This window comes from Desulfobacterales bacterium (assembly GCA_030066985.1).
Classification (GTDB): Bacteria; Desulfobacterota; Desulfobacteria; order Desulfobacterales; family JAHEIW01; genus JAHEIW01.
In genome coordinates this window covers 1-48762 of sequence record JASJAN010000041.1, presented here as the reverse complement: position 1 = coordinate 48762, position 48762 = coordinate 1, and the positions used below count along the sequence as shown (strand labels likewise).

The window sequence follows — 48762 nt, the reverse complement described above, 5'->3', positions numbered from 1 at the left end:
GATCTTCTGAAAAATACGAGTTCTGGATACCGGTATATACCCCGCAGTAAGGGTGGGGAAAGATAATCACGGTTTTGAAATTGCGGGCCCGCTTGATAATGTCTTCCATCGGAAGCGTGGTGGAACTCATGATATCATTGCCCATATTGGGGATCACGTTGAGGTTGTAGAAGGTTTCAAGGTGATCCAGGTGATAAAAATAGATCAGAACGTGGGTCCCCTCCAAGGATGTCATCTCAATGCCCGGGATGCTAAAGATATCCCGTTGCTGGGCAATCTCAACGGCACCGCGGATTTCGTTGTGATCGGTTATGGCGATGCCGATACCCAGTTCGCGGGCTTTTTGGGCAATGGTCTCGACCGAATTATATCCGTCTGAATAGTGGGAATGAAAATGTGGATCCACTACAGTATGTTTTTCTGTTAGTTTGGTTAAATCAGGTCGTTCGAACTGAATTCGATGATGATCAATCATTTTTCCCCTTCTCTGCTCAATTGTCTCGTGTCGATTCGCTCAACGGTTTCAGGCGCACGATGTCAATATTCTCAGGAGAATCCAACTGAGATGGGAGCAACTGGTTTCACACATTTTTAGGATATTGTAAAAACGGAGAATGGTTATGAATGGCAGGCAATCTTATCGGGAGGTGCAGATCGCTCAGCTCTATTTAGCTCCATTACCGCTCAAAGATTCTCAATGATAATGTCAATATAACAAAACAAACGTCATTAATCAAATTCCAAATAACGCCATATTGTGTCCGTTAGCGGAGTTGCTTTTCTATTATATCGGCGCATAGCGTGTCAAACTTAACGCCGAAATTTTGCACAAAAAAAACGAACGCCTAACATAAGGGGCCGAATCATTAAGTCAAGGGGGAAGCGGGGCAGGGTAGGATCTATGCATAATCAATATAGAGCACCCCATTGAGATGATCGATTTCGTGTTCCAAAAGTGCCGCATAACTGTTCTGGGCGCCGATAATTTTTTCAGTATTTTCAAGGGTTTTATACTTGACCTGCACGTATTGGGAGCGTGTGATCAATTTATGACCATGTTGCGGCAGCGACAAACAAGATTCGCTGTTGGTATAAGCACCTTTCTTTTCGACTATTTCTGGATTGATCAGAATTTTGATTTCGCCGCGAAGACCGCATACAATCAATCGTTTTTGGATGCCGATCTGGGGGGCTGCCAGCCCTCTATAAAGGGAGCCCTCCAGTAAAAATGCGAAGGGCGCGTTGTATTGTAAAATGGCGATCATCGATTTTGCGAGGGTGTCGACGCTGTCTTCGATAACATCTATCGGTTGCGAAGGGCTACGCAAAACTGGGTGCGGAAATTCAACGATATCAATAATATCGTGTTTTTGTTTATAATGTTTTACAAATGAAAATGTTCCCGTGGTGCCGATCAATCCTGCTAAACCGAATTTTAGCCATTGCCTTCTAGTCCACATATTTTATTCTCACGGTTAGTTTCTGCCTTTACCGGCTTCACGGCGATACCAGCGGGCCAGTCGTTCAGGCGATATCCCCAGATAGTAGGCGATAATGATCATCTGATTGACCAGCCATGTTTTCAGAATTCCAAAATGTTGCCAGCGGCGGGGTGAAGTGGTGACGGCAGTGGGCAAGATGATGATTTTGCCCTTACGCCGCAAGCGGCGAACCAAAATGAAATCCTCCATGATCGGCAGGTCGGCAAAACCGCCGATGGTTTCAAAGACTGCCTTGTTCATGAAAAGGGCCTGATCGCCATAGGGCAGCTGAAAAAAGCGCGAGCGCAAATCAGCCGCGCGTTCAATGAAGCGAATACCCGCAGCGGGTGAGTCAATGGCCAGTCGGAAGGCGCCGGCCACCACCCCTTTTTGAGCGAGGGCCGCGACGATTTGATGATTAAAGCCTGCGGGCATGCGGGTGTCGGCGTGTAAAAAGATCAGCACCTCTCCGGTTGCCGCAGCAGCCCCGCTGTTCATCTGGTTGGCTTTGCCTGGCTGGGTTTTGATCACGTTGGCACCCTGTAATCTGGCCAGGTCAGCGGTCTTATCATTGCTGCCGCCGTCAACGACAATCACTTCCAGGTTATTGATTTCTTTGAGTTGGGAAAGGGTGCGCTCGATGGTATCGGCCTCATTTAGTGTCGGGATGATGATCGACAGTTTTGTCGACCGCGCCGCAGTCTTTTGGGTCTGATGCCAGACAGACAGATCTGCAGGTCGATCCACATCTGGCAAACGTTCCAGTTGAGTTAACGTCAGTCTCAAGCCGCTGGCAATCTGCAGGGTCTGAGCCAAAACCCTGTCGCTGCCCCAGTCAATTCCTTCAAACAGTTGACCATAGGCAATCGTCGCCAGAGAGTGGCTAAGGCCCACCAGATAATAGCCCCCATCCGAGGCCGGGCCTATGACCAGGTCATTTTGGTGCAACGCTTCAAAGGCCTGCCGAATAATTTGAGTTGAAATCCCTGGTATGTCACTGCCGACAATAACCACTGCCGCCGTATTTTCCTCGAAGGCCGAGGTGAAAGCCTCTTGCATGCGCTGGCCCAAATGCCCCTTGCCCTGCGGACGGTAAACCAGATTCGACCCCAACCAATCTTGCATCAAAGCCGCATCGCCACCTTCATGGCGGACTTCGATGCTTAGCCCATTTTGACCCTTTAGCGCTATTGCGGTAGTGATGATGCGCTCGGTCATCTGACGCTGCAGACGAGCGGCCCCCCGTGCGCCCAGGGCTGGGATTAAACGGGTTTTGGTTTTTCCGGGCTCGGGAAACCGAGTGAAGACAATCAAGCGTTCAGGCCGCGCTGCGGACATGGGGTTTCTCCTACCTGAACTCAGGTGGTGATGGTGCCGCCTCATGTAAAGCCCGAGCCGGCTGCACATGTGTAGCAATGATCAGCAGTAAAAATGGGGGTGCCCACTTCAGGCGGCCCTGCCATTTCGGAAACATGGATTTTCTTGCCGCGCGTAAAAAGGCCCCGTGCCAGGTTGAAGTCGCAGTCATACAAATAGCCATCCCAGGAAACCGAGACCTGACTGCGGCACATCAGTCCTTCGATCGCACAGGGATTAAATTGGGCAACCAGCTTGTTGAGGTAAGCATCATAGTTGCCTGTTTGGATCAACCACTGTTTGAACCGCCCCAGGGGGACATTGGCGAAATTAAACAGGTGGTTAAACCTCAACCCCCATTTTCGTTCCAGGATCTGATGATACCGTTTTTCGATTTGCTCCTGGCCGGGCGGCATATAAGCGCCGGTGGGATTGGAGACCAGGTTTAACTCCAGACCGGATGCAGCACGTCCGTAGCCCAAAGCGTTGAGCGCTTTCAGTACGGCAATGCTTTTTTCGAAAATGCCTTCTCCGCGCTGGGCATCTGTCTGGGACAGATTTAACGATGGAAAGGATGCCACGATGACGACCCGGTGCGCGATCAGCACCTTCAACAGGCGATTCATCTGTTCACTGAGGGCCGATAGATTAGAGCGCAGCATGATTCGCGGCGTTAAAGGTGACAGTTGTCGAATTAAATCTGGCAGCAACGGATTGAGTTCCGGCGCCCCACCGGTGATATCAATGGCTTCAAATCGGCATCGCCGCGCGTATGCGACGATCGCTTTTAGCGTCTGCGCGTCCATATTTTCTGTGCGGCCCGGCCCGGCATTCAGATGACAGTGACGGCAGAGCTGGTTGCACACCAGCCCCACATTGATCTGTAATGCTGCGGTCGTCCGGCGCACCAGCCTAAGATCGTGCCGGGCCAGTGTGGCCTTAAAGGGCACGATATCCGCAGCAGTGACCTGCGAGGATGCGTCGATGTCTTCTATGTGGGCTTTATCGAGCATTGGGCCTCTGCTACATTGATAATTTGTCTGCAATATTGCGCATCTGAACACCATGTACCAGGGAAGCGCCACCCCGGATCGCGGTGACGACATGGACCGCTTCGGTCATCTCAGCCAGATTAGATCCTTTCTCAAGGCAGGCCCGGGTGTAGGCATCGATGCAATAGGGGCACTGGACGGTATGGGCGACGGCCAGGGCAATCAGCGCTTTTTCGCGTTCGGTTAGCTCTCCATCAGCGAAAACAGCGTTGTAATAGTCAAAAAATTTGCGCGCCAACTCAGGCGCTTCTTTGCCGATGTCTTCAAACTTGGGAAGATCTTCCGGCTTGTAATAGGTGTCCATTTAATATGTCTCCTCTGTTTATTCTTCAATCGACTCCTCTATGTCGTCAATAGGTGGTGATCCTTACATATCAGGTGTCAGGTGTTCCGCCGAAGGCGGATTCAGGTGTCAAGGAACAAAGGACTAAAAATCAGAATTAAAAAATCAAGCGACCTTTGCAGGATTTGATTAACAAGGACCCAAAACCTACCACCGAAGGCCTGACACCTGACACCCGAAACCTGAAACCAGGGTTATCCCATGTGTGAAATGATTGCCTGACCGAACTCGGAGCATTTTAGTTGTTGGGCATCTTTGATCTGACGGGCCAGATCATAGGTAACCGTTTTGGCTTCAATGGTATCCTGCAGGGCATCGCGAACCAGGCGGGCAGCCTCGCGCCATCCCATATGAACCAGCATCATGACGCCTGAAAGGATTAAAGAGCTGGGGTTGACTTTATCCTGTCCCGCATATTTTGGAGCGGTGCCATGGGTGGCTTCAAAAACCGCGCAAAGATCGCCGATATTGGCGCCCGGTGCCATCCCCAATCCCCCTACCTGGGCAGCCAGGGCATCTGAAAGATAGTCACCGTTTAAGTTGGGTGTGGCAATAACGCCGAATTCATTGGGTCGCAGCAGAACCTGTTGAAAAAGCATGTCGGCGATTCTATCTTTGATTACCACTTTACCGTGCGGTTGCTTGCCCTGATAATCATCCCACAGCTCTTGTTCCGTGATCGTCAGGTCTTTGAATTTTTCGGCAGCGACCTCATAACCCCAATGGGCGAAAGCGCCTTCGGTAAATTTCATGATATTGCCTTTGTGCATCAGGGTTACACTGGTAAAGCCGTTGTCGAGGGCATACGCAATGGCTCTGGCCACCAGTCGTTTGGTGTTGGTCGCACTGATGGGCTTGATGCCAATGCCTGCATCGGTGGGCAAGGTGGTGCCCATTTGTTCGTTTAAAAACTGCCGTACTTTATCCGCATCCGGGCTGCCGGATTGATACTCGATACCCGCATACAGGTCTTCGGTATTTTCCCGAAAAATGACCATGTTAACGCTTTGCGGATCTTTGACCGGGCTGGGAACCGACTTTATATATTTCACCGGGCGCACACAGGCATAAAGATCGAGCGCCTGGCGGATCGTCACATTCAAGCTGCGAATGCCTTTGCCCACCGGGGTCGTCATGGGGCCTTTGATGGCCACCGCATATTTTTCAATATCGGCAAGGGTTTCGTCCGGCAGCCAGTTGCCGGTTTCCTTAAATGCTTTTTCACCCGCCAAAACCTCCAGCCATATAATTTTTTTGTTGCCATCATACACTTTTTCTACAGCTGCATCGATAACCAGACGCGTAGCCTGCCAGATTTCCGGCCCAATGCCGTCGCCTTCGATAAACGGAATTTGGGGTGTATCCGGAACATTCAGTGTGCCGTCCGGGTTTATGGCAATCCGATTTTCAGTTCCCATGTTTCAGCCTTTCTTCTTTTGGAACAGGGCGGCTCAGAGCCTGATTGTTTTTACAGAAGACTTTTACCACCCTTGCTGTGTCTATTGGGTTTACTCTATTAACCCAAAGAGTATATTTAAGGGCGAGTGATTGCCGAGGTTGCCGCAGCTACAAGGAAAATGTCGTTCCGCTATAGTTAAACTATGCGGGACGGCATTTGACACAGTAGATGCGGTGAGATCGGCAAGCCCCTTGGGGTTTCAAATTTAAAAAATATAAATTGATAATATTCATTTAATATAAGTACTCATAATATCTTTTTAAATTTGAAACACTCGCTTTACTCGGATAGTATTTTGCGTAGTACATACGGCAATATACCACCGTGTTTAAAATATGCCACATCGATATCGGTGTTCAATCGGGCGGTTACATTAAACTCAATTTTGCTACCATCCGGTTTAACCGCCTGAACGCCAAGGGTTTTAAGAGGCGCGATGTCTTCAATGCCGGTGATGGTGTAGGTCTCCGAGCCGTCGAGCCCCAGACTTTGCCAGCTGTCGCCATCATTGAAAGTCAATGGCAGCACGCCCATCCCCACCAGGTTGCTGCGGTGAATTCGTTCATATGATTCGGCAATGACCGCTTTGATGCCCAGCAGCTGGGATCCTTTAGCCGCCCAGTCCCGTGATGAGCCGGTGCCATACTCTTTACCGCCCAAAACCAGCTGAGGTTTATGTTCAGCCATGTATTGCATGGCAGCGTCATACACATACATCTCCTCGCTCTGCGGAAATTTTAACGTGAAACTGCCTTCTTTGGGATCCACCAATTTGTTTTTAATACGGATGTTGCCAAAGGTGCCGCGCATCATGACCTCGTGATTGCCCCGGCGGGATCCGTAGGAATTAAAATCTGCCGGTGCGACCTTTTTTTCAATTAAGTATTTGCCGGCTGGATATTCCGGCGGAATGGCACCGGCCGGAGAAATATGATCTGTGGTCAGCGAATCGCCTAAAATCAGCAAAATGCCCGCATTTTGAACATCCGCCGGTTGGGTGATATCCAGTGCAAACTCCTGAAAATAAGGCGGCTTGCGGATATAGGTGGATTGTTCCTGCCACTCAAAGGTGGTGCCTTCCGCAACCGGAAGCTGGCGCCAAAAATCATCGCCGTCAAATATGCAAGCGTATTCCTCTTTGAAATACTGCAGTTTAACATGTTTGTGGATAAGACTCTCGATTTCTTCAGCGGTCGGCCAGATATCTTTCAAATACACCGGTTGGCCATCAGCATCCTGGCCCAGCGGCTCGCTGGTCAGATCAATATCGATGCTGCCGGCGATAGCAAAAGCGACAACAAGCATCGGGGATGCCAGAAAATTGCCGCGTACCTGTTGATGAATGCGGGCTTCAAAATTGCGGTTGCCCGACAGCACTGCCGCTACAGTCAGGTCCTTGTCCTGGACAGCCTTGTCAATTTCAGGCGGTAGCGGCCCGCTGTTGCCGATACAGGTGGTGCAACCGAAACCGGCCAGGTAAAATCCCAGCTGTTCCAGGTAAGACAGCAACTGGGCGTCCTTTAAGTAATCGATGACAACTTTTGAGCCCGGCGCTAGTGAGGTCTTCACATAGGCAGGCACGCGCAACCCTTTTTCAACGGCCTTTTTGGCCACCAGTCCGGCGCCCAGCATGACAAACGGATTGGAGGTATTGGTACAGGATGTAATGGCTGCGATGACAATGTCGCCGTCGCAAAGCTCGATGGGCTCACCATTGACCACGATTTGGCAGGCCTTCTTCTTAGGCTTGCAGTCTTCTGGGCGCTTGGTCTTCGAACCGGATTCATCGTGGTATTTGGATATATGCTCAACATCGGCGTCACGCTCATATGTGCAGCCGAGCTGGGTGGCAAAACTCTGTTTTAAATCGCTGATGTTGATGCGATCCTGGGGTCGGGCTGGTCCGGCAACACAGGGCACCACCGTGGCCAGATTGAGTTCGACAATTTCGGAATATTCGGGCTCGTTGGCATCCGTGTAGAAAAGTCCCTGTTTTTTGGCGTAGGTTTCGACGATCTCGGCCCGGTCGGCCCGGTTGGTCATCTTCAGATAATCAATGGTTTTTTCATCGATGGGGAAAAAGCCCAAGGTGGCGCCGTATTCCGGGGTCATGTTGGCCAGTGTGGCGCGATCGGTAACGGTCAGATTTTTCATGCCGGAGCCGAAAAATTCAACGAATTTTTCAACCACGTTGTGCTGGCGAAGCAATTCGGTGACGGTCAATACCAGATCGGTTGCCGTCGTGCCGGCTGGTAATTCTCCGACCAGCTTGACCCCAACGACTTGCGGAATGGACATGTAGTACGGCTGCCCTAGCGTAACGGCTTCGGCCTCGATGCCGCCCACACCCCAGCCCATGACCCCGATGGCATTGATCATCGGGGTGTGTGAATCGGTGCCCACCAGGGTGTCCGGATAGGCCACCGTGCGGGTACCGGCTTTTTCGGTCATGACCACCCGCCCCAGATATTCCAGATTCACCTGGTGACAGATGCCTGAATTTGGCGGGACGACGTTGAAATTATCAAAGCTTTTCTGGGCCCACTTCAGCAGCGCGTAGCGTTCGGCATTGCGCTCATATTCTTTGGCGACATTCTGGGTAATGGCATCGGGGTTGCCGAAATAATCGACCTGCACCGAATGATCGACAATCAGATCCACTGGAACCAGCGGGTTGATCTTTTGCGGATTGCCGCCCAAATCTTTTACGGCATCACGCATAGCCGCCAGATCAACCACCGCTGGAACACCCGTAAAATCCTGCATCAGTACCCGCGCGGGATGATACGGAATTTCCACCGGTGTTTCATAGCTTTTTTGCCAGCCGGCGATATTTTTTAAATCTTGTTCCAGCACGACGTGGCCATCCAGCTTGCGCAACAGGTTTTCCACCAGGATTTTGATCGAATAGGGCAGGCGTTGAATATCGGCGATACCGTTTTTTTCCAGTCGCATAATGTCAAAAAAGTCGATCGACCCCGTTTTTGTCTCTAAATTTGCGCGATAATCGGTGTTGTCCATCAATGGCTCCTTTTCTTCAAAATTCATGGAGTACTGGAGTGTTGGAGTACTGGAGTACCGGAAAAGCAGAAATCAAGAAAGATCAGTAGATGAAAGTAATCATCACTCCATCACTCCAGTTTTTTGATTGCTTCAATCTTATATACATACTTGACCCAATCATCCCCGTAGTAATCTTCAGCCACGATGCGCAGGGGAAATCCGTGCTTAATCGGCAATTTTTCACCGTTTACTTGATAGGCCAAAAACACTTTATCCGATCCGACATCCTCAATCGGAAAGCGCTCTACTTTCTCATTGGGGCCTTCTGGCCCGTAAACGGTGATATGCGTCGTATCCTCCTGCATCTGGGCTAGATTTAATACCGTCATCAGAGATATCCCCTTCCATCTGCCATGGTTGACAAAGACACCGGGACAAATCAGCAAAACATTGCGTTCAATCGAGGGAAGCTTGATGATTTCCGAATAGGGAAGTCGGGTTGGTACGGCGACATTGCCGTCTATGATCAGGCGCCATGAAGGTAGGTGCACGGCATGGTTTTTCAACCCCATGGTTTCAAACGCTTCCAATGGAAGAACTTCCAGTTGGCTGGTATCCAGCGTAGCCGGATTTTTATTGCGCAATGTCGACAAGTCCGTATCGCGTGGAACGATAAACCGTTTGGTTTGAGCCCAAGCTCTTTGTAAAAAGGCCTTAATGGAGGTGGCCAACAGACCGAGGCCTGTTAGCACCTTGAGGGCCCATGTGATGAATTGGCGACGTGTTTTCATTTGCGTTTGTGTTGCAAATGCCGGATGTCATCTTCAGCTGCGACAATGACCTCGCTGGCTAAACCCAGGAATAGCCCATGTTCGACAATGCCAGCGCGTTCATTTAATTTGGCTGACAAAGCAGCAGGATCCGACATTTTACCAAAATTCGCATCGAGTATAAAGTTTTCTTGATCGGTTGTGTAAGGTTGCCCGTTTTCATCGCTACGCAGGCTGACTGTTGCTCCCAGCGATTGCAGAAAGTTGGATTCGGTCTGGGCGGCAAAGGGAATCACTTCTACCGGCAGAGCCCAATGGGTGCCCAGACATTCAGACAGTTTACTTTCATCGATGATGATAATATTTTTGCGGCTGGCCTGGGCAACCACTTTTTCACGCAGCAGCGCCCCGCCGCCGCCCTTGATCAAATTCAACTCCGGGTCGACCTCATCGGCCCCATCAATGGTGACATCGATCTCAGGCTGCTCGTCCAGGGTGGTTAAAGGGATATTGCGGTCCCGGGCCAGCTTTTCGGTACGGATGGAGGTGGGAATACCGACAATGTCTTTTAGAACACCGGATTTGATACGCTCTGCGATTCGAATCACGGCAAATGATGTCGTGCTGCCGGTACCCAGTCCCACGATCATGCCGGATTCTATTGATTCTACGGCGCGATGGGCGGCCTTTTGTTTTAGTTCGTCTTGTTTTTTTATAGCCATAGGCTAAATCCTTTGATCAAATCAAAGTTCGCTGGCTTTACCGTACATTAATGCCATGAAATACTGGAAGGCTGGAATATTGGGCTTGGCGGAACAGGATCTATTTTCATGGTCGCCTTGAAAAGTGACATCAGTGCAGCATCTGTTTTCCCTACCCAATGTTTCATTTTTCCATTATTCCAACTATGCCGCTTTCAGTTGCTTGCATTTTTCGGCAATGCTTTCCAACAGTTTGGCAAAGGGTTTGGCAAACGCCACGACACCGTCGTTCTGCAATTTCTGGGTGACGGCATCCAGATCGATACCCAGATCGGCCAACTGAGCTACCTGGCTTTGAGCCTCTGCAAGTCCCTGGGTGAGTGTTTCTGCGACCTGGCCATGGTCCATAAAACTGTCTAATGTAGCGGGCGGAAGGGTGTTGACCGTATCCGGCCCGATAAGCTCATCCACATAGAGATTGTCCGGATAGGCTGGATTTTTCGTGCTGGTGCTCGCCCACAGAACGCGTTGCATTTGCGCGCCTTTAGCGGCCAATTGCTGCCAGCGGGATTGCTGGATAATATGTTTGTATTCGGCGTAAGCCATCTTGGAGTTGGCCACTGCAATCTTGCCCTGTAGCGCTGAGTTGCCAATTTGCTCTAATGCCCTATCCACGGCCGTATCCACACGGCTGACAAAAAAAGAAGCCACCGAGGCCACCCGATCAACCGTATGCCCCCCTTTAACACTGGGGCCGGCGGTAGCCAGCTGTTCGAGACCGGCCTGGTATGCTTCGGCAACCCCCTTATAATTTTGCAGGCTAAAGATTAGGGTGACATTGACATTGACGCCGCAACCGATCAATTCAGTAATTGCCGGCAATCCTTCTTTTGTGGCCGGCACTTTGATCATCACATTGGGCCGGTTGACGGTTTCATAAAGCCGTTTGGCCTCGGCAACGGTTTTATCTGTTTCGTAGGCCAGCTCAGGGCTGACTTCCAGACTGACATAGCCGTCTTTGCCGTTGGTAACATCATACACACCGCGCAGCGTATCGGTGGCCAGGGTTATATCCTTTATCGCCAGGGCTTCATAAATTTGTTCGATTGAGCCATCGGTTTGGATCAGCTGCTTTAAATCATCATCATAGTCATTGCTGCCGGCAATGGCCTTTTCAAAAATCGCCGGATTGGAAGTCACCCCCCGCAAACCGGTATCGACCAGCCGCTTAAGCTTGCCGGAAGTTAACATCGAGCGTTGGATGTAGTCCAGCCATATGGATTGGCCCATTTTCTCAAGTTCGATCAGTTTTGACATACCGTTCTCCTTATCATCAGATTTTTGATCCAATCGAATCTATCTTTAAACGCATTCCAGCGCTTTTTCAACCACCCGATCGGCTGTCAGCCCGAATTTTTCAAACAATGTCTGCGCCGGTGCTGAGGCACCGAAATGGTCAAGGGCAACAATCCGTCCGGCGTCACCCACGTAGCGATGCCAGCCCTGGGGGCTGCCGGCTTCAATGGCAACCCTGGCTTTGACGGTCTGGGGCAACACCTGGTCGCAATACTCTGTTGATTGGACCTCAAACAATTCCCAGGACGGCATACTGACCACCCGGGTGGCCGGTCCTTTGGCATCTATCATTTCGGCAGCTTTGAGGGCTATATGCACTTCCGAGCCACTGGCGATCAAAATCACCTCCGGTTGTCCGTTTGCCGCCTCGCGCAACACATAACCTCCCCTGTGCAGACCCTCGGCGGACGCATATTGTCCATTGCGATCAAGGGTGGGAAGATTTTGGCGCGTCAGCGCCAGGGCTACCGGGCCATCACTGTGCTGAATGGCGGCCCGCCAAGCCTGGGTGGTTTCATTGGCATCACAGGGCCGGATTAGCATCAAGTTCGGTATGGCCCTTAATGCCGCCAGCTGCTCAATCGGCTGATGGGTGGGGCCGTCTTCTCCCAAACCGATGCTGTCATGGGTAAACACATAAATCACCTGTTGTTCTGTGAGGGCGGCCAGACGAATGGAAGGACGCATGTAGTCGGAAAAAATGAGAAAAGTGGCGCCATAAGGAATAAGGCCGCCATGCAGGGCCATGCCGTTTAAAATGCCGCCCATCCCATGTTCGCGCACACCAAAACGCAAGTTACGGCCGCCATAATTGTCGGCCTGAAAATCATCTTCCCCGTCAATTAAGGTTTTTGTGGATGGCGCCAGATCCGCCGAACCCCCAACAAGGTTAGCGATGGTGGGTGCAATGGCATTGAGCACCTTGCCGGAAGCGACCCGGGTCGCCATTCCTTTCTCATCGGGCTCAAACAGCGGAAGATCTTCTTCCCATCCTTTCGGAAGCTGGCCGTCTATCCAGCGCCGCAATTCAGCGGCGTCTTCTTTAAATTCGCTTTGATAAGCTTCAAAGGCATTTTGCCATCGGGATTCCAGCTTCTGACCGACTTCGATGGCCCGCCGGAAATGCGTCAAGGCGTCATCGGGAATCAAAAAACCTGGCTCCGGTGGCCAATCCAGATTTTTTTTGGTGCGCTGAACTTCCTCAGGTCCCAATGGCTCCCCATGGGCGCTGGCTGTATCCTGTTTGTTGGGGCTTCCATAGCCGATGTTTGTTCGCACTGAGATCAATGATGGCCGATCAGTTTCATTCTGGGCCTCGACAAGCGCCTGCTCCAATGCCGACAGATCGTTGCCGTCAGCCACGTATTGAACATGCCAGTCATAGGATTCGAAACGGCCGCTGCGATTCTCCGTAAAAGCAATATCGGTATGGCCTTCAATGGAGATTTGGTTGTCATCGTAGAAATAGATTAATTTGCCCAGACCCAAATGGCCAGCGAGCGAGGCAGCTTCATGCGAAATGCCTTCCATTAGATCACCGTCGCTGACGATGCCGTATGTAAAATGGTCGATAATTTGATGACCGGGTTCGTTAAAGCGCGCCGCTAGATACCGTTCGGCCAGAGCCATACCCACACCGTTGGCAAATCCCTGGCCTAAGGGGCCGGTGGTGGTCTCCACACCCGGTGTGATACCGTATTCCGGATGCCCGGGAGTTTTGCTGCCCCATTGGCGAAAATTCTGAATCTCTTCCAGCGGCAGGTCATAACCGCTCAGGTGCAGCAGACTGTAGATCAGCATCGAGCCATGACCGGCTGAGAGCACAAAGCGGTCCCGATTGGGCCAGGTGGGATCTTTTGGATTGTGGCGCAAAAAGCGCGTCCAGAGAACATAGGCCATGGCAGCCGCGCCCATGGGCATCCCGGGATGCCCGGAATTGGCTTTTTGCACCCCATCGACTGAAAGCATTCGAATTGTGTTGATACAGAGCTGGTCAAGTTCGCTCGACATTATCCCCCCTTTTCTTCCTATTCAAACGTCAACTGTTGTGGTTTTGCGCCTTCAAATCTTTAAGCATCTGATAAATTCGAATATCGAAGCACACCTGATTTTATTAAAATGGCCGAAACAAATACAAATTTTTCAAATTCCAGAATCAAAACCATGAAAATAATGTTTGTTAACGGCCGGAAGCGTTTTAAACATTTGAAATTAGGATTTAAAATTTATTTCGAGTTTCGGATGTCGAGTTTCAGCTCGTTTGACATATCAAGATGACTTTTCTGAGAGAGATTTTACTAGGTTTGCTTTAATTACTGTCCTAACTCTCTTCTTTTTTGATTTTTTTTAAGATTTTGGGGATAAAAAACGAAAATATAAACAAGCCGATGGAGAAAAACACCTTAAACGAAATCAGCTCCCCCCAGTTGCCCGAGGTCCAGACATCTTTTAGCGTACCGATGAAAAATGTGAAAATGAAAGTACCGACAATGATACCCAATCCGGTCCCCGCAACGTAATCCCAAAAGTGCACCTTGGTCAAGCCCATCCCGAAATTCATGGGCGTAAATGGAAAGTATACCAGCCGCAAGTATAACACGGTGGCAAAGCCGTTGCGTTCAATGCCGTCGTCATATTTTTTGAGTTTATCGCCAATCAGGGATGCTGCAAATTCTCTACCCAATGTCCGCCCGATAATAAAGGCCGCGGTGGCGCCGATCATGGCACCGATCCATACCCACACAAATCCCCAGTAGGCGCCAAAAATGGCCGCGCCCAGTCCGGTCAGTAAGGTGCCGGGTAAAAACAGGCAGATCCCGACAGCGTAGATAATGATAAATATGATCGGCCCCCAAAACCCGGTCATGTCCAGGTACTGACCCAACGCATCAGGAGTCAGATATTGTTTGATCGGCGTTAGGCGCACCATCAAAATGGCGCCGACAATAAATGCCACTAGTATCAGCGCTTTTACAAGCGCTTTTTTGCGGCTGTTAACCGTTGGTTGCATAACCTGTTCCATATCGAACTCTCCTCAGATGTCAAGATCAGTATCTCTGTTGCCAAATTTGTCATCAGTTTCTATTTGAGACTTTCAGTCTCATAGTGGTTTCAGTTATAACTAAAAAGTAGGTGTCAGGTGTCAGGAAACATAAGACTAAAATCTGAAAACAAAGAAAAAAAAGCGATCGCCATTGCTACTGGCTTACAAAGTTTTCAAACTGATTATCGAAGGCCTGAAACCTGACACCCGACACCTGAAACCTTCCTATGTAATGTGCTCGATCGCCTTCGGCCCCCTGGTTCCGGCCTCATAGAAGTGAAGCAGGTCGGCCTGATCATCACAGACCTCGCAGCGATCTAAGATGGGTGTCAAAAACTTCCAGCACAGCTCAACACCGTCCTGGCGCCAGAACAGCATCTGGTCACCAAGCATGCAATCGATCAGTGCTCTTGCATAGGCGTCCAGAACAGGACCGCTGGCGCTTTGTTGATAATTAAAGTCCATTGTAACGGTGCGCAGACAAACAGTGGCACCGGGGTTTTTAGTCTGAAACGTCAGGGTAATTTTTTCCTCAGGATAAATACCCAGAATAAGCCGGTTGGCTGCAATGGTTTCGCCCAAAGTATGGCGGAACATTGAATGCGGGACGCTTTTAAATTGAATGGCAATCTCGGTTAATTTTTGGTCCAGACGTTTACCTGAAGTCAGGTAAAAAGGTACTCCCTGCCAGCGCCAGTTATCCAGATGAACTTTCATCAGAGCAAAGGTCGGTGTTAACGAGTCGGCCGCTACGCCCGGCTCTTCGCGATAGGCGCGTACCGCCTGGCTGTCAACCGTACCGGCTAAATATTGACCGAGCACCAGGTTGTCCGTCAGACGATCGACTTGGAAGGGGCGCAAGGAGCGGAATACTTTAACTTTTTCATCTCTGACATGATCGGCTTCGAATCGGGAGGGCGGCTCCATGGCGGTCAACGCCAGCAGTTGCATCATATGGTTCTGAAACATGTCTCTTAAAACCCCGGATTGTTCATAATATCCGGCGCGATGCTCGACACCCAGCTCTTCAATGGCGGTGATGGCAATATAATCCACATAGCGTCGATTCCATATGGGCTCAAACAAGGAGTTTGCAAAGCGCAGCATCAATACATTTTGTACGGTTTCTTTGGCCAGGTAATGGTCGATTCTAAAAATCTGGTGTTCGGCAAAATCGCGGCTCAGGCTCTGATCCAAATCGACAGCGGTTTCCAGATCGGTACCAAAGGGTTTTTCCACCACGATCCGTGACCAGCCGTTGCCGATTTGATGCTCATCTGCCAGGCCGACCTTACCGATCAAATGGGCAGCCGATTTGTAGACCGACGGTGGCAGCGCCATATAAAAAATGCGGTTGCCGCGCGTGTTAAACTGTTGGTCCAGCTCCCTTAAAGCCTGGGCCATTTGGGTGAACGATTCCAGATGCGCGAAATCAGCGTAGCGATAATGGAGCGCCCGGGCAAAATCTGACCAGCGGGTTTCATCATAAACACCGGCTTTTTTCAAAGCCGCTTGCATGCTGTCTTTGAATTCCGCTTCGGCAATATCGATATGGCTGGTGCCCACAATTAAAAAGGGCTCCGGCAGGCCGGCATTCAAATACAAATTGAATAGCTGGGGCATCAGCTTGCGCGCGGTTAAATCGCCGGTGGCCCCCATTATGATGATGGTACAGGGTTCGCTGGGCTCCGGCATGACGCATTCCTGCGGCGCCAGGCCCAGATCCGGCGCGCTTACCGTTGCCATGGTTTTTTCGACACTATCGGTATCAGCGGTCTTAGTGTCCATATTAATCTCTCCTAAATTAACCCTTAATTTACATTGTCGTCCAATTCAGAATCAAAAGAATTCGATACTTACCATTCAACCTGAGCTTATTCTTTTTTGGAAACCACCGCATGTCCACCAAACTCCCGCCGCAGGGCTGCCAAGACGCGCTCGGTAAAAGGATCCTGCTGTCGTGAGCGGAAGCGTCGCATCAGTGAAAGGGTAATCACTTCTGCCGGGACTGCGGTATCAATTGCCTGCTGCACCGTCCAGCGCCCTTCGCCGGAGTCCTGGACATAGCCGGTGATGTCGGTCAATTCGGCGTTTTTATTGAAGGCATCTTCGGCCAGCTCCAGCAGCCAGGAGCGAATCACGCTGCCCTGGTTCCACAGATGGGCAATTTGGGCGTAATCAAAGGATTCGGCAAACTCGGAGGCATCCAGAATTTCAAATCCTTCGCCATAGGCCTGCATTAAACCGTATTCGATTCCATTGTGGACCATTTTGACAAAATGGCCCGCCCCGCTTTTACCGCAATACAGATAACCGTCTTTGGGGGCCAGGGTTTCAAAGATGGGCTCAAGAAGGTGAAAAATAGCTTCATCACCGCCCATCATCATGCAGTAGCCCGCCTCCAAACCCCAGATGCCGCCGCTGACACCGACATCCATATAGTGAATGCCCGCTTCCTGAAGCATATCGTAGCGGCGCCGATCATCCTTATAATAGGAGTTGCCGCCGTCAATGATGATGTCTTTTGGGCTCAGCAATTCTTTTAAGCCGTTGATGGTCTCTTCTACCGGCTTGCCGGCCGGCAGCATGATCCAGACAATGCGGGGTCCTGAAAGCATTTCGACAACCTGCTGCAGCGAATTTGCCCCGCTGGCGCCTTCAGCGCTGATTTGTTGAACCGCCTCCTCGGACAAATCATAGGCGACGATCTCATGATGACCCTGCATCAGTCGTTTGGCCATATTCATCCCCATTTTCCCCAAGCCGATCATTGCGAGTTTCATGCTTCTGCCCCCCTTTCTTTTTCAACCAAAAGCGTTTTGGCCCCCAGTAGGGCAGCTCCGGCCACCACAGTTAACCCACCGGCGCCACCGCCGATGATCCCAATATCACACTCAAAAGTTGGCATTTCGTTCCCTCAATCTTTCCCTTGCCAAATCGTGCAAACAAAGCAAGATGGACTCAACTGGTAATTTTGCTGGAGTATTGGAGTAATGGGATTGATTTGGTGAAATTTGTAAGTATTTTATCACACTCCAATACTCCAGTGTGTTTCACCACTCCAATACTCCATTACTCCGAGTTTTTAACCCTCGACATCATTCAGCGACCAATCATAGTGCATGTATTTCACCTGAATGTTGTCTTTTTGGCGGGTTAATTTTTCTTTTAAATCACCTTCGGCATATTGTAGGTAAAATCCCAGAGCGTCTTCATTAAAGTCTTCCGAAAACCACTTGAAAATCCGGCTGACATACAGGGTATTGCCCTCCAGTCGATGGCTGTTGGCGTCATTAATAAATGAACGGGTTGAATCGTCTAATTGCTGATCAAGGATATCAGCCAGATAGGGTTCCGGTCTGAGCGGCGGGCAGCTGACAGCCGAACAATTAATGGCAAAATGGACACGGGGATCCTTATAGCGCGGTCTGAGGATATCATGCTCAACATGATCAAGCGTAATGACATTACCGTTGACGCGCACCCATTTCTTTTGCCAAGGGCTTTGAAAAATTGAACCAAAGTCTTTAATTGACTCGACTCCCGGATAGCCACTTAAAATCAGCTTTATCGTCCAGGCATTGTATGCATTAATGTAGTAGGCATACTGTTCTCTGCGGGGTAGCTTTTCCGGATCCGTGTTTTCAAGCATTTTTAAATACTGATCCAAGCGCTCTTCTTCTTTCTTAAAACCGGCATAGTCCACACCACCCGGCTTGACGTACTTGCCAAGCAGTTTGGCCCAAATTTCATGATTCACGGTCGAAGCTTGGCCCGGTGTGGCTGACCCAAGCGTTCCGACTACAAGCGATAGATTTATTATGAGAGCAAGCCCCAAATAGCGCTGATTCATTTTAAAAATCCTTTCCAGTCAATTCAATTTTATTAAATGCCCGATTTTATCATCGAGGCTACCATTCAAAGTCTGCTCTTGGTCGAACGACAGTCTTGAAACTTACAAATTACAATAAGGGTTGAACCACCTTAGTCAAGAAACTGCCGGACACTGTAAAGTCCTTCGTATTATGATGTAAAAACCATCTCTTAAGCGTGTTGATTTCATTTGAAAAAGTCTTATGTTTGGGCAACTCAAAACATTCTGCAATTCACAAAAACACATCTCACATCGAAAGGAGATTAAAATGGAGGAACGTAGCGCAGCCGTTACCCTGCATGGTAACCCGCTCACACTGATTGGAACGGTGCTCAACGTGGGAGATGCGGCTCCCGATTTAGAAGTTCTGGATAACGATTTAAATGCAGTTAAACTTTCGTCATTTAGAGGTAAGATATGTGTCATCTCGGCAGTGCCGTCCTTGGACACGCCGACATGTGATATGGAAACCCGCCGTTTTAACGAAACAGCCGGTCAACTGGGTGATGATGTCGTTATTTTAACGGTCAGCACGGATCTTCCTTTTGCCCAGAAGCGCTGGTGTGGTTCCGCCGGTGTCGATAAGGTCATCACCCTCTCAGATCACCGCGATGCTGTCTTTGGCAGCGCTTTCGGCGTGTTGATCAAAGAACTGCGCCTGCTGGCAAGGTCAATTTTCGTTGTGGACCGCGATGGCATCATTCAGTATATCCAGCATGTTAAGGAGCTCTCCGAAGAGCCGGATTATGATGCGGTCATCGAGGCCGTCAAAAAAATCGGCTAAATGTTGGGATAAAAGCCGCAAAAATACATTTGAAATGATGCTTTTGCCGCTGCAAAGTCACCGTTTATGAGCACCATAATCTAATCGACTATTTGATGTTTCCTCGGTGAAATCCATGAAGAACGGTCATTGCAACCCGTTTAATTTGCTGATATAGTCATCCAAAACCCATTATGTCTCAACAGCATTTGTTCAAGCGGCTTCAACGCCTTTTACCTGGTTATTTCGTTATCAACATGCAAAAGAAAGCGGTAGGCAATGTTGTTTGTGACATTTGCAGCGATTTTAATGTGTCTTTTGTTGTTACTGATACCCATTTCAATCAATTTAACGCTAAGAAAGAAGGGCACATTCGATTTCAATCGGGAAATGGCCAAAAGGCATTATCCAAGCTTATTTCATGGCGATCGAGCGGATAACATTTCGTAGACAATCGTTTTGGATGTAGAATTATTGGAAGCTTTTTGCGGTTTACACTTGTCTCCTTCTTTTATCTTCATCATAAAGCTATGAGCCATCGGAAATCTGAACCCGCCAGTATCGATAATCCTGAATCATGGGTCGATAGTTACGGCGATTTCCTTTATCGTTTTGCACTCTCGAGGGTTAAAGATCCCTCCGTTGCGGAGGATCTGGTTCAAGAGACTTTCCTGGCGGCCCTGCGTGCCCGAGAAAACTTCAAGGGTGAGTCCGCCGGCAGAACCTGGCTGATTGCCATACTTAAGCATAAAATTGTCGATCATATCCGCAAAAAAATTCGGGAACCGTCTACAGATAAGATCGAAGCCCTGACAGACAAGTCTGACCCGGACTTCGACGAGCGCGGGCACTGGCAGATACTGCCAGGCAAGTGGGCGGTGAATCCGGGAAAGCTATATGAACAAAAAGAATTTATAGATGTTCTTTATCATTGTTTGGCGGAACTGCCAGAACGTTTGGCCGATGCGTTTATCAAGCGTGAGATGGATGGCCTCAGTACAGATGATATTTGTAAGGAGCTGGGAATAACTGCGACGAATAGCTGGGTTATGCTATATCGTGCCCGTATGTCTCTGCGGCGCTGCCTCGAAAACAAGTGGCTCAACCCTGGGTCTTAAAGGAGTAAATCTGTGCGCTGGATGTATGACTGCAAGGAAGTTTCTGAAATGATTTCAGAATCCATGGATCGGGCTTTGCCTATTTATCAGCGTGTGCTGATGCGCATGCACCTTCTGATGTGCAAATACTGTGCTAGGTGCAGAGAGCATTTTAAAACGCTCAGGGCTGCCAGTCGTTATGAGGAACTGCACGGAAAAGAACTAGATGATTCCCGTGCACTTTCCAGTGATGGCAAAGAAAGGCTTAAAGAATTTTTAAAGAACCATTTAACCGGTACCCAGTAATATGGCTTGGACCATTAAACTACTTCGATGATCAACTATCGCTTGACAAAAGAAACGGTGCCTGTAAATTGTAAAATTAGGTTCAGGATAAAACTCTAAAATATTAAACCCTTAAAGTCGCCCGCCACCTGCGGGACGGCAAATCGATTCATTGACAAAGGCTTTACAAAGTGGTCGATAAAGTAGATGCCCGTACAATCAAAGATCGAGGCGGAAGGCGCTCACTGCCGGATCGCCGTCAATTTACTTCTTCCGAACATTTCCCCGAGAGGCGCTTTTTGCGCCATCGTCGCAGTGGCTCAGATCGAAGAAGCTTGCAGAGTCTCAAGCTGCGCAAAAAAAGAGAGCGTCGTAAGGCGTTTAGAGAAAAGTATTCTAACTAGAAGCAATCTCAAAAATGCATCTAATCCGCCGAAGGCGGATCCTTGGCCGATATCTGCTATTTTTGAAATTGCTTCTAGATGGCGTTTCTTTGATAGATTTTCGACAATGCAAAGCCCATGGCGTTAACCTCACACGATTAGCGGCATGGGCTTTGTGGTGTGGTGTTATCAGTGTTTCTGTTTGACCCCATCTTGTAGCGATTCGGGCAAATTCCCGTTTCCGCCAATAATCCGTTCAATTTCACTGGTAATGCTTAGACGATGAACCAATTTTTCAAGGGCTTCGGCGGTCTTTTGCAATCGGCTGTTGGTGTGTGTCATCTCCAAAAACCGCTGTTTTTCACGGTAACTGAAACCATCGCAGGCCGCGGCCAGAAAGGATACTGATTTCGTATCCAGCTGATCGCTGAACTCACCATCGGTGTATTGACCGGTCATGGCGTTAATTTGTCTGAGCAGCTGAATACAGGTGTGGGCCATTTTTTGCGCTGATTCTGAATGTTGCTGCGGCTGATCATCAAAGAATTCAACGCTTGCCTCTAAATATGGCTTTTTGTCATACAATTCTTTGATGCTGAAACGGTTCTCACCTCTGGTAATAATGTCTAAACGGCCATCATCATAGCGTTTCAGTATTTTGATGATGCGCGCGGTACACCCCTTGGTTTCGAATTGTTTGCCGCTAAAATACACAATACCAAAAGCCCTATTGCTTGCCAGGCATTCTTTGGTCATCTGCTTATAACGATCCTCAAAAATGTGCAGGGGTAAAGACATCTGGGGCAACAACACCAGGCCCAGCGGGAATATGGGTATAACGGTTTCTGTTTGCATACGCATAAGCTCCAACAATACTTAATAGCACGGCCCCCTCTTCGAACAGTTCAACAGGCAAGCCTTACGTGAAATTGTCAATGATTTAAAGTTAGGGTCTAAGATTCAACAGTCAACATCGAGCCGGGCAAAGTATTTTACTGGCATCGGTAACACATTGAATTTTTTTGGGGGGGTGGTATCAAATGATCGGCAATGTTGCTCAAATGCTGGGCGCTTCCATAAAAAATTAAGGCAGAGCCTCTAAAGGCTCTGCCTTACGTGGGTCAGGGGCACACCTTTTTTGTTAAGGTGTGAGAAGGTCAGGGATATCGCTCTGGTCGTTGCCGCCTTGAATAAGACGCAGTCTTCCGATGGCTGCACTGCGGTTTATTTTGCGGTCAAATTCAATACCAATTCCGTAATCATATAAAACCACCGCATCGAATATTTCTTTGCACCACCTTACTGCTGCATAATAACTATCGGCGGCCAGACTGTGTTGAGCTCTTTCGATGTCGACTCGAACACAGGTGCCAGGCTTAAACACTGCATCGGACTCAAAGTAAATGCCGCCGCGGCTGTAGTTGTACATTCTACCGTATGCATAGGTTCCATTATCGCAATCTTTAATGATCAAAGGGGCCTCATGCTCAAAGCGCTTACTGAATCTTTGGTCTGCGGCAGATGGATGCCCTTTGGATGTTTGCGGGTTGTTGGTGATAAATATTATTTTTTCAATGGCCATAGTATCCCATATATTGTGCTGGTTTGGGTCACTTCTTTTGATGTCTTCGCTATTTTCGAAAAATATCGCGGCGCTCGATGCAGGTCCCGTCCCAGCAGCTGTTTTCGCTTCTGCGACTCGGGATTCTGCGTCTTGCCAGTCCGCTTCTGCGGTCAAAGCCTTTTCTGCGGTCACGGCCGGACCTTCTTTCCACACCCCGATAGGGTTGATGCTTCTGCCGCCTGTCATTGCCTGATCGCGTCCCGCCTCTATCTCTTATTTTTACCTCTCCCCCTTTTATGCCCAATGCTCTTTACCCTCCTTTTTCTATCCGCAGCCGCTAAAATGCGAATCGATAAAATATTTGCGACGCTCAAGGCGTGTTGGTTATCGATTTGGTGCAGCCCGCAGTAGCGTTCGGGTTTTATAAAAGCCTGGTATGCCTCCAACGCCTATCTTTAGATAGCAAGCTTTATGCCAAGGGATATGCAAACGGGAAGGCAGGTATCATGGGAGTTTGGCGTAAGAACGTTTAAAGTTGGTGCTTTTACGTACTAGATCTTATGAAACGGATTCCTGATTTGTGTGAATTTTATTTCACATTTCTTCAAATTGAGAGGCGGTACATAGCGGGTTTGAACGCGGCTTTATAAGGATAATGTCTGATTTTAATTTTTCAGGCAACGGGCTAACCCACCAAAGGCGGACAAGCGGGCAACGGGCTTAACCTGGTGTGATATGACCTATAAGATGGGTGATACCACTAAATCCAGGATAATGCTCCTGAGGTCCATCATAGCTGATATTAAAGGTTTCTTTCCTTCTTAATCTGCCGATGCAGCTGCTCAAAGTCCCTTGGTCCCTGATGTGCGATGCGACGGCTGATGGATATCACATTTGCCGGGCACTGAATGGCACACACGCCACATCCAATGCACCAATCCGGGTCCACCAGGGGTTTGTCATCAACCATTTGGACCGCATCCACCGGGCAAATCTCAGCGCAGGCACCGCAGCCAATACATTCATCGAGTTCGGTTTCACGTATAAAATAGACGGCCATTAACTGGTCGCGCGGTATTTTACGCCGCCGAAGAATACCGACATTCCAACAATAGTGGCCACAGCAATTGCAGGTATGTTTTATCTGCCCCTGGGTATTGTCCACCATATGCACCAGCCCTTCTTTTTCACTGTTTGCCATTATCTGATGGGCTTCATCTTTTGAAATTTCGCGGGCCAGACCTTTATCGATAACAAATTCCGCCATCTCATCATACTTGACGCACACTTCGAGACTATGGGGGCAATCCGTGCGACCCAGAATTTTGGCCGACATACGGCAAGGACAATGGGCGACGGCTATTTTGGTGGCGGCCTCAACGATGGGGCCGATCTGTTCATTCGGCATCACGCCCTGCATCGGTATCTCGATGCTGCTGTTGGCTGGACTGTATTTAAACGATTTGGTGCGGACGCCACCATAAATTTTGTGTGTGGTCGGTACGGTAAAATATTTGAGTACCAGCTTGGCCATTTTTTTGGTCGTCTCATCCTGTATGCCTTTCCAGAAAAATGTCTGGGGCAACCCGTAACCGACTTGCAGCAGTGCATATCCAATGGGGCCGTCAGCGGTGGGTGCCGTATAGAGCATATTGCGTCCGGCCATGGAGTCCAAGGCTTTCGCTACCTCTGGTACGGGAAGATCCGCACGCTCGGCGATCTTTTCCAGACTCACCACCTGCAGCGGCTCCAGGTCATTGGGGATGGCCAGGGCGACCTGGGCTTCTGCCGGGCTAAACATCTCCTTTAGCAAATCAAGGAGCTCTTCGGTGTACGGGTAACCCATAATCAGGCTTTCCAGGTGTTTGGCCAGACGAATGTAGAGATCATCCATGCGGGGGGCTCCTTTTCGCAAATACAGCTATTTTTCCTTTTCTCGGTGGTCAAGATTATTTTCAGAACGCTAACATATAGATTCAGCGCCTGCCACAATGTTACATTTGGCAGGAAATCCAAAGCTTGTCAAGCGAACAGCCAGACCATCGCAACTATTGCTGAACAATAAATTGATTTTTATTATTGAGAGCATGGACCACCAGAAACGTATGCCATTCCGGTTGATCAGTGCTCCAGGCCCCGTCCGGTCGCTGTAAATGAACCAAATATTGAAAGGCACGCTCGAGTTGCGAGTCCACCTGTGGCATCTCAAGATGGGCCAGCGCATTGACCACCTGAAAAAACGGCAAGTGCGGTCCCCAATCGCCCGCTGCCGTCTGTAGACTTTCAAGCCGCTTAACAGCCGCATGCACGGCACTTTCAGTTGCATAAACCGGATGAACCACAAATGCCCTGAACAGATTGTTAAAGCATGCCGGGTCACTCCAAAAAAGCTGATTTTTTTCGGCATCATCATTGAGCGATTGATAAAGCGAAAGGATTTGCGCATGATTTTGGCGGTGGAAGATGCTCGCTAAAAACAAAGTGGCTCCCAGTAAAAAACCATCCCGGCGACCGGCCACAAATGGCAGCTGATCGAGCACTTTGATGTGCACTGATTCTTTGGTTTGACTGGTGTTCGGGTGGAGCTGGCGCTCAGCCTGCTGCAAAAGCCAATCCAGGGCATTGTTTATCTGCAGTGTGGGTTGACGGATGGTTAAATGCAGCCCAAACAGCTGCCGGGTCGTCAGGGTCGCCGAAGCGCCCCACGACCCATTATTGTCTTGGCCTTCTGTCAACTGCGCCGTGGTCATCTCGAAATCGCTCTGCCATCGAAGCGTCTGCTCTTCGTTAAGCCACTTTTGCCGGGCGTATAAACCGGCGGGTGTCGTACTGGCCTTAAAAACATTTAGGGGATTATAGCGAAGCGTCATTTTTTCAATGCCTCTGTGCAACGGTGTTTGCAGAGCAGATCTTTTCTTAATTTCAAAACCGCCAGTTCTTTGGCCTTGGCTTCAACTTCAACAGTCATGCGCAAATCCAACCAATTTTTAGGAAAATCTCTGATGTTGATGTAGTCATGGTGTGGCCGGGGATTATTGGTTTTCCAGCCGCCCAACGGGCTTGAAATATGAAACAGCGGTTCTCGATCCCAGGTTTCCAGCGCTTGCTCGGTGGCCGATTCTACATCCATCCCATCGGGCAGGCAACGGTGATGATGCACGTCATAGACGAATGGAATGCCGGTCTCTTTGCAAAACGGCAATAAATCAGCGGGAGTAAATATGCGATCATCATTTTCCAGTGTTAAACGGGTTTTGACATTTTCTGGCAGTTTTTCAATGCGGCGGGCCAGGCGACGCAGGGTTTGGGGCTTATCGCCGTAAGCTCCTCCGGCATGAATGTTGAGCACATCTGCTTGTATCCAAGAAGCCACTTCTGCCTGGTATGTTAAATCGGCAACAGACCGTTGGGTAACGCCTGAATCCGGCGATGATAGCAAGATAAACTGATCCGGGTGAAAGGTGACACGCAGGTTGTGCTTGCGGCTAAACGCACCACATTTTCGAAACTGCCTTAAGATTTGCTGATAATCGGGCAGCACTTGCAGGTCGTATCGGTGGTCAGGGTGGGTTTTCAGCGGCAAAATTTGACTGTTGACACGAAAGCCGCCGATCCTATTTTGTTGACAAAATTGCAAAGCGTTCATCAGCGCATTTGCATTGTGCAGGCATATTTCTGACAGATATGCTTTTTGTTGCTGACGGGATTTTGTTGCCAGGTATTTGGCGGTTGTCCGTCTGAATTTAATGGGTGCTTCACGAAAAAGACAGCACAATCCCAAACGCAGCATGCGCGGTTTCCTTTTTAAAGTGTTGTAAATTTAATTTAACAAGGAGGCGACAAAACCGGCTATCTGATCGGCCCCGTTGGGCTTTTTATTTCGGGCGCGCGGTATCCGTAGAAGCTCCGCCAGATCCTTGGTAAAGGCACCATTCTGAAAATCAGATTCTTTGATAGGCATACCGCCTAAATGGTTTTCGATAAAACCAACCAGGGATTTCATTTCACGGTTTTCAGGCCGGGCAACGTATCCGAACGGAACCCCTGTCTGATATATTTCCGCGATGGTGCTGTAACCGACCTTGCCAACCACCGCATCAACCGCATTGATCAAATCAGGGTGAAAATAATCTGAATTTTCCGGCAGCAGAACCAGATTTTTTTTTATGATCTCTGTAGCGGCCGCACCGGGCACAATAAATTGGATGTCGGGCGCCGATGATAGCTTGTCGATAAAACCATAGTCTTTGGTCACTCCTCCGGCGGTGATCATGACGACCCTGTCGTTTGGTGATATTCCCAGCTTGCGGCGGATGCTGACGCCAGACATCTGAATTTTTCGACTGACCGGAGCGGCCTCCAATTGGGCTGCAGCGACATTGCAGACGGGCTGGGTTTGAATATGGACATCGGCTTCAGCAAAAATGGATTTCAAATATCGATTAAATTCATTTAGCCCTTTATCGTCATATCCCTGATAGAGCCAGTCCCAGGTAAAATTTTCAACCAGGATCGAGGGCACCCCCGCCTTTTGGGCCACCCGGATGCCCATGGCCGCGATATCACAGATCACCACGGCGCAATTTAGCCGGCGCAGCTGTTTGGCCAGAGTCTTGATCTGGACCGGGTCAAAAGGCATGAGCTGTCTCAATTGTTGAACGGTAGCCGGCAAATCAGCCTGAAAGGGTGTTTTCTGAATCAGGCCAATATCCGCCAGCAGATCATGATAGGTGAATGCAAAAGAATTGCTTTGCGCAAAAAACCATGGTGGCACGGTGGTAAAAATATCAAACTGAATTGAAGGCGCGATGGCCGTCAACGCCTCCATGATAGCGGCTGCGCGTGCGGCATGTCCGAAACCGTGCGGTGTTATGAAAACAGCTATGCGTTTGGCAGGACCTGCCCGCCGAGATCGAACCGTCATAAGTGTGTCGGCAGTAAGATAGACGGGATGGGGGTCTTATCCGTTTCGAATGATATTGAGAAAAGCGGTGGACCTGGTAAAAGATTTGTTTTCGCAGGCACCGGCAAACCTTACTTGATCACAAAATGAGCGCGCCTGTTTTTGGCCCAAGCGTCTTCTGTTGAACCTGCAGCAATCGGCTGCTCTTCGCCATAACTGATTGTGGTTAAGCGCGAGTCTTCAATGCCCAGGTCTGTCAGGAAGGCCTTGGAGCTGTATGCGCGCCTGTCGCCCAATGCCAGGTTATATTCATTGGTACCGCGTTCATCGCAGTGGCCTTCGATGATTACCCGCGCACTCGGGTTGTCTCTGAGCCATTCCGCTTTTTCACGCAAAATTTCCTGAGCTTCCGCTGTTAAGCTGGCGCTGTCAAATTCAAAAAGAACGTCCTCGTTTTCGAATCTTTCCCTCGCGGTTTGGATTCTTTCGCCTTCGGCACGGAAGGCCTCTTCTTTAAGGGCCTCTTCTTTTATGGCCGCCTGACGCTCCTGTTCCCGTCTTCTAGCCTCCTCTTCTGCTTGCCTGCGGGCTTCTTCCTCAGACATCGTGGGTTCAGTTTTTAATTCTTTTTTAGCACACGAAGGCGCTAAAAAGGCCACGAAAATGACCAGCAAGAAGACCAGAAGTGCCCACCTTTTGTGATTCATTCTTTCCTCCTTTTATAAAGGGTTCACGGCATAACGGGACTTTTTTTACAACCCATACATATCTCAAAGCGGTCGAATTGTCAAAATAAGCCCATTGGCATTCGTATGTCTCAGCGGCTGGTTGGACGATCCACATCATGATGCCAGGCAGGGCGAACAGAAGGCGAAGGCACAAAAAAATGGCGACTCATGGGGATATGAGTCGCCAGATGAGGAGGACATAGAGGTATGCATTAGAAGCATAGATCTGTGGGGTAGGTTATTTATAGACTACTACATTGTGGCATGTCAAGCTTTTTTTTCATTTTTTTATGGTACCGGATTGCGGCAAAATAAGGCAAAAAGCTTTACTATTCGCAGTTTATAGCTTTGAGCTTGCTAAATATTGAAATATACTCCCTAAATTTGACGAAATGGTGTATATTCGCAGGCAACTATCGATCGATTTAACTTGAGAATCGCAGCAAGAAGCGCTTTAATCCATGGTGGCAACTTATTGCTGATGTGATCCAATTTGGCCCGCATGACACGGCTTGCAGCTAGATCCTGTTTGGGTGCCAGGATGATTATTAGACAGTGCCTCCTTAGTGATTATCTTTATATTTAAAAATGAAAACACTTCATAAAGAAAGAACACCGCTTTACGTATCTGACGCCAAGACCTGTGCGCGCCAGATGGTTAGGGAATCGCTGGAACAAATCCTGGCGGGCACCTATGAAATCCCTTCTTACGATGAAATGATCTCGGTTTTAGACCGTGACTTTGAACATTCTTTCGATGAGTTTATGACCCGTCGCAAAATTATGAAATCCCATCTCACTTGGAGTAAAGAGCAGGTTGATGATGAAGTCGAACGGCAAAAGAGACGCTATGAAAATGAGCTGCGCGTCAATTTGAGAGTCGCTGCCTTGAACACCATCGAAGAAATCGAAAATCTGGTCAAAAGCCTAAACGAAGCCATTACCAAGTGGAAAATCGAAAATCTCTAAGCGCTTAATCTTTTAAAATCCCGTCTTTGTTATTAATCCAGCCCGCTTTACGACCCATCAATTTTTTCAGAATGATTTTTCTGTCGGCCCTGGAAATTGTTAAATTTTAATGTGTTTGCTAACAAAATTCTAACAATAACTATTATTATTTTCCAGGTCCAGAAATTAGGTAAAAACCGAAAATAGTTCTGGACATCTTTAGCATTCTTGAATTTTTGATCGTTTATCCTGCCTGTTCAAATGTTGGGGCATAGATCAGGGGATCTTACCAAATACCGGACACCGAAGTGATCATTTTCCAGAGGAGGAACATGATGATCTACAGCATTTGCATTTATCAATAGAATTCATATACTCTAGTTGAATAAACGATATAATTCGCAGATGGAGAAATATGGAAATAGAACGGAAATTTTTAGTCACAGAACTTCCGCCCGAATTGGATTCGGTTGTTGGGATCTCGATTCGACAAGGGTATGTTGCAATTGAAGACAGCGACTTTGAGTTGCGGTTCCGGCAGAAAGACGGTTCTTTTTATCAAACCATCAAACAGGGCTCCGGTCTGGTTCGGCAGGAATATGAAATTGAGTTGACACGCGACCAATTTAAATCGTTGTGGCCACTGACTGAAAGCCGCCGAATCCAGAAGGTTCGGTATAAATTGCCCCTCGGTGATCTCATCTGTGAGGTCGATATCTTTGGCGAACCGTTAAAAGGACTGCAGTTGGTTGAAGTTGAATTTGATAGCGTTGAACAAAGCAATACCTTCATGCCGCCAGATTGGTTTGGAAATGAGGTGACCGAAGACAGGCACTATAAAAATCGGCAACTGGCGCTTCACGGTTTGCCGAAAGCAACCAAAGCATGAGCAACGTGTCAGGCCGTTTTTGATTACATCGCTGCATGAATCATCATTCCGCCGAAGGCGGATGTAAACGCATGCCTAAAATTTTCCGCTTTTCACGCCGCCTTCGCAGGACATTGACATGAGCATTGAAGCTGTTGATCCATCCATGCATTATCCCCAATCCGGTGTCATCCCGTTTCGATTGACAAACGGAGAGATTGAGATTTTGCTGATTACCACCAACAGCCGCAAGCACTGGACCATACCCAAGGGCCTCATTGAAGATGGGATGTCAGCGGCGGAATCGGCTGTTCAGGAAGCTTACGAGGAAGCTGGCATTGAGGGTGAGCTGCATGGAATCAGTGTGGGTCGCTATCAATATCATAAATGGGGGGGAACCTGCGAGGTGGAAGTTTTTCTAATGGCGGTCACCCACTTATTGGACCACTGGCCGGAAGAATATTTTCGCGAAAGGGTGTGGCGCAGCATCGATGATGCCCGTGCAACGGTCAAACACAAGGGCCTTGGCGATATTTTAGGTGAGATGGAATTTGTCATACCGAAAATCAGCTCCCACCCCGCCAACGGCCAAAGCAGTGCGCCAGAATGAAATGTTTTAACAGCAGGCCCATCGGTTGACACATCAGTTACCGTTGATCATCCTGCTGTGAATGGCGCTTGCCCATCAAGCCTCAATATACATCAGGAACAAAGCTGTGCTGGGCAATAGAGGCCTGATCGTCGTACTTTCCTTTATTGCTGCGTTTGCCGAGATCAACCTTCTTGCGGGATAATTTCTTGTACGGAATCAGGCTCAGCAAATGCGTAATGCAGTTGAGCCGGGCACGTCTTTTGTTATCTGCGCGCACGATATGCCACGGTGCCCAGCCTGTGTCTGTGGCGGCCAGCATATTGTCACGCGCACGCGAATAATCATACCAGCGCTTGAATGACTCCACATCCATGGGGCTGAGCTTCCAAACCTTTCGTGGATCTTCGATACGGGCGCGGAAACGGCGCTCCTGCTCCTCTTTGCTGATGTCAAACCAGTATTTGATCAGCTGAATGCCGGATTCAACCATCCAGCGTTCAAAGATCGGTGCCTTCTCTAGAAAATCTTCATACTCATCTTTGGTGCAAAAATTCATGACACGCTCGACACCGGCGCGGTTATACCAGCTGCGGTCAAACAGCACGATTTCGCCGGCGGCTGGAAAACGGCTGATATAGCGCTGGACATACATCTGGGTTTTCTCGCGATCGGTGGGGGCTGGCAGGGCCTCCACCCGGAACACGCGGGGGCTGACTCTTTCAGTAATCCGTTTGATCACGCCCCCTTTGCCGGCAGCGTCGCGCCCCTCAAAGACGACAATGATCTTAAGCCCCTTCTCTTTGACGTACAATTGCAGCTTGACCAGCTCGGCATGCAGCTTGGCAAGTTCCTTTTCATACGCCTTCCTTGAAAGCTTGCCTTCAGACTTATCAGGCTTATTTTTCGGCTTATTTTTGGATTTGGATTTTTTCTTGGCCATGCTTCTCCCCCCTTCTAAATCGTAAGCGTGCGTATGCAGCTCAGAGGTCACACCAGTGATTTGCCAAATTTTTTACGCTGTTCTTTCATCAGTTTAAATTCTTTGTCACCGGGGATAACAATCTTTGGATCCGGGCTAAAATTCAGCTTTCGTTTCCTGCCTCTGTAGCGCACCGCATTGAGAATAACCTTCATGGATTCGCGTCGGGCAAGATGCTTATCATCGGATCGAATAACATGCCAGGGCGACTCTTTAGTATGTGTCCTTTTTAAAAGCATGAATTTTTTTTCTGTAAATTCATCCCACAGTTCCTGGGCCTGCAAGTCCACTTCCGACAGCTTCCATTGTCTTAAGGGATCATTTTTGCGACGCTCAAAGCGTCGCGCTTGCTCTTCTTTGCTGACTGAAAAATAAAGTTTTACCAGTATGGTTCGGCCTTCATCTTCTAAAAAATTTTGTTCGTAGGTGTTCACTTTTTTTAAAAAACGCTTATATTGCTTATCCGTGCAAAACCCCATCACCGGCTCAACCAGGGCGCGATTGTACCAGCTTCTGTCAAACAATACGACTTCTCCGGCATGCGGGAAATGCTCGATATAGCGTTTGATATGCAATTCTGTTTTTTGATATTCATTGGGTTTACCCAGCGCCACCGCATGATATCTTTTCTCATTCATGTAGCGGGTCACGCGGCGAATGGTGCCGCCTTTGCCGGAGGCATCCCGGCCATCAAAAAGGATCACCATTTTCTTTCCGGTTCTCTCCAGATGGCGCTGCATTTTGATCAATTCCGCCTGGTAGGGTTTTAACTCCTCTGCGTTATAATATTTTACCAATACGGCCTCGAGAATTTCATTTTTTTCTTTTTTTTTGAGAACTTTCAAGATTTTCCGAAGTCGTTTGTCAATTGTCGCTGAGCAGGCATCCAATTCAATCTCTTTCACTATCTCCTTGATCTGAGTTTTAGAATCCGTCATTTTATGCCCTGAACCTTTTTGCTTGCTTTGCATGGCTTATTTGTCTCCCATATCAGCACCCAAATCAGATGTATTGTTTAGGCTTTGAATTGCTTATTTCACTTCTAGGTTGATGCCTTGGCAGAGAACTGCTGCATCACTATCAGGTTGCGATGCTTTATACCGATTGTAGAGAATGCGAACGATACCATCGGCCAGACCGACCTGAGGAACATAGATGACGTCGATTCCGGCCCACTTCATAATTTTAAGGTAGATATCCAAGGCCGGAATGATGACGTCGGCGCGATCCGGCCGCAAAGCCAACTCCTTAATGCGTTCCTTAACCGTAAAATGTTTCAGAAAGCGGCGGACTTTCATCATTTTTTTGATTGTCAGCGGTCTGCCGTTTTTACAGTTTGCCAGACGAAATACCTTGTTAATATTTCCGCCGCTGCCGATTGCCGCCATGGTTGTGAAGGGTGCAGAGTAGTTTTTGAGCCATTGTTTCATCTTTTTCCAATAGGCCTTTGACACCAGACCCTCCATAAGCCGTATGGTTCCGATGTTAAATGACCTGGAAGCAATGTTCCGCCCCCGGGAAAATAGGGTAATATCGGTGCTGCCGCCGCCGATGTCCACGTATAAATAAGCATCGTTTTGACCGAACAGATCGGCGCTTTTATTCTCAAAAATAAACTCGGCCTCTCTTTTGCCGTCGATAATATCAATTTTAATGTTCGCCTCGGCCAAAATTCGATTGCAGATCTCTGGCCCGTTTTCAGCCTCACGCATTGCCGAGGTGGCGCAAGCCATATAATCCAGCGGCTCAAAGGCTTCCATCAGGTGTTTGAATCCGATCATGCTCTTGACAAGCTCTGCGACCTTGCGTTCTGAGATGAGTTTTTGGGTAAAGGCATCATCACCCAGGCGAATGGGCATACGAATAAGTGACATTTTTCTGAAGGTCGCTGTATACCCTTCTTCGAAAACACCGGACAACAGGAGTCGCACGCCATTTGAGCCAATATCAATTGCCGCGAACTTTAATATCGATTCCATTATGTATATGCTCTATATGAAGATTTAATGGAGTTAATGAAGGGTCGCCTTGCCTTTGATGCATCCTAAGCAAACCTTCTCCCGGCAGGAATTTATCAATCGATTTCCTTAGATATATTGAAACAGCTTTACCAGAAAGTCAAACCCTGTACAGCTTCTTTTTTTCATCAAAAGACTTACAGTATGTCGGTTAATCTTTTATTATCCCCTCGAACACAACCGTTGCAGGCTCTAAATGGTTTAAAATTAGGATGTTATCAGCGTGCTCTGTTTATTCAGGTTGACATTGCCTTGCAATGTCATCTATAAGAAATAGATTCGGGGGAAATAATTAATTCAATGAATTGCGGCAATTCTGTATTGGATTCACAATCCGTTTTTCCGTCTCGCCATCTCATCCAGTGCGCATTACTGCCAACTCGATCTGTTCTGCCTTGTTAAATCATAGTCTATGCGCACCGGCAACCTTAGCGGGAGGTATGAAAGCCAACATCATGAGCCCTCAAGTACAGCAACAAAAAGATCCCATACAGGCTAAAGACGATCGGGTGCAAGAAATTGCAACTGACAAGAGTGGTGTTAAAGAAAAAGACAAGGCGAGTTCAAAAAAGCCCGAGAAAATCGACATCGACTCCCCGAGTGCCCTGATCAACCGTGAGTTAAGCTGGTTGAGTTTTGCCCGCCGGGTGCTTGCACTGACTGAAGATCCGAATGTGCCATTACTTGAGCGTGTCAAATTCGCCGGCATTATGGGTATGCTGTATGATGAGTTTGCAATGAAGCGCATGGGGGGACTTAAACGCAAGATAGAGAAAAGAAAACACAAAAAGAAAACCAAACGCTCCCCCGACGGTCTTACTGCCCAAGAGGAACTGCAGGCGTGCCGGGAAGAATTGGTTAAACAGGCGTGTCTGGTTTCCCGTCTGGTGACCGATAAGATTCGACCCGATTTGGCCACAGCCGGCATCCCCATTCTGGAATATTCCGAGTTAAGTGACAAACAGCAAAAAAAGATGCAGCGCTATTTCCTTGAATCGGTGGAGCCTATTTTGACACCGCTGGCTGTGGATGTGTCTCACCCTTTTCCTTTTATCAGCACCCTAGGGCTCAACCTTGCAGTAGAGGTTAAGGAAACCAAAAAAAAACGCAATCGCTTTGTGCGCATCAAAGTGCCGGCCAACCGCCCGCGCTGGGTACCGTTGCCTGATGCACCCGGATTTGTACCTTTAGAGCAGGTGATTGCCGCCAGTCTGACACTGCTTTTTCCCAAAGCCGCCGATCTTAAGTGTTATTATTTCCGTGTCACCCGGGCCGCTAAGGATGACCCATGGGAAGGGAATATTCTGGAGGACCCTGACGCGGATTTGGCTCCGGGACAGCTGATCGGCATGGTCACAAAAGAACTCACCGCCCGCAAATTTGCCGGTGTAACACGCCTAGAGGTGAGTGCCGATATGCCCAAAAAAATGCAACGCTGGCTTTGTGAGCAACTCGAAGCGGAACCCGATGAACTGGAAACTGTAGAGGGTTTGATGAGTCTGGCCGATTTGATGAAGTTTCAAGTGGAGGGATATCCGGAGCTGCGCGATCGGCCCCATCATCCGATCACCCACCCGCGTTTGCGGCACATCGATTTTAGCCAATCGGCAGACATATTTACCGAGATTTGCAAAGGGGATATTTTGCTGCACCACCCCTATCACAGCTTTGATAGCTCCATCTTACATTTTTTAAGAAGTGCGGCAGTTGATCCGCAAGTGTTGGCCATCAAGCTAACAATCTATCGCACCAGCAGTGATTCGCCCATCATTCAGGCGCTGATGGAAGCCGCACAGCAGGGCAAGCAGGTCGCGGTATTGGTGGAGATCACTGCCCGTTTCGATGAAGCCCCCAACATTGCCTGGGGTAGTCAACTGGAGCGGGAGGGCGCGCACGTGGCCTATGGCGTGGAACGGCTTAAAACCCACGTCAAATTGGCTCTGGTCGTCCGCGAAGAGCAGGACGGTATTCGCCGCTATGTCCACGTGGGAACCGGCAACTACCATACCGTTACGGCCCGTATTTATGAAGACATGGGCATTCTGAGCTGTGACCCGGAGCTGGGCGCCAATGTCGCAGCCCTTTTCAATGAGTTGACCAGTGCCATGCCGTCTCAGGATTATGGCAAACTGATGGTGGCGCCCTATAATTTGCGTGAAAGGTTTACTGAGCTGATTCAACGTGAAGCACAGAACAGCCTTGCCGGGCTCCCTTCAGGTATCTGGGCAAAAATGAATCAGCTCCAGGACGCACGTTTGATTCGCGAGCTTTATCGTGCCGGGCAGGCCGGCGTGCCGATTTCCCTCAACATTCGCGGTTTGTGCTGTCTGCGTGCGGGTGTCTCCGGATTATCGGAAAACATACGGGTTTTCAGTACTCTGGGCCGCTTTTTAGAACACTCACGGGTCTATCGCTTTGAGAATGCCGGTGATCCTGAATTTTTCATCGGCTCGGCCGACTGGATGCAGCGCAATTTAGATCGCCGCGTGGAAACCATCGTGCCGGTTACCGACCCGGAGCTCAAACTGGAGTTAGAGCAGACTCTGCAGGTTTACGAAAGCGATAACAGCTCTGCCTGGGATATGCAGCCGGATGACAGTTATGTAAAACGGCGCCCGCATAAAAACCAGAGGCCCCACGCCGCTCAAGAAGTCTTTATCGATCTCATTGGTAAAAAAACAGGTATTTAAAAAATCCGATCATGATCAAAAACCTGAAATTCCATTTGCCGGACGACCATGATGAAAAACAATTGATGCGTCAGCTGGCCGATCCGTATCCCATTCAGCCAATACCCACAGCAACTGAAAAGTTTGCGATATACGATACGTTTGACTGGCGCTTGTTTAAAAAGTCCCTTGTTTTGTACTCATCCGGCAACCGGTTTTATTTGCGCAAACTGTCAAAAAGCGGCATCCTGGAAAGCGTCGATTTCAGCCGGCCGCCGGTGTTTATTTGGGATTTTCCCGACGGTGAATTAAAACAAATGCTGGCGCCGATCATCAAAATGCGCGCCCTGTTGAAGCTTTTTGATGCTGCTTGCCGATCAACCTCCTATCGAATCCTGGGCCCGGCTGAAAAAACAGTGGCCTACCTGGTGTTCGAAGAATTTCGCCGCCCGCGAAAAAGAAGTGGAGCGGCCTTAGCCCAGCATTTGTTGTTGAGACCCGTCAAGGGATATCCCAAGTATGCGCGTCATCTGGCCAAAAACCTGAAAAAAGCCGGCCTAACCAGCGGCAGCGAAAAGGAATTTTATTTTAATGCGCTGGCATCCGTTAACCGAAAACCGGGCAGCTACTCTGCCAAAGTTAACGTTGAACTTGATCCGGCGATGCGCTCGGATGAGGCCACTAAAGAGGTATTGCGCTTTTTGTTGGCTGTTATGCGCGCCAATGAGGCCATTTTTGCAAAAGATTTGGACACCGAAGTTCTGCATGATTTCAGGGTGGCAATTCGCCGAACGCGCTCGGCCCTGGCTCAGGTCAAAGGCGTGTTTCCCGCAAGAACCACCAATCGATTTAAGAAAGGCTTTGCTTATGTGGGGAAACTCTCCAACGTTTTAAGGGACCTTGACGTCTATCTGCTGGCTCGGGATGATTATAAGGCAATGCTTTCTGCTGAATTGCGTGATGACATCGATCCGCTGTTCAGCTATTTGCATAAAAAGCGGGAAAGCGCATTTCAGCATGTCCTGCGGGGCCTGAAGACCCAAAAATATGCCAGGATTATGAATGACTGGGAGGCATTTTTAAAGCAGCCATCGCCGGATAAGCCGACGGCTCCAAATGCAAAAATTGCGGTCATTGACTTGGCGCGTCGCAGAATTTTTAAAAAATACAAGGGGATTGTTAAAGCGGGTAATCAGATCCTGGCCAACACCGAAGATGAGCTGCTGCATGCCCTCAGAATTGAGTGTAAGAAATTGCGCTACCTGTTGGAATTCTTCGCCGGTCTGTTCCAGCGCAGGAAGATGAATGCCCTGATCGGTCAACTCAAAAAATTACAGGACAATCTCGGTGATTTCAACGATCTATGTGTTCAGCAGGACTATTTGCTGAATATCAGCGCGGAGATGCCGGACGGTCAACAAGAAGTCAAAAAGACGCTGGTCGCCATCGGCAGCCTGATTCAATCACTGAGCCACAGAAAACAGGCTGTTAAAGAAGCATTTGCCACGACCTTCAAGGACTTTGCAGCGCCTGCAAATCAGAAGCTGTTTAAAGAACTTTTCAGCCCCAAATCCAGAAAGAACACTTCATGACAACCTTGGCAATTTTCAGCAATAAAGGTGGGGTGGGCAAAACCGCCACAGCCGTAAACTTGTCTTACCTGGCTGCCCAAACGGGGGCCAAAACCTTGATATGCGATTTAGATCCACAGGGCTCAGCTTCCTATTACTTCCGGGTAAAGCCCAAGCTCAAGTCCGGCCCCAAAGGTTATGTCAAAGGCGCCAAAGGAGTTTATAAAAGCGTTAAAGGCACCGATTTTGAAAACCTGGATATTCTCCCGGCGGATTTTTCACTCCGCAAGTTAGACGTGTTGTACAATAAATTCGGCAACTCTAAAAAACGCCTTAAAATAATGCTTTACCCGTTTGCGTGCGAATATAAGTACATCCTCCTGGATTGTCCGGTGACCATCGGCATTTTAGCTGAAAACATTCTCAACGCTGCTGACCACGTCCTTGTGCCCATGATTCCCACGACACTTTCGGTGCGAACCTACCGCCAATTGCTGGCGTTCGCCAATAAGAAACGATATGACACCAGCAAAATGTACCCTTTTTTTTCAATGGTCGATCGGCACAAAAAAATGCACCGTGAATTGATGCTCAGCGTGTCAAGGGGTTTTAAAGGCGTTTTGCAAAGCTTTGTGCCTTATTTGGCGCAAGTGGAAAAAATGGGGATTCACCGGGCGCCGGTGTCGGCCTTTGCACCCAAATCAGTGGCTTCAAAGTCATACCAAAATTTATGGGACAAAGTTGAGAGCACCATCTTCGCTGCGCGTTAGTGGCTGCGCTTACCGTCCTGGGACCCGTTCCCTTTTTTGATGAAATAAATCAAAGAATTTTCATTTACAAGTGATGGGATCGTAATTAGATTTTTTGATAATTCAAGAAAATCAATCCAATTAAAATGACCGTTACCTATCTTGGACTGTCTTAAAAATTAGGAGTTAAACAATGGGTAAAAAGGCAAAAAAGCTGTGTTCTTGGAAGAAGAAAGATGTTTCCGCAGATTTTGGAAAATTCAAAGGTATTGTCAGAAAACCGAAATACGCATGTAAAAAATGCGGCTGGGTTTCGAATAAAAAAACCTACCTGCATAAACCAACTGCATTGAAGTATTAAACGAATAGCACCATGTCATATCAGGCAACTTCATGCGCTAAACAGATACGGCATATGACGTTTACCTGCAAATGGTAGGAATAGATGAAAACGCTTTACCTGGCCCGGCACGCCAAATCAAGCTGGAAATATCCAAAACTGGATGATTTTGAAAGACCCTTGAACAAACGCGGTCGCAAAAATGTGCCACTGATGGGCATTGTTCTGGCCAAGCTAAAGGTGGCACCGGACCTGATCATATCCAGCCCGGCCAACCGGGCCGCCATGACCGCCCGGGTTCTTGCGGCAGCCATAGATTACCCGCTTGAAAACATCCAGTACAGCGAGGCGATTTATGAGTTCAGTGAATTTGCGCTGATCGAGGTGATCCAGCAAATCGACGATGAACTGAAAGCCGTTATGCTTTTCGGCCACAACCCGGGCATCACCGGGCTGGCCAATTATGTCGGTGATCAGTCGATCAGCAACATCCCCACCTGTGGCGTCTTCTGTGCGGAGCTCAACATATCATCCTGGGCTGACATAAGCGAGCAATGCGGCAAAATGATCTTCTTTGAATTTCCAAAAAAGCATGTCATCTGATCAATTCCTCTAAGCCGTCAGTCAGCAAACCACCTACTGCAAATAGCAGCGCTCCACTTACGACGCACTGCTTTTGTTAGTGGTCTTTGTTGTCAACGGTTAACAGCATCCCTATGCCAGGGGTATAGGCGCCATAAAGGCGCAGGCCGATTAAGTTAAGGATTTCGTTTCGTCACGGGCTGCATCGGCGTCGGTATCCAATTATTCAATTCCAATTTAGTTCATTGTCAAATTTTTGACCTACCCAGCGCGCTCACCGGGAAATTCTTCCCCCACCTAATTTTATATGCGTCTGATATTATGGTGACTAATTTTTTTAAAGCGTGGCATAAGCTTTGCTTTTCGAATCCAGCGGTGCGCTGATAAAAAAGCACGTATTCATTTTATCATTGCGAGCACCGCCGCGGGGAACGCTTACTTTTCAATTAACCTGAAATTAGGACACCTTGTATGGCATTTGAACAGGACGCCAATGGCCGAACCACCGGCCAACCGTTAAGTGCATTTGACAACAGTTCGGGAAAATTGACGACCGAAAAAAGCCGTCATCGAAAGCTGACGCTTCCGATAGCAAAAAGAAAAAAAGACAATTTTTGCTATTGGCGGATCTAAAGGCGGGGTCGGTAAATCTGCCATTGCGGCCAACCTGGCTGTTGGCCTTTCCCTTTTGGGCCGGAAGGTGGTGCTGGCAGATCTCGACTTAGGGGCGCGGATGTGCATCTGTATGTGGGCGTCAAATCACTGCTAAAACCTTGAATGACTTTTTAGACAAAAAAGTCTCCTCTATAAAGGAAATTTTGACCCCCACGCCTTTTGACGGTTTGTCATTGATTGGCGGCGACTCCTCCAAACTGGGCAGTGAAAACCTCCCTTATCACCAAAAACAAAAGATTTTGCGACACCTGCGAGATTTGGATGGTGACTTTCTGATTCTCGATCTGGGGGGCAATTCATCCTATAATGTGCTGGATTTTTTTCTTTTTGCCGATCACAAGATCGTGGTCAGCGGATCTGAGCCGGCGTCAATTTTGGACAGCTACAGTTTTGTAAAAGTGACTTTCTATCGCTTTTTGGAGCGGTTTTTTTCAGAATACAAATCGCTCAAAGAACTGAGCCTGCAAATTAAAGATGGCTCGCTGGAAGATGCGAAAAATTTTTCACTGGATACTATTTATGAACGAGTCCGCCAGAGAGATTCAAGGGCCTACATGGAATTAAAGCAGCGCTATGAACAATTCGGCGTCTCGTTGGTGGTCAACATGGCCGACAATCGCAAGGATTTTACTATTGCCAAGTCGATGCAGCAGCTTTTGAAAGAAAAATGCTTTCTGAATGTCGGTGTTTTGGGAACGATTCCATATGATAAACTTGTCCGCAAAGCAGCCCGCAGCTTTACGCCAATTATCGTTGACAATCCGCGATCCAAGCCCAGCAAGGTCATTCATCAGATGCTGGCAGCCATTCTGTTGGACCGCGAAAACGGCGCCAATGGTGCTGAGCTCCAGCAAAAAGCTAAATGGATCCGAAGTGAGGCTAAAGATCGAATCTGCCCAGACGAAATGACTCTGGATGGGTTAACGGTTCGCCAGACCAACGCTATATATGACCAGTCACCGAAACTGCGTCAAAGTTTTCGGAGGATTTTAGATATCATGACGACCGAAGTACCATATATAAGATAAGGAGAGCCCATGCTAAAAAAAGACAGAAAAATTAAAAACGACCGTTCGTCTGATGCCGATAAATTTCTCGACTTAAAAAGCTTCACAAAGGATTCAAGCCAGATGAAAAGAAATGAAAAATCAATTATCAGTGAAAATATTGCTATTGAGGGCGACATTCGTGGTTACGGCAATCTGGTGATTGAGGTTTCGGTGAAGGGCAACATCGAGCTGGAAGATTAAAATTTTGCCACTGGCCCCACCGGAAGCGTTGAAGGTAAGATCCACGCCAGGATACCAGCATCAGTGGTCAAATGGTTGGCAATGTATTGGCCCAAAGAAATGTTGACATCAGCCACAGTGCCAATTTTCAGGGCGAGATTCATGCCAGCGGCATCGCAGTGGAGAATGGCGCGGATTTTAACGGCACGGTGGAACTCAGCCGGGGAAGCCATAAGAAAGCCGCAGCCAAGATGAGCAAATCTGAACCACAGTAGCAGCCCGCACCCCGCTCCAACCAAGCCGGTTAAAAATGCCGACAAGTGATGATGACAAATTCATCACCGCAAGCCGTCGTTTTGAAAATACACAAGGGTTCATTCGATTAGAATGACCCCTTGTGATATTTAAGGGCCCCCGTTAAAGTGATTTTCCGGTGCTTCCTGTTAAGTGACGCCAACCACAGCAGCACTTCCGGCAGCAATGCCTATTTCGCAATTTTGGCGGAACCCAATGATTTGTTAGATTTGCGGGATGACTCTAGCGCTTCTGCGGATTCATCTGCAATGGTTGACAGCTTCGGCTCTGCTTGCGAGAGGCTATCATCTTTGGGTTTGATGGTGCAATTGCCTTCAAAAATAACTCCTTCATGAATGACGACGACAGGCGCGGTGAGATCTCCGTACATGCGCGCCGGGGGGTTGAGTTCGATGCGCTCTGTGGCGCGAACCGTCCCATTTACTTCACCGTTAACAGTGGCGGTTCGAACAAAAATATCGGCATGAATCACGGCATCTTCGCCGATAACAACCGATCCGGCACGGCTTTCAATTCCGCCTTTGACGTGACCGTTCATAAACAGCGTTCCTTCAAATACAAGGTTTCCTTCCAGAACCGCCTGCGGTCCCAGCATTTGAATATCCTTGTCCAATTTTTTCATATGTTTTTTCCTCTCTTTGCGATCAACCCTAAGCTGCTAATTTTTTTGGGAGAGAATAGCTGCAAAACGTGCCAGCGGTTGTTTGAATTTGACCTTTGGGTTGTAGACTGTCTCTGGGTAAAAAAATCGTGTGGACATGTGCTGTATGCTCTGGGCGGCCTTTACACGGGGAGCGGTAAGAAGTAGAGGCTTCTTTTTTATCTCTGCCGTTCGCACTGCGGTTCTCTCATATGGGATAGCCCCCAGATACTCGGGTTTGATGCGAAACCTGCCTTCATGTGAATTGAGCTTCTTATCGGCTGATTTTGTGAGGGTATCAAAAAGCTTGAATCCCTGGCGCAGATGACTGACCTGATTGATCAGCAGGATCGGCGCAAATATCCACTGGGGCCTGTAATTGGAATGCTTGGACTCCAGTCTTTCTTCGATCTCAATAAACCGGGAAAATGCGGCCTTTGTGCAGGCGTAACCACTGATGAAGTCCTGGGGCGTGGTGACAATAATCGTGTGATCAGCCGCCAATGCGAAATCCATCACCATGCGGGATATGCCGGCGCCCAGGTCAAAGATCGCAAATTCATATCGTTGACTGATTTTTTTAAAGTGGTTGATAAATTTTATCTTCTGGACATAGTACAAATTCGCCAGTTTAAATTCTCCGTAGGAACTGGCGATCAGGTCAAAACCGTATGCTGTACGAAAAAGAAGTTCATCCAGTTTTTTATTTTTTTCCAGAAAATCGATCAGGTGGCTTTTGGGAAACAGTCCCAGTTTGTTTGAGACATCTGCATTGCCCAGATCCGCATCAATTAGCAGCACCCTGGCGCCTTTTTTAGCCAGGCTGTAGGCCAGGTTGATGGAAATATGGGTTTTGCCGACCCCCCCCTTGTTTGAGATCACTGAGATGGTGGTTGCGGCGCTTGCATCTTTTTGGCTTTTTGCAGAAATCGGTTTTTGAACTGTCTTTGCGGGGCGATTTTTCACAGATAGCGCTGCAGCGTATCCGTTGCCATAATACTTTTTTAGTGCGATCGAGAGGGAATTTTTAGGCGCCACCGCCGGACGAATCTTAAACCCGGTGAGCAATTCCAGGCTTTTAACGGCGACGGGTTCCTCCGGTGTCATCATGGCGACCAGCAGGACATTATCCACCACGCGGATGGGCAAGGCCTGTCGTTTGACGGCCATTTCCGGTTCAAGAAGGCTAAGCGCAGACGGTTCGATGGCAGCCCGCAGCGGATCGACAAAAGGTATTTTTAAGATTTGCGCCTTTTTCTTTGCTATTTTCGTATCGTTTTCTAATTGCGCGGGCATTGAATAAACTTTTGATGTTTGCTTGGAAAGCGCCATGCGGGATATTTACCCTGATGACTCCCCTGGGTATTGGCACTCTCAGTTCGCATCCATGGACATATCATTTCTTATGGGAAGGTTGCGTGTTTACCCCTACAGGACAAATCCAGGGTGCGTGGATGTGTCCATTTAGAGATCGTTAAAATTGTTTTACGCAATGTTTAGAGCAAGTTACAAAACATTTTGGGGGCAGTCTTGTTGAAGAACCTGGATAACAACTTGCTTTTATTGGATATAATAAAGCAGAAGGCTATTGTTTGTCAATAAATTATCGCCACAACATATTGTGTTAACTGAAAAGGACGCTCCGAACCACCCACGAAAAAAGCGCTTCATTTCGAAGCGCTGTTTTTCTGTGGTGATCCCAGGGGGATTCGAACCCCCGTTACCGGGGTTTGAGGCACATGACGCTGATTTTGATAATGGTTTGAAAATGAGCAACCTTTCGAATTTAGAGCAATGGTGAAAAAAAGATGGGGTAAGATTAGGGGTATTTTTTACTGAATTTGTCTATCTTTACAGAAAGAAATACCCCAGAGGATACCCCAATTAAAATAGGTCCTGACGAATGAAGCGGGGGGATAGGGGCCATTGCTATTTGGCATTAATATGTAAAGACTGCCAGTGTGTTAAATTTACAAAAGGGTTTTTTAAACATCCAAAATAAATTAATTAAGACAAGTCGATTTTAAAAAATAATACCACTTTATGAACAATGACCAGGATTCAATTTTTCATTTTAAAATTAAGGTACAATCTAATCTGACAAAAAGCTGAAATACAATACGTTTACATAATCTGTAATTTTTTTGTGCGTAATATTTTCAGATATGCATAGCAAATCCACAATAAAAGGGAATTGGTGGTTCAGGCACGTAGTCCACAATTTTCAACAGACGGGTTTTTGTTGTATTTGTTTTGCAAATCACAATGTGAAAAGTCTTGTGATATTTCTTTCACATCTGTAATATTTCAAATTAGATGACATTATGAATTTTTTTGAGAAAATTCTTAATGAATATACCATTCCAAGACTAACTATTTTTTATTATAAGCTTATTTATGCCAAAATCAGAACAGAAATCAGATTCAAAGGATAATGGTGGCTCCCGCCTAAGGGTTGAAAGGCGACAAGTAGATGAGTCTAAACGGAATCCAGACAGAAGAACCGGCAGGGATCGGCGTAAAGGCTATGATCGCAGAAGCGGATTGGGACGTCGGCGGTACCTGGATGACGGAGCTGTTGAACGGAGAGATGTATTTAGAAATCAAAATAGAAATAAATGATATTGGGGAAAGACTATCTAAGGTTGCATTTAGTGCTCTAACTATTAGTTGACGGAGGTAAGCGACATGCCGGATGACGTCTCCACAAACAATCTTGAAGAAAGAAGGTCTGAAAACAGAATTACACTAGCTGAACTCTATAGTGTGGAAATTGACCTGGGTCGCCCATTACCCATTTATCAATTAAAATTACGAGATATATCTGGGCACGGAAGATGTATTTTGGTTCATGAAGATTCTTCGATAATAGATTATTTAAAGGTCGGTCAAGAACTAAAAATGAAGTACTGGACAGATAACAGGTCTGAACCTAGTGGTTTTTTCAAAGCTCAGGTAAAGCATATATCAAAGCAAGATGAGGGGCGATTTAAAAATCATTTTTTAATTGGAATATTGATTAAAGAGAAACATGATTTTGAATTAGATAGGTCCAAATCCGGATTAACTAATACAGATCGCGACAAAAGAGGTGCAGTCGACAGACGGCAAGCAAGTGATAGGCGTAAAATATTAAAGTCAGGCTATGTTGAAGAAAGAAGATCCGGCCAGGACCGCAGAAGTGGGATAGATCGCAGAAGTGGAGTGGACCGCAGGAGCGGAGTGGATCGAAGAAGTGATAGGAAGTTATAGAGAAGTCATCCCTGCATCTGGGTCACTTTGCGTTCTAACCTGTAAGAAAATTCATGACTTAGGTTTTTAAAGTTTAAAGATTTGGAAGCGTTGGAGCCCAAATTGAGCAATTTGCTTATTGATAGAAACGTAATTCCACATTTTCAACCCATCGTAAAATTTTCAAATATGGAGGTAATCGGTTACGAGATTCTTGGGAGGATTTCTGACGAGTACCTGCCATCGAATCCTTCTGAGCTATTAGAGCTAGCTCAGAAGTTTGGGTATGACTCTGAACTTAGCGCCTTGTTCCGTGAAGTGGGAGTTGAAGTTGGGAGATACTTGCTGGGATCTCCCGTTTTATTTGTCAACACTACACAAATGGAAATTTACAAGACAGATGATCTCTTGGGGTCGTTCAAGAAAATCCATGATATGGCTCCCTCGAACAGAATCGTAGTCGAAATTAATGAAAAGGCTGTTACCACCAAAAATGAAATGTCGAGGCTTCGCAATGGTTTGGAAAAACTAAACATAGGACTGGCATTTGATGACTTTGGCGCTGGGCAAACCCGGCTGGTGGAGCTTGCCAAGGCTCCTCCAGATTATCTTAAGTACCAATGATATCTAAAATTATTTTTTCTCTGTGGGAGACAATTATTTGTCAATGCTCAAAAATTTCAGGCCAAATCCTTCGTCATTCGTCCAAACAATTTTTCCTTTGGCTTTGATTTGTTTGCCCTTTTTTAGTGGCAGTACCAGCGTAAGGATTTGTCCCACTTCGAAGGCCTTTTCAGCCATGATAAAAACACCAGAAGGACTGATGTTTTTTATTGAGCCTTCAAAGACTCCGCTTTGAGACGTAAACAGAGTGAATTGATTATATTGTCTTCTTGGATGCTTCCTTGGCCCTTTTGTTTTTTTTGTTTCTTTCCTTTCGTTCCATTTCAAATCTTGTTGATTGGCAACAGATTCCAATTTAACGCCATAACCAAATCGAAAAAATGATTTTTTCAATTTCTTTCGCCACATTAGTTCTCCTCGGTGATATTCCAAAACATCAGGAATTGAGGCGTAGGGTGAATTTTGAATACCAATATAGATTTGCATGCCCGGATTCAAGACACTGTCAGACTCAAAATAGAACCCCTCTTTGCTATAATTGAACATCTTGGCTTTGTGAATTTTTCCCGACTCTATATCTTGAACCTGAATAGATGACCTGTGATGCAATCGAGCACTATCCCTATTTTCAATATTTTCAAAATTTTGTTCAGCTTTTCGTTTCATAATTTGTCCGAACCTTTTTTGTGAAAATCAGCGTACACCATTTGCCTTTCAAGCAGATTTAATTGTTATATAATATATGCTTAGTATTCAAACTCGATATCAGGAAGTTCGTTATCCAATGCATCATCAATTTCTTGAGGTTCTATTTTTTCAAGACTGTTATCAAATTCTGATAAAATGCGAACGTCCTTATCAGACAATGCGATAGCGTTATTCTCGCCATTATTGATTAAAATTGACAGGGGAATACGCACTTCAAAATCAAGCTTATAAGCGACCTGATTATTATCGATGATGATATCGCCATTAATACATTCACAGGACTCGATTGATTCGATGCCATATTGTTCGCGGCAAATCATCTCTATGTCAGATTGATTAATTTTCGATTTTAACTGATTAATCAATTCACGCTTTGCCTCTTTAACTGTATTTTTATCTATAGAAAAATTTATCATTGATTACCCCCCTTTAATTATAAAATATCTTGATTTTACACTTAATCTTATCGGCAATAATGAAACTGAACTTTAAACTTTAGTAAGATCGGAAGATCCTCCTAAAGACTAACAGCGAAGGATCAGATTCTATTAACCAGTTGAAAATTCTGAAATGCACTTGATTTCTTGATCAATGTAATATGATGAAACAGAGGTAGAAAAGAATTGACGGGGTAAGGGATTCGAATTGGGGAGCCTGGAACAGACCAAAAATCAATATTTTTTCTGGATTTAAATATCTTTTAGGTGCAGTAACTATGATGCAAAGTAGACTGTCTTTTGTAGGGTATTGGAATATTTAACAATTTGTCAACCACAACCTACAGGAGGCATTTATGAAAAGTATCAATAAGCAGATTCAGGGCGAAAAATTATTTGTCGGCATCGATCTGCATAAACGCAGATGGCATGTCACCGTTAGAACCTTTGATGTTGAAATCTTCAGCAGCAGTATTGCCGGAAGATGGGAGGACCTGCGCAGGATATTGAGTCGGTATAAGGGTTGTCGGATAAATGCCGTATATGAAGCGGGTTATCTTGGATTTTGGTTGTTTGATCTTTTAATCCATTATGGTGTTGACTGTATCGTAACCCCGCCGAGCCTGATTCCTCAACAGTATGGCAATCGGGTAAAAACCGATCGTCTTGATAGCCGCAAACTGGCCCAGCTGTTAGCTAAGGGGCTGTTAAAGCGTGTGTGGGTTCAGCTGATCAAGGGATGCTTGTCTCTGCCATCTTTTGTGATTTAAAATTATCAAGGCTATTGGAGATAAGCTTGCAATTAATCCACCAATTATGACACCAAGTAGAATTTCAGGCATCTCTGCCTCCATAAATTTTTTATTTTGATAAATGCAGCTTATCTTAATAGAAAACCTGGTGTCAAACAGTGGGCACGAAAAATGAGGAAAAGGCGACCCACGCCGTATGTATGGATCGCCTGTTAAAGAGGAGAACAAAGAAGAAACCAGGTGACTGACTGTTGGCTGCAGATGAATCACCTGAATTGTTTATCTGATAGCATGCCACCTTGTATCATGTCAACAAAAATAGCAATTATTATAAATAATAATGAATAGTTATAAAGATTTACAGATGTATTTCTTTCTATAAATAAACCTAAACCAAATTACAAATAAATTTAATCGAGATAGGAATTTTTACCTTTTCGATTTGTTACGTTATACGTACTATCGTCTCTGAATTGTAGATTAGGAAGGCCTAAAACAAAACTACAGTAACTATGAGAAACTACCAAATATCAATTTTTTCAAAATAATTTCAGATACCAAATGGATATTGTAACTTATCGTATTATTGAATCTGGCGTCAAAACATTGGCTTGTAAAATATAGCCTCTGGCAAATAAAAGGGCAGATCCATGGGATCAGATCAGTTTCACCCT

The 48762-nt window shown here is 47.4% G+C and carries 50 protein-coding genes; 20 read left to right on the top strand and 30 right to left on the bottom strand.

Annotated elements, in window-relative coordinates; all coding sequences use genetic code 11:
• From QNJ26_18340 to QNJ26_18265, 16 genes are all read right to left on the bottom strand, one after another.
• Nucleotides 1-475: PHP domain-containing protein (locus QNJ26_18340; GenBank protein ID MDJ0987506.1), on the bottom strand; the 475-nt coding region annotated here is incomplete at its 3' end.
• 424 nt (nt 476-899) lie between these two features.
• Nucleotides 900-1460 carry a peptide deformylase gene (gene def / locus QNJ26_18335; protein MDJ0987505.1) on the bottom strand — a complete coding sequence of 187 codons (561 nt, stop codon included), beginning with the start codon at nt 1458-1460 and terminating at the stop codon, nt 900-902.
• A 15-nt stretch (nt 1461-1475) separates the two neighbouring features.
• Nucleotides 1476-2819: a TIGR04283 family arsenosugar biosynthesis glycosyltransferase gene (locus QNJ26_18330; GenBank protein ID MDJ0987504.1), complete on the bottom strand. Its 1344-nt coding sequence runs from the start codon at nt 2817-2819 to the stop codon at nt 1476-1478.
• A 41-nt stretch (nt 2820-2860) separates the two neighbouring features.
• Entirely contained in the window at nt 2861-3850 is a 990-nt protein-coding gene (arsS, locus tag QNJ26_18325; protein ID MDJ0987503.1) for an arsenosugar biosynthesis radical SAM protein ArsS, read from the bottom strand.
• Nucleotides 3851-3860: 10 nt separating this feature from the next.
• Nucleotides 3861-4193: an arsenosugar biosynthesis-associated peroxidase-like protein gene (locus QNJ26_18320; protein ID MDJ0987502.1), complete on the bottom strand. Its 333-nt coding sequence runs from the start codon at nt 4191-4193 to the stop codon at nt 3861-3863.
• A 233-nt stretch (nt 4194-4426) separates the two neighbouring features.
• Nucleotides 4427-5650 carry an isocitrate dehydrogenase (NADP(+)) gene (gene icd, locus QNJ26_18315; protein ID MDJ0987501.1) on the bottom strand — a complete coding sequence of 408 codons (1224 nt, stop codon included), beginning with the start codon at nt 5648-5650 and terminating at the stop codon, nt 4427-4429.
• Between the two features lie 320 nt (nt 5651-5970).
• Nucleotides 5971-8712 carry an aconitate hydratase AcnA gene (acnA, locus tag QNJ26_18310; GenBank protein MDJ0987500.1) on the bottom strand — a complete coding sequence of 914 codons (2742 nt, stop codon included), beginning with the start codon at nt 8710-8712 and terminating at the stop codon, nt 5971-5973.
• Nucleotides 8713-8822: 110 nt separating this feature from the next.
• Nucleotides 8823-9485: a molybdopterin-dependent oxidoreductase gene (locus QNJ26_18305; GenBank protein ID MDJ0987499.1), complete on the bottom strand. Its 663-nt coding sequence runs from the start codon at nt 9483-9485 to the stop codon at nt 8823-8825.
• Nucleotides 9482-10186 carry a ribose-5-phosphate isomerase RpiA gene (gene rpiA, locus QNJ26_18300; protein MDJ0987498.1) on the bottom strand — a complete coding sequence of 235 codons (705 nt, stop codon included), beginning with the start codon at nt 10184-10186 and terminating at the stop codon, nt 9482-9484. The genes QNJ26_18305 and rpiA overlap by 4 nt, the downstream gene beginning before the upstream one ends.
• 183 nt (nt 10187-10369) lie before the next feature.
• Entirely contained in the window at nt 10370-11482 is a 1113-nt protein-coding gene (tal, locus tag QNJ26_18295) for a transaldolase (protein ID MDJ0987497.1), read from the bottom strand.
• A gap of 45 nt (nt 11483-11527) precedes the next feature.
• Nucleotides 11528-13531 (bottom strand): transketolase, encoded by a 2004-nt coding sequence (gene tkt, locus QNJ26_18290; GenBank protein ID MDJ0987496.1) that lies wholly within the window; start codon nt 13529-13531, stop codon nt 11528-11530.
• Nucleotides 13532-13841: 310 nt separating this feature from the next.
• Nucleotides 13842-14543 (bottom strand): TVP38/TMEM64 family protein, encoded by a 702-nt coding sequence (locus QNJ26_18285; protein ID MDJ0987495.1) that lies wholly within the window; start codon nt 14541-14543, stop codon nt 13842-13844.
• Nucleotides 14544-14789: 246 nt separating this feature from the next.
• Nucleotides 14790-16352 carry a glucose-6-phosphate dehydrogenase gene (gene zwf / locus QNJ26_18280; protein MDJ0987494.1) on the bottom strand — a complete coding sequence of 521 codons (1563 nt, stop codon included), beginning with the start codon at nt 16350-16352 and terminating at the stop codon, nt 14790-14792.
• Nucleotides 16353-16438: 86 nt separating this feature from the next.
• Nucleotides 16439-17347 (bottom strand): decarboxylating 6-phosphogluconate dehydrogenase, encoded by a 909-nt coding sequence (gnd, locus tag QNJ26_18275; protein MDJ0987493.1) that lies wholly within the window; start codon nt 17345-17347, stop codon nt 16439-16441.
• A complete protein-coding gene (locus QNJ26_18270) occupies nt 17344-17472 on the bottom strand; it encodes a hypothetical protein (GenBank protein MDJ0987492.1) in 129 nt (42 codons plus the stop codon). Before QNJ26_18270 ends, gnd begins: the two co-directional genes overlap by 4 nt.
• A 177-nt stretch (nt 17473-17649) precedes the next feature.
• Entirely contained in the window at nt 17650-18417 is a 768-nt protein-coding gene (locus QNJ26_18265) for a DUF547 domain-containing protein (protein MDJ0987491.1), read from the bottom strand.
• A 289-nt stretch (nt 18418-18706) separates the two neighbouring features.
• Between QNJ26_18265 and tpx the strand changes: the two genes are divergently transcribed.
• The 3 genes from tpx (at nt 18707) to QNJ26_18250 (ending at nt 20604) form a co-directional block, all read left to right on the top strand.
• Nucleotides 18707-19222 (top strand): thiol peroxidase, encoded by a 516-nt coding sequence (gene tpx / locus QNJ26_18260; protein MDJ0987490.1) that lies wholly within the window; start codon nt 18707-18709, stop codon nt 19220-19222.
• 509 nt (nt 19223-19731) lie between these two features.
• Nucleotides 19732-20319, top strand: a complete 588-nt coding sequence (locus QNJ26_18255) for a sigma-70 family RNA polymerase sigma factor (protein MDJ0987489.1) — start codon at nt 19732-19734, stop codon at nt 20317-20319.
• A gap of 48 nt (nt 20320-20367) precedes the next feature.
• Nucleotides 20368-20604: a hypothetical protein gene (locus QNJ26_18250; GenBank protein ID MDJ0987488.1), complete on the top strand. Its 237-nt coding sequence runs from the start codon at nt 20368-20370 to the stop codon at nt 20602-20604.
• 551 nt (nt 20605-21155) lie between these two features.
• On the opposite strand, the gene QNJ26_18245 is transcribed toward QNJ26_18250, so the two are convergent.
• The 7 genes from QNJ26_18245 to pal form a co-directional block, all read right to left on the bottom strand.
• Entirely contained in the window at nt 21156-21821 is a 666-nt protein-coding gene (locus QNJ26_18245) for an LON peptidase substrate-binding domain-containing protein (protein ID MDJ0987487.1), read from the bottom strand.
• Between the two features lie 286 nt (nt 21822-22107).
• Entirely contained in the window at nt 22108-22776 is a 669-nt protein-coding gene (locus QNJ26_18240) for a PilZ domain-containing protein (protein MDJ0987486.1), read from the bottom strand.
• Nucleotides 22777-23332: 556 nt separating this feature from the next.
• Nucleotides 23333-24424, bottom strand: coding sequence for a 4Fe-4S binding protein (locus QNJ26_18235; GenBank protein ID MDJ0987485.1), 1092 nt, complete (start codon nt 24422-24424; stop codon nt 23333-23335).
• A 154-nt stretch (nt 24425-24578) separates the two neighbouring features.
• Nucleotides 24579-25400, bottom strand: a complete 822-nt coding sequence (locus QNJ26_18230; GenBank protein ID MDJ0987484.1) for a hypothetical protein — start codon at nt 25398-25400, stop codon at nt 24579-24581.
• Nucleotides 25397-26320 (bottom strand): UV DNA damage repair endonuclease UvsE, encoded by a 924-nt coding sequence (uvsE, locus tag QNJ26_18225; protein MDJ0987483.1) that lies wholly within the window; start codon nt 26318-26320, stop codon nt 25397-25399. Before uvsE ends, QNJ26_18230 begins: the two co-directional genes overlap by 4 nt.
• 30 nt (nt 26321-26350) lie before the next feature.
• A complete protein-coding gene (locus QNJ26_18220; protein MDJ0987482.1) occupies nt 26351-27454 on the bottom strand; it encodes a hypothetical protein in 1104 nt (367 codons plus the stop codon).
• A gap of 110 nt (nt 27455-27564) precedes the next feature.
• Nucleotides 27565-28140 carry a peptidoglycan-associated lipoprotein Pal gene (gene pal / locus QNJ26_18215; GenBank protein MDJ0987481.1) on the bottom strand — a complete coding sequence of 192 codons (576 nt, stop codon included), beginning with the start codon at nt 28138-28140 and terminating at the stop codon, nt 27565-27567.
• 609 nt (nt 28141-28749) lie between these two features.
• On the opposite strand from pal, the gene QNJ26_18210 reads away from it, so the two are divergent.
• The 3 genes from QNJ26_18210 to QNJ26_18200 all read left to right on the top strand — a co-directional run bounded on the left by QNJ26_18210 (nt 28750) and on the right by QNJ26_18200 (nt 30587).
• A complete protein-coding gene (locus QNJ26_18210; protein ID MDJ0987480.1) occupies nt 28750-29130 on the top strand; it encodes a hypothetical protein in 381 nt (126 codons plus the stop codon).
• Between the two features lie 394 nt (nt 29131-29524).
• Complete coding sequence (locus tag QNJ26_18205; protein MDJ0987479.1) at nt 29525-29998, top strand: CYTH domain-containing protein; 474 nt, start codon at nt 29525-29527, stop codon at nt 29996-29998.
• A 118-nt stretch (nt 29999-30116) separates the two neighbouring features.
• Nucleotides 30117-30587 carry an NUDIX hydrolase gene (locus QNJ26_18200; protein MDJ0987478.1) on the top strand — a complete coding sequence of 157 codons (471 nt, stop codon included), beginning with the start codon at nt 30117-30119 and terminating at the stop codon, nt 30585-30587.
• An 82-nt stretch (nt 30588-30669) separates the two neighbouring features.
• Here QNJ26_18200 and ppk2 read toward each other — a convergent pair whose 3' ends face one another.
• From ppk2 to QNJ26_18185, 3 genes are all read right to left on the bottom strand, one after another.
• A complete protein-coding gene (gene ppk2 / locus QNJ26_18195; protein ID MDJ0987477.1) occupies nt 30670-31509 on the bottom strand; it encodes a polyphosphate kinase 2 in 840 nt (279 codons plus the stop codon).
• A 47-nt stretch (nt 31510-31556) separates the two neighbouring features.
• Nucleotides 31557-32486, bottom strand: coding sequence for a hypothetical protein (locus QNJ26_18190; GenBank protein ID MDJ0987476.1), 930 nt, complete (start codon nt 32484-32486; stop codon nt 31557-31559).
• Between the two features lie 93 nt (nt 32487-32579).
• Nucleotides 32580-33527, bottom strand: a complete 948-nt coding sequence (locus QNJ26_18185) for an exopolyphosphatase (GenBank protein MDJ0987475.1) — start codon at nt 33525-33527, stop codon at nt 32580-32582.
• Nucleotides 33528-34006: 479 nt separating this feature from the next.
• On the opposite strand from QNJ26_18185, the gene ppk1 reads away from it, so the two are divergent.
• From ppk1 to QNJ26_18135, 10 genes are all read left to right on the top strand, one after another.
• Nucleotides 34007-36256, top strand: coding sequence for a polyphosphate kinase 1 (gene ppk1, locus QNJ26_18180; protein ID MDJ0987474.1), 2250 nt, complete (start codon nt 34007-34009; stop codon nt 36254-36256).
• 11 nt (nt 36257-36267) lie between these two features.
• Entirely contained in the window at nt 36268-37827 is a 1560-nt protein-coding gene (locus QNJ26_18175) for a CHAD domain-containing protein (protein ID MDJ0987473.1), read from the top strand.
• The gene (locus QNJ26_18170) at nt 37824-38576 is read left to right on the top strand and encodes a ParA family protein (GenBank protein MDJ0987472.1); all 753 of its coding nucleotides are present in this window, start codon (nt 37824-37826) and stop codon (nt 38574-38576) included. The genes QNJ26_18175 and QNJ26_18170 overlap by 4 nt, the downstream gene beginning before the upstream one ends.
• A gap of 172 nt (nt 38577-38748) precedes the next feature.
• Nucleotides 38749-38916 carry a hypothetical protein gene (locus QNJ26_18165; protein MDJ0987471.1) on the top strand — a complete coding sequence of 56 codons (168 nt, stop codon included), beginning with the start codon at nt 38749-38751 and terminating at the stop codon, nt 38914-38916.
• Nucleotides 38917-39000: 84 nt separating this feature from the next.
• Nucleotides 39001-39498, top strand: coding sequence for a histidine phosphatase family protein (locus QNJ26_18160; protein ID MDJ0987470.1), 498 nt, complete (start codon nt 39001-39003; stop codon nt 39496-39498).
• Nucleotides 39499-39948: 450 nt separating this feature from the next.
• Entirely contained in the window at nt 39949-40110 is a 162-nt protein-coding gene (locus tag QNJ26_18155; GenBank protein MDJ0987469.1) for a hypothetical protein, read from the top strand.
• Nucleotides 40111-40132: 22 nt separating this feature from the next.
• Nucleotides 40133-40246, top strand: coding sequence for a hypothetical protein (locus QNJ26_18150; protein ID MDJ0987468.1), 114 nt, complete (start codon nt 40133-40135; stop codon nt 40244-40246).
• A gap of 49 nt (nt 40247-40295) precedes the next feature.
• On the top strand, nt 40296-41180 hold the full coding sequence (locus tag QNJ26_18145; GenBank protein ID MDJ0987467.1) for a hypothetical protein: 885 nt from the start codon (nt 40296-40298) through the stop codon (nt 41178-41180).
• A 9-nt stretch (nt 41181-41189) separates the two neighbouring features.
• Nucleotides 41190-41402 (top strand): hypothetical protein, encoded by a 213-nt coding sequence (locus QNJ26_18140; GenBank protein MDJ0987466.1) that lies wholly within the window; start codon nt 41190-41192, stop codon nt 41400-41402.
• Between the two features lie 59 nt (nt 41403-41461).
• Nucleotides 41462-41656, top strand: coding sequence for a polymer-forming cytoskeletal protein (locus QNJ26_18135; protein ID MDJ0987465.1), 195 nt, complete (start codon nt 41462-41464; stop codon nt 41654-41656).
• A 209-nt stretch (nt 41657-41865) separates the two neighbouring features.
• On the opposite strand, the gene QNJ26_18130 is transcribed toward QNJ26_18135, so the two are convergent.
• Nucleotides 41866-42318, bottom strand: coding sequence for a polymer-forming cytoskeletal protein (locus QNJ26_18130; protein MDJ0987464.1), 453 nt, complete (start codon nt 42316-42318; stop codon nt 41866-41868).
• A gap of 36 nt (nt 42319-42354) precedes the next feature.
• Nucleotides 42355-43632 (bottom strand): AAA family ATPase, encoded by a 1278-nt coding sequence (locus QNJ26_18125; GenBank protein ID MDJ0987463.1) that lies wholly within the window; start codon nt 43630-43632, stop codon nt 42355-42357.
• Nucleotides 43633-44809: 1177 nt separating this feature from the next.
• On the opposite strand from QNJ26_18125, the gene QNJ26_18120 reads away from it, so the two are divergent.
• The 3 genes from QNJ26_18120 to QNJ26_18110 all read left to right on the top strand — a co-directional run bounded on the left by QNJ26_18120 (nt 44810) and on the right by QNJ26_18110 (nt 46191).
• The gene (locus tag QNJ26_18120) at nt 44810-45010 is read left to right on the top strand and encodes a hypothetical protein (GenBank protein ID MDJ0987462.1); all 201 of its coding nucleotides are present in this window, start codon (nt 44810-44812) and stop codon (nt 45008-45010) included.
• A 14-nt stretch (nt 45011-45024) separates the two neighbouring features.
• Nucleotides 45025-45588, top strand: coding sequence for a hypothetical protein (locus QNJ26_18115; GenBank protein MDJ0987461.1), 564 nt, complete (start codon nt 45025-45027; stop codon nt 45586-45588).
• A gap of 102 nt (nt 45589-45690) precedes the next feature.
• Complete coding sequence (locus QNJ26_18110) at nt 45691-46191, top strand: EAL domain-containing protein (protein MDJ0987460.1); 501 nt, start codon at nt 45691-45693, stop codon at nt 46189-46191.
• A 33-nt stretch (nt 46192-46224) separates the two neighbouring features.
• Here QNJ26_18110 and QNJ26_18105 read toward each other — a convergent pair whose 3' ends face one another.
• Entirely contained in the window at nt 46225-46857 is a 633-nt protein-coding gene (locus tag QNJ26_18105) for a PilZ domain-containing protein (GenBank protein ID MDJ0987459.1), read from the bottom strand.
• Between the two features lie 80 nt (nt 46858-46937).
• Nucleotides 46938-47315 carry a hypothetical protein gene (locus QNJ26_18100; GenBank protein MDJ0987458.1) on the bottom strand — a complete coding sequence of 126 codons (378 nt, stop codon included), beginning with the start codon at nt 47313-47315 and terminating at the stop codon, nt 46938-46940.
• Nucleotides 47316-47692: 377 nt separating this feature from the next.
• On the opposite strand from QNJ26_18100, the gene QNJ26_18095 reads away from it, so the two are divergent.
• On the top strand, nt 47693-48106 hold the full coding sequence (locus QNJ26_18095; GenBank protein ID MDJ0987457.1) for a transposase: 414 nt from the start codon (nt 47693-47695) through the stop codon (nt 48104-48106).
• Nucleotides 48107-48762 lie beyond the last annotated feature (656 nt).

Excerpts from the sequence above, each read along its gene's own strand:
- def (MDJ0987505.1), bottom strand. The coding sequence starts at position 1,460 with ATGTGGACTAGAAGGCAATGGCTAAAATTCGGTTTAGCAGGATTGATC.
- QNJ26_18330 (MDJ0987504.1), bottom strand. The coding sequence starts at position 2,819 with ATGTCCGCAGCGCGGCCTGAACGCTTGATTGTCTTCACTCGGTTTCCC.
- arsS (MDJ0987503.1), bottom strand. The coding sequence starts at position 3,850 with ATGCTCGATAAAGCCCACATAGAAGACATCGACGCATCCTCGCAGGTC.
- QNJ26_18320 (MDJ0987502.1), bottom strand. The coding sequence starts at position 4,193 with ATGGACACCTATTACAAGCCGGAAGATCTTCCCAAGTTTGAAGACATC.
- icd (MDJ0987501.1), bottom strand. The coding sequence starts at position 5,650 with ATGGGAACTGAAAATCGGATTGCCATAAACCCGGACGGCACACTGAAT.
- acnA (MDJ0987500.1), bottom strand. The coding sequence starts at position 8,712 with ATGGACAACACCGATTATCGCGCAAATTTAGAGACAAAAACGGGGTCG.
- QNJ26_18305 (MDJ0987499.1), bottom strand. The coding sequence starts at position 9,485 with ATGAAAACACGTCGCCAATTCATCACATGGGCCCTCAAGGTGCTAACA.
- rpiA (MDJ0987498.1), bottom strand. The coding sequence starts at position 10,186 with ATGGCTATAAAAAAACAAGACGAACTAAAACAAAAGGCCGCCCATCGC.
- tal (MDJ0987497.1), bottom strand. The coding sequence starts at position 11,482 with ATGTCAAAACTGATCGAACTTGAGAAAATGGGCCAATCCATATGGCTG.
- tkt (MDJ0987496.1), bottom strand. The coding sequence starts at position 13,531 with ATGTCGAGCGAACTTGACCAGCTCTGTATCAACACAATTCGAATGCTT.
- QNJ26_18285 (MDJ0987495.1), bottom strand. The coding sequence starts at position 14,543 with ATGGAACAGGTTATGCAACCAACGGTTAACAGCCGCAAAAAAGCGCTT.
- zwf (MDJ0987494.1), bottom strand. The coding sequence starts at position 16,352 with ATGGACACTAAGACCGCTGATACCGATAGTGTCGAAAAAACCATGGCA.
- gnd (MDJ0987493.1), bottom strand. The coding sequence starts at position 17,347 with ATGAAACTCGCAATGATCGGCTTGGGGAAAATGGGGATGAATATGGCC.
- QNJ26_18270 (MDJ0987492.1), bottom strand. The coding sequence starts at position 17,472 with ATGCCAACTTTTGAGTGTGATATTGGGATCATCGGCGGTGGCGCCGGT.
- QNJ26_18265 (MDJ0987491.1), bottom strand. The coding sequence starts at position 18,417 with ATGAATCAGCGCTATTTGGGGCTTGCTCTCATAATAAATCTATCGCTT.
- tpx (MDJ0987490.1), top strand. The coding sequence starts at position 18,707 with ATGGAGGAACGTAGCGCAGCCGTTACCCTGCATGGTAACCCGCTCACA.
- QNJ26_18255 (MDJ0987489.1), top strand. The coding sequence starts at position 19,732 with ATGAGCCATCGGAAATCTGAACCCGCCAGTATCGATAATCCTGAATCA.
- QNJ26_18250 (MDJ0987488.1), top strand. The coding sequence starts at position 20,368 with ATGATTTCAGAATCCATGGATCGGGCTTTGCCTATTTATCAGCGTGTG.
- QNJ26_18245 (MDJ0987487.1), bottom strand. The coding sequence starts at position 21,821 with ATGCAAACAGAAACCGTTATACCCATATTCCCGCTGGGCCTGGTGTTG.
- QNJ26_18240 (MDJ0987486.1), bottom strand. The coding sequence starts at position 22,776 with ATGACAGGCGGCAGAAGCATCAACCCTATCGGGGTGTGGAAAGAAGGT.
- QNJ26_18235 (MDJ0987485.1), bottom strand. The coding sequence starts at position 24,424 with ATGGATGATCTCTACATTCGTCTGGCCAAACACCTGGAAAGCCTGATT.
- QNJ26_18230 (MDJ0987484.1), bottom strand. The coding sequence starts at position 25,400 with ATGACGCTTCGCTATAATCCCCTAAATGTTTTTAAGGCCAGTACGACA.
- uvsE (MDJ0987483.1), bottom strand. The coding sequence starts at position 26,320 with ATGCTGCGTTTGGGATTGTGCTGTCTTTTTCGTGAAGCACCCATTAAA.
- QNJ26_18220 (MDJ0987482.1), bottom strand. The coding sequence starts at position 27,454 with ATGACGGTTCGATCTCGGCGGGCAGGTCCTGCCAAACGCATAGCTGTT.
- pal (MDJ0987481.1), bottom strand. The coding sequence starts at position 28,140 with ATGAATCACAAAAGGTGGGCACTTCTGGTCTTCTTGCTGGTCATTTTC.
- QNJ26_18210 (MDJ0987480.1), top strand. The coding sequence starts at position 28,750 with ATGAAAACACTTCATAAAGAAAGAACACCGCTTTACGTATCTGACGCC.
- QNJ26_18205 (MDJ0987479.1), top strand. The coding sequence starts at position 29,525 with ATGGAAATAGAACGGAAATTTTTAGTCACAGAACTTCCGCCCGAATTG.
- QNJ26_18200 (MDJ0987478.1), top strand. The coding sequence starts at position 30,117 with ATGAGCATTGAAGCTGTTGATCCATCCATGCATTATCCCCAATCCGGT.
- ppk2 (MDJ0987477.1), bottom strand. The coding sequence starts at position 31,509 with ATGGCCAAGAAAAAATCCAAATCCAAAAATAAGCCGAAAAATAAGCCT.
- QNJ26_18190 (MDJ0987476.1), bottom strand. The coding sequence starts at position 32,486 with ATGACGGATTCTAAAACTCAGATCAAGGAGATAGTGAAAGAGATTGAA.
- QNJ26_18185 (MDJ0987475.1), bottom strand. The coding sequence starts at position 33,527 with ATGGAATCGATATTAAAGTTCGCGGCAATTGATATTGGCTCAAATGGC.
- ppk1 (MDJ0987474.1), top strand. The coding sequence starts at position 34,007 with ATGAAAGCCAACATCATGAGCCCTCAAGTACAGCAACAAAAAGATCCC.
- QNJ26_18175 (MDJ0987473.1), top strand. The coding sequence starts at position 36,268 with ATGATCAAAAACCTGAAATTCCATTTGCCGGACGACCATGATGAAAAA.
- QNJ26_18170 (MDJ0987472.1), top strand. The coding sequence starts at position 37,824 with ATGACAACCTTGGCAATTTTCAGCAATAAAGGTGGGGTGGGCAAAACC.
- QNJ26_18165 (MDJ0987471.1), top strand. The coding sequence starts at position 38,749 with ATGGGTAAAAAGGCAAAAAAGCTGTGTTCTTGGAAGAAGAAAGATGTT.
- QNJ26_18160 (MDJ0987470.1), top strand. The coding sequence starts at position 39,001 with ATGAAAACGCTTTACCTGGCCCGGCACGCCAAATCAAGCTGGAAATAT.
- QNJ26_18155 (MDJ0987469.1), top strand. The coding sequence starts at position 39,949 with ATGGCATTTGAACAGGACGCCAATGGCCGAACCACCGGCCAACCGTTA.
- QNJ26_18140 (MDJ0987466.1), top strand. The coding sequence starts at position 41,190 with ATGCTAAAAAAAGACAGAAAAATTAAAAACGACCGTTCGTCTGATGCC.
- QNJ26_18130 (MDJ0987464.1), bottom strand. The coding sequence starts at position 42,318 with ATGAAAAAATTGGACAAGGATATTCAAATGCTGGGACCGCAGGCGGTT.
- QNJ26_18125 (MDJ0987463.1), bottom strand. The coding sequence starts at position 43,632 with ATGCCCGCGCAATTAGAAAACGATACGAAAATAGCAAAGAAAAAGGCG.
- QNJ26_18120 (MDJ0987462.1), top strand. The coding sequence starts at position 44,810 with ATGAGTCTAAACGGAATCCAGACAGAAGAACCGGCAGGGATCGGCGTA.
- QNJ26_18115 (MDJ0987461.1), top strand. The coding sequence starts at position 45,025 with ATGCCGGATGACGTCTCCACAAACAATCTTGAAGAAAGAAGGTCTGAA.
- QNJ26_18105 (MDJ0987459.1), bottom strand. The coding sequence starts at position 46,857 with ATGAAACGAAAAGCTGAACAAAATTTTGAAAATATTGAAAATAGGGAT.
- QNJ26_18100 (MDJ0987458.1), bottom strand. The coding sequence starts at position 47,315 with ATGATAAATTTTTCTATAGATAAAAATACAGTTAAAGAGGCAAAGCGT.
- QNJ26_18095 (MDJ0987457.1), top strand. The coding sequence starts at position 47,693 with ATGAAAAGTATCAATAAGCAGATTCAGGGCGAAAAATTATTTGTCGGC.